The 56950-nt window shown below is 68.1% G+C and carries 53 protein-coding genes, 1 tRNA gene, 2 pseudogenes and 1 riboswitch (2 of these 57 only partly in view); of the genes and pseudogenes, 30 read left to right on the top strand and 26 right to left on the bottom strand.

What is annotated here, in order from left to right; genetic code table 11:
- A protein-coding gene (locus ACTHNC_RS16495) for a response regulator (RefSeq protein WP_440295706.1) crosses the window boundary here: on the bottom strand, positions 1-507 show its 5' portion. It extends 186 nt beyond the left edge of the window; 507 of the gene's 693 nt are visible here — the first part of the coding sequence; it begins with the start codon at positions 505-507; the stop codon falls past the left edge of the window.
- Positions 504-1694, bottom strand: coding sequence for a sensor histidine kinase (locus ACTHNC_RS16490; protein WP_440295705.1), 1191 nt, complete (start codon positions 1692-1694; stop codon positions 504-506). The genes ACTHNC_RS16495 and ACTHNC_RS16490 overlap by 4 nt, the downstream gene beginning before the upstream one ends.
- Before the next feature lie 191 nt (positions 1695-1885).
- Here ACTHNC_RS16490 and phoU point away from each other — a divergent pair, with 191 nt between their 5' ends.
- The gene (gene phoU, locus ACTHNC_RS16485; RefSeq protein WP_440295704.1) at positions 1886-2539 is read left to right on the top strand and encodes a phosphate signaling complex protein PhoU; all 654 of its coding nucleotides are present in this window, start codon (positions 1886-1888) and stop codon (positions 2537-2539) included.
- Positions 2540-2542: 3 nt separating this feature from the next.
- Here phoU and ACTHNC_RS16480 read toward each other — a convergent pair whose 3' ends face one another.
- Complete coding sequence (locus ACTHNC_RS16480; protein ID WP_440295703.1) at positions 2543-3295, bottom strand: phosphoglyceromutase; 753 nt, start codon at positions 3293-3295, stop codon at positions 2543-2545.
- A 156-nt stretch (positions 3296-3451) separates the two neighbouring features.
- Between ACTHNC_RS16480 and ACTHNC_RS16475 the strand changes: the two genes are divergently transcribed.
- Positions 3452-4309, top strand: coding sequence for a class I SAM-dependent methyltransferase (locus ACTHNC_RS16475; protein ID WP_440295702.1), 858 nt, complete (start codon positions 3452-3454; stop codon positions 4307-4309).
- A 23-nt stretch (positions 4310-4332) separates the two neighbouring features.
- On the opposite strand, the gene ygfZ is transcribed toward ACTHNC_RS16475, so the two are convergent.
- The 3 genes from ygfZ to ACTHNC_RS16460 form a co-directional block, all read right to left on the bottom strand.
- Complete coding sequence (ygfZ, locus tag ACTHNC_RS16470) at positions 4333-5499, bottom strand: CAF17-like 4Fe-4S cluster assembly/insertion protein YgfZ (protein WP_440295701.1); 1167 nt, start codon at positions 5497-5499, stop codon at positions 4333-4335.
- A complete protein-coding gene (locus ACTHNC_RS16465) occupies positions 5496-6164 on the bottom strand; it encodes an FABP family protein (protein WP_440295720.1) in 669 nt (222 codons plus the stop codon). The genes ygfZ and ACTHNC_RS16465 overlap by 4 nt, the downstream gene beginning before the upstream one ends.
- Positions 6165-6320: 156 nt before the next feature.
- Positions 6321-6602 (bottom strand): hypothetical protein, encoded by a 282-nt coding sequence (locus ACTHNC_RS16460; RefSeq protein WP_440295700.1) that lies wholly within the window; start codon positions 6600-6602, stop codon positions 6321-6323.
- Positions 6603-6662: 60 nt separating this feature from the next.
- Between ACTHNC_RS16460 and ACTHNC_RS16455 the strand changes: the two genes are divergently transcribed.
- The 9 genes from ACTHNC_RS16455 to ACTHNC_RS16415 all read left to right on the top strand — a co-directional run bounded on the left by ACTHNC_RS16455 (position 6663) and on the right by ACTHNC_RS16415 (position 18030).
- The gene (locus ACTHNC_RS16455; RefSeq protein WP_440295699.1) at positions 6663-7331 is read left to right on the top strand and encodes a response regulator transcription factor; all 669 of its coding nucleotides are present in this window, start codon (positions 6663-6665) and stop codon (positions 7329-7331) included.
- Positions 7324-8205 carry a mycothiol synthase gene (gene mshD / locus ACTHNC_RS16450; protein WP_440295698.1) on the top strand — a complete coding sequence of 294 codons (882 nt, stop codon included), beginning with the start codon at positions 7324-7326 and terminating at the stop codon, positions 8203-8205. The genes ACTHNC_RS16455 and mshD overlap by 8 nt, the downstream gene beginning before the upstream one ends.
- 41 nt (positions 8206-8246) lie before the next feature.
- Positions 8247-10427 (top strand): RNA degradosome polyphosphate kinase, encoded by a 2181-nt coding sequence (locus ACTHNC_RS16445; RefSeq protein WP_440295697.1) that lies wholly within the window; start codon positions 8247-8249, stop codon positions 10425-10427.
- Positions 10424-11368, top strand: coding sequence for an NUDIX hydrolase (locus ACTHNC_RS16440; RefSeq protein WP_440295696.1), 945 nt, complete (start codon positions 10424-10426; stop codon positions 11366-11368). The genes ACTHNC_RS16445 and ACTHNC_RS16440 overlap by 4 nt, the downstream gene beginning before the upstream one ends.
- A gap of 213 nt (positions 11369-11581) precedes the next feature.
- On the top strand, positions 11582-12706 hold the full coding sequence (gene pstS, locus ACTHNC_RS16435) for a phosphate ABC transporter substrate-binding protein PstS (RefSeq protein ID WP_440295695.1): 1125 nt from the start codon (positions 11582-11584) through the stop codon (positions 12704-12706).
- Positions 12707-12810: 104 nt separating this feature from the next.
- Positions 12811-13983, top strand: coding sequence for a phosphate ABC transporter permease subunit PstC (pstC, locus tag ACTHNC_RS16430; protein ID WP_440295719.1), 1173 nt, complete (start codon positions 12811-12813; stop codon positions 13981-13983).
- Positions 13980-15083: a phosphate ABC transporter permease PstA gene (gene pstA / locus ACTHNC_RS16425; RefSeq protein WP_440295694.1), complete on the top strand. Its 1104-nt coding sequence runs from the start codon at positions 13980-13982 to the stop codon at positions 15081-15083. The genes pstC and pstA overlap by 4 nt, the downstream gene beginning before the upstream one ends.
- A gap of 36 nt (positions 15084-15119) precedes the next feature.
- Positions 15120-15899 (top strand): phosphate ABC transporter ATP-binding protein PstB, encoded by a 780-nt coding sequence (gene pstB, locus ACTHNC_RS16420; protein WP_440295693.1) that lies wholly within the window; start codon positions 15120-15122, stop codon positions 15897-15899.
- A 181-nt stretch (positions 15900-16080) separates the two neighbouring features.
- Positions 16081-18030 (top strand): acyltransferase family protein, encoded by a 1950-nt coding sequence (locus ACTHNC_RS16415; RefSeq protein ID WP_440295692.1) that lies wholly within the window; start codon positions 16081-16083, stop codon positions 18028-18030.
- A gap of 40 nt (positions 18031-18070) precedes the next feature.
- On the opposite strand, the gene ACTHNC_RS16410 is transcribed toward ACTHNC_RS16415, so the two are convergent.
- The gene (locus ACTHNC_RS16410) at positions 18071-18709 is read right to left on the bottom strand and encodes a DNA-directed RNA polymerase subunit beta (protein WP_440295691.1); all 639 of its coding nucleotides are present in this window, start codon (positions 18707-18709) and stop codon (positions 18071-18073) included.
- Positions 18710-18804: 95 nt separating this feature from the next.
- On the opposite strand from ACTHNC_RS16410, the gene ACTHNC_RS16405 reads away from it, so the two are divergent.
- Positions 18805-18969, top strand: coding sequence for a hypothetical protein (locus tag ACTHNC_RS16405; RefSeq protein WP_440295690.1), 165 nt, complete (start codon positions 18805-18807; stop codon positions 18967-18969).
- Between the two features lie 196 nt (positions 18970-19165).
- On the opposite strand, the gene ACTHNC_RS16400 is transcribed toward ACTHNC_RS16405, so the two are convergent.
- Positions 19166-19237: transfer RNA gene (locus ACTHNC_RS16400), tRNA-Lys, on the bottom strand.
- A gap of 167 nt (positions 19238-19404) precedes the next feature.
- Here ACTHNC_RS16400 and ACTHNC_RS16395 point away from each other — a divergent pair.
- The 4 genes and pseudogenes from ACTHNC_RS16395 to ACTHNC_RS16380 all read left to right on the top strand — a co-directional run bounded on the left by ACTHNC_RS16395 (position 19405) and on the right by ACTHNC_RS16380 (position 23265).
- Complete coding sequence (locus ACTHNC_RS16395) at positions 19405-19734, top strand: hypothetical protein (protein WP_440295689.1); 330 nt, start codon at positions 19405-19407, stop codon at positions 19732-19734.
- Positions 19735-19870: 136 nt separating this feature from the next.
- Positions 19871-21058, top strand: a complete 1188-nt coding sequence (locus ACTHNC_RS16390; RefSeq protein WP_440295688.1) for an LLM class flavin-dependent oxidoreductase — start codon at positions 19871-19873, stop codon at positions 21056-21058.
- Between the two features lies 1 nt (position 21059).
- Positions 21060-21806: a CE1759 family FMN reductase gene (locus ACTHNC_RS16385; RefSeq protein ID WP_440295687.1), complete on the top strand. Its 747-nt coding sequence runs from the start codon at positions 21060-21062 to the stop codon at positions 21804-21806.
- Positions 21807-21811: 5 nt separating this feature from the next.
- A pseudogene (locus ACTHNC_RS16380) lies at positions 21812-23265 on the top strand (GH1 family beta-glucosidase).
- Between the two features lie 6 nt (positions 23266-23271).
- Here the strand turns inward: ACTHNC_RS16380 and ACTHNC_RS16375 are convergent.
- The 4 genes from ACTHNC_RS16375 to ACTHNC_RS16360 all read right to left on the bottom strand — a co-directional run bounded on the left by ACTHNC_RS16375 (position 23272) and on the right by ACTHNC_RS16360 (position 27316).
- Positions 23272-23877, bottom strand: coding sequence for an acyl-CoA-like ligand-binding transcription factor (locus ACTHNC_RS16375; protein WP_440295686.1), 606 nt, complete (start codon positions 23875-23877; stop codon positions 23272-23274).
- Positions 23858-25444, bottom strand: a complete 1587-nt coding sequence (locus tag ACTHNC_RS16370) for an MFS transporter (protein ID WP_440295685.1) — start codon at positions 25442-25444, stop codon at positions 23858-23860. The genes ACTHNC_RS16375 and ACTHNC_RS16370 overlap by 20 nt, the downstream gene beginning before the upstream one ends.
- Positions 25445-25511: 67 nt before the next feature.
- A complete protein-coding gene (locus ACTHNC_RS16365) occupies positions 25512-26459 on the bottom strand; it encodes an aldose 1-epimerase family protein (RefSeq protein ID WP_440295684.1) in 948 nt (315 codons plus the stop codon).
- Between the two features lie 32 nt (positions 26460-26491).
- Positions 26492-27316, bottom strand: a complete 825-nt coding sequence (locus tag ACTHNC_RS16360; protein ID WP_440295683.1) for a DeoR/GlpR family DNA-binding transcription regulator — start codon at positions 27314-27316, stop codon at positions 26492-26494.
- 57 nt (positions 27317-27373) lie between these two features.
- Between ACTHNC_RS16360 and galT the strand changes: the two genes are divergently transcribed.
- The 4 genes and pseudogenes from galT to ACTHNC_RS16340 all read left to right on the top strand — a co-directional run bounded on the left by galT (position 27374) and on the right by ACTHNC_RS16340 (position 31356).
- Positions 27374-28495: a galactose-1-phosphate uridylyltransferase gene (gene galT, locus ACTHNC_RS16355; RefSeq protein ID WP_440295682.1), complete on the top strand. Its 1122-nt coding sequence runs from the start codon at positions 27374-27376 to the stop codon at positions 28493-28495.
- A pseudogene (gene galK, locus ACTHNC_RS16350) lies at positions 28492-29646 on the top strand (galactokinase); the annotation flags it as partial. The gene galT and the pseudogene galK, both read left to right, overlap by 4 nt.
- 111 nt (positions 29647-29757) lie before the next feature.
- The gene (locus tag ACTHNC_RS16345; protein ID WP_440295718.1) at positions 29758-30297 is read left to right on the top strand and encodes a gamma carbonic anhydrase family protein; all 540 of its coding nucleotides are present in this window, start codon (positions 29758-29760) and stop codon (positions 30295-30297) included.
- Positions 30298-30345: 48 nt separating this feature from the next.
- Positions 30346-31356 carry an NAD(P)-dependent alcohol dehydrogenase gene (locus ACTHNC_RS16340; protein WP_440295681.1) on the top strand — a complete coding sequence of 337 codons (1011 nt, stop codon included), beginning with the start codon at positions 30346-30348 and terminating at the stop codon, positions 31354-31356.
- Here the strand turns inward: ACTHNC_RS16340 and ACTHNC_RS16335 are convergent.
- Genes ACTHNC_RS16335 through ACTHNC_RS16325 form a run of 3 tightly spaced genes read right to left on the bottom strand, consistent with a single transcriptional unit; the run spans position 31338 to position 33926 of the window.
- Entirely contained in the window at positions 31338-31838 is a 501-nt protein-coding gene (locus ACTHNC_RS16335) for a YbaK/EbsC family protein (RefSeq protein ID WP_440295680.1), read from the bottom strand. The genes ACTHNC_RS16340 and ACTHNC_RS16335 overlap by 19 nt on opposite strands.
- A 31-nt stretch (positions 31839-31869) precedes the next feature.
- The gene (locus ACTHNC_RS16330; protein WP_440295679.1) at positions 31870-32424 is read right to left on the bottom strand and encodes a cysteine hydrolase family protein; all 555 of its coding nucleotides are present in this window, start codon (positions 32422-32424) and stop codon (positions 31870-31872) included.
- A complete protein-coding gene (locus ACTHNC_RS16325) occupies positions 32421-33926 on the bottom strand; it encodes a purine-cytosine permease family protein (RefSeq protein WP_440295717.1) in 1506 nt (501 codons plus the stop codon). Before ACTHNC_RS16325 ends, ACTHNC_RS16330 begins: the two co-directional genes overlap by 4 nt.
- Positions 33927-34105: 179 nt before the next feature.
- Here ACTHNC_RS16325 and ACTHNC_RS16320 point away from each other — a divergent pair, with 179 nt between their 5' ends.
- Entirely contained in the window at positions 34106-34510 is a 405-nt protein-coding gene (locus ACTHNC_RS16320; RefSeq protein WP_440295678.1) for a VOC family protein, read from the top strand.
- On the opposite strand, the gene ACTHNC_RS16315 is transcribed toward ACTHNC_RS16320, so the two are convergent.
- The 10 genes from ACTHNC_RS16315 to ACTHNC_RS16270 form a co-directional block, all read right to left on the bottom strand.
- Positions 34511-35086, bottom strand: coding sequence for a DUF6790 family protein (locus ACTHNC_RS16315; protein WP_440295677.1), 576 nt, complete (start codon positions 35084-35086; stop codon positions 34511-34513).
- A gap of 104 nt (positions 35087-35190) precedes the next feature.
- The gene (locus ACTHNC_RS16310) at positions 35191-36069 is read right to left on the bottom strand and encodes a bifunctional methylenetetrahydrofolate dehydrogenase/methenyltetrahydrofolate cyclohydrolase (protein ID WP_440295676.1); all 879 of its coding nucleotides are present in this window, start codon (positions 36067-36069) and stop codon (positions 35191-35193) included.
- 5 nt (positions 36070-36074) lie between these two features.
- Positions 36075-37400 (bottom strand): serine hydroxymethyltransferase, encoded by a 1326-nt coding sequence (gene glyA, locus ACTHNC_RS16305; protein ID WP_440295675.1) that lies wholly within the window; start codon positions 37398-37400, stop codon positions 36075-36077.
- Between the two features lie 45 nt (positions 37401-37445).
- Positions 37446-37577: riboswitch (ZMP/ZTP riboswitch) on the bottom strand.
- A gap of 40 nt (positions 37578-37617) precedes the next feature.
- Positions 37618-38793: a glycine C-acetyltransferase gene (locus ACTHNC_RS16300; protein WP_440295674.1), complete on the bottom strand. Its 1176-nt coding sequence runs from the start codon at positions 38791-38793 to the stop codon at positions 37618-37620.
- Positions 38794-38803: 10 nt separating this feature from the next.
- Positions 38804-39850 carry an L-threonine 3-dehydrogenase gene (gene tdh, locus ACTHNC_RS16295; protein WP_440295673.1) on the bottom strand — a complete coding sequence of 349 codons (1047 nt, stop codon included), beginning with the start codon at positions 39848-39850 and terminating at the stop codon, positions 38804-38806.
- 73 nt (positions 39851-39923) lie between these two features.
- Positions 39924-41600 (bottom strand): DUF4091 domain-containing protein, encoded by a 1677-nt coding sequence (locus ACTHNC_RS16290; protein ID WP_440295672.1) that lies wholly within the window; start codon positions 41598-41600, stop codon positions 39924-39926.
- The gene (locus ACTHNC_RS16285) at positions 41600-42490 is read right to left on the bottom strand and encodes a carbohydrate ABC transporter permease (RefSeq protein ID WP_440295671.1); all 891 of its coding nucleotides are present in this window, start codon (positions 42488-42490) and stop codon (positions 41600-41602) included. Before ACTHNC_RS16285 ends, ACTHNC_RS16290 begins: the two co-directional genes overlap by 1 nt.
- On the bottom strand, positions 42483-43421 hold the full coding sequence (locus ACTHNC_RS16280) for a carbohydrate ABC transporter permease (RefSeq protein ID WP_440295670.1): 939 nt from the start codon (positions 43419-43421) through the stop codon (positions 42483-42485). The genes ACTHNC_RS16285 and ACTHNC_RS16280 overlap by 8 nt, the downstream gene beginning before the upstream one ends.
- A gap of 4 nt (positions 43422-43425) precedes the next feature.
- A complete protein-coding gene (locus ACTHNC_RS16275; protein ID WP_440295669.1) occupies positions 43426-44739 on the bottom strand; it encodes an ABC transporter substrate-binding protein in 1314 nt (437 codons plus the stop codon).
- A gap of 37 nt (positions 44740-44776) precedes the next feature.
- On the bottom strand, positions 44777-45985 hold the full coding sequence (locus tag ACTHNC_RS16270; protein ID WP_440295668.1) for a Gfo/Idh/MocA family protein: 1209 nt from the start codon (positions 45983-45985) through the stop codon (positions 44777-44779).
- A gap of 259 nt (positions 45986-46244) precedes the next feature.
- Here ACTHNC_RS16270 and ACTHNC_RS16265 point away from each other — a divergent pair, with 259 nt between their 5' ends.
- The 7 genes from ACTHNC_RS16265 (at position 46245) to ACTHNC_RS16235 (ending at position 54270) form a co-directional block, all read left to right on the top strand.
- The gene (locus ACTHNC_RS16265) at positions 46245-47030 is read left to right on the top strand and encodes a DeoR/GlpR family DNA-binding transcription regulator (protein ID WP_440295716.1); all 786 of its coding nucleotides are present in this window, start codon (positions 46245-46247) and stop codon (positions 47028-47030) included.
- Between the two features lie 58 nt (positions 47031-47088).
- Positions 47089-48006 carry an SIS domain-containing protein gene (locus ACTHNC_RS16260; protein WP_440295667.1) on the top strand — a complete coding sequence of 306 codons (918 nt, stop codon included), beginning with the start codon at positions 47089-47091 and terminating at the stop codon, positions 48004-48006.
- The gene (locus tag ACTHNC_RS16255) at positions 48003-48983 is read left to right on the top strand and encodes an ROK family protein (RefSeq protein ID WP_440295666.1); all 981 of its coding nucleotides are present in this window, start codon (positions 48003-48005) and stop codon (positions 48981-48983) included. Before ACTHNC_RS16260 ends, ACTHNC_RS16255 begins: the two co-directional genes overlap by 4 nt.
- A complete protein-coding gene (locus tag ACTHNC_RS16250; RefSeq protein ID WP_440295665.1) occupies positions 48974-49888 on the top strand; it encodes a class II fructose-bisphosphate aldolase in 915 nt (304 codons plus the stop codon). Before ACTHNC_RS16255 ends, ACTHNC_RS16250 begins: the two co-directional genes overlap by 10 nt.
- Positions 49885-50670 (top strand): DeoR/GlpR family DNA-binding transcription regulator, encoded by a 786-nt coding sequence (locus ACTHNC_RS16245; RefSeq protein WP_440295664.1) that lies wholly within the window; start codon positions 49885-49887, stop codon positions 50668-50670. Before ACTHNC_RS16250 ends, ACTHNC_RS16245 begins: the two co-directional genes overlap by 4 nt.
- Before the next feature lie 60 nt (positions 50671-50730).
- On the top strand, positions 50731-51924 hold the full coding sequence (locus ACTHNC_RS16240; RefSeq protein WP_440295663.1) for a low temperature requirement protein A: 1194 nt from the start codon (positions 50731-50733) through the stop codon (positions 51922-51924).
- A gap of 417 nt (positions 51925-52341) precedes the next feature.
- Positions 52342-54270 (top strand): sigma-70 family RNA polymerase sigma factor, encoded by a 1929-nt coding sequence (locus ACTHNC_RS16235; protein ID WP_440295662.1) that lies wholly within the window; start codon positions 52342-52344, stop codon positions 54268-54270.
- Here ACTHNC_RS16235 and ACTHNC_RS16230 read toward each other — a convergent pair.
- Positions 54211-55530, bottom strand: coding sequence for an MFS transporter (locus ACTHNC_RS16230; RefSeq protein WP_440295661.1), 1320 nt, complete (start codon positions 55528-55530; stop codon positions 54211-54213). The two genes, ACTHNC_RS16235 and ACTHNC_RS16230, sit on opposite strands and share 60 nt — an antisense overlap.
- 75 nt (positions 55531-55605) lie before the next feature.
- On the opposite strand from ACTHNC_RS16230, the gene purU reads away from it, so the two are divergent.
- Both purU and ACTHNC_RS16220 read left to right on the top strand, forming a co-directional pair.
- On the top strand, positions 55606-56460 hold the full coding sequence (gene purU, locus ACTHNC_RS16225; protein ID WP_440295660.1) for a formyltetrahydrofolate deformylase: 855 nt from the start codon (positions 55606-55608) through the stop codon (positions 56458-56460).
- A 143-nt stretch (positions 56461-56603) separates the two neighbouring features.
- Positions 56604-56950, top strand: partial view of a YrdB family protein gene (locus tag ACTHNC_RS16220; RefSeq protein ID WP_440295659.1) — the 5' portion only. It continues 28 nt past the right edge of the window; only the first 347 of its 375 coding nucleotides appear in the window; it begins with the start codon at positions 56604-56606; the stop codon falls past the right edge of the window.

Raw genomic sequence — 56950 nt, 5'->3', positions numbered from 1 at the left:
ACCGGCGTTCCGCAGCAGCAGCTCGAGCAGCTCGAATTCCTTCAGCGGCATGGGTGTCTCCACACCGGACACCGTCACTGTGTGGCGGTCGACGTCCATGCGCACCGTGCCCGCCTCGAGGACGGCGTCGTCGAACGACTCCTCGTCGACGCGGCGGCGCAGCACGGCACGGATGCGCGCGAGCAGCTCCCTGGTGGAGTACGGCTTGGTCACGTAGTCGTCGGCGCCCAGTTCGAGGCCCACGACGATGTCGATCTCGGAATCCTTCGCCGTGAGCATGATGATCGGAACGCTGGAGCGGGCACGCAGCAGCTTGCACACCTCGGTGCCCGGCATGCCGGGCAGCATGAGGTCGAGGAGCACGAGGTCGGCTCCTTCGCGATCGAACTGACCGATGGCATCCTGCCCCGTAGCGGCGACGCCCACCTCGTATCCCTCTCGGCGCAGCAGGAACGCCAGCGGCTCGCTCAGCGACTCCTCGTCTTCCACCAGCAGGATGCGTGTCATCTCGTTCGTTCTCCTTGTGCGACTTCTGCGGTCTCGGAAGCGGTGCCATCCGCGCTCGGCGCGATGTGCTCGGCCTCGGGGAGGCGGATCGTGAAGGTCGAGCCACGGCCGGGCTGCGACCAGACACGCACCTCTCCGCCGTGGTTCTGCACGGCGTGTTTGACGATCGAGAGTCCGAGCCCCGTGCCGCCCGTGGCACGGGACCGCGCCTGGTCGACGCGGTAGAAACGCTCGAACACCCTCTCCAGATCCTCCGACGGGATGCCGGGTCCTTGGTCGGTGACGGCGATCTCCACGACCCCGTCGGCGAGGCGCGTGCCGATGCCCACGCGGGTCTTGTCGGGCGAGTAGCGCACAGCGTTGGAGACGAGGTTGTGCACCGCCGTCGTGAGCACGCTCTCGTCGCCGAAGACGACGGCGTGCGATGCGCGTCCTGTGGCCAGCTGGATTCCGCGCGACTCGGCGAGCACGCGGTTCTGGTCTACGGCGGATGCCACGACCTCGTCGATCGACACTCGCTCGGCGTGCGGCACGATCTCCGCTGCCTGCAGCCTGGAGAGGTCGATGATGTCCTGGGTGAGCCGGGCGAGACGGCCGGCCTCCGACGTGAGACGCGACGCGAAGTGCCGCACCTGCTCCTGGTCGTCCGGGGCGCTCTCGAGCGCCTCCGCCAGCACACTGATCGCCCCGATCGGCGTCTTCAGTTCATGGCTGATGTTCGCGACGAAGTCGCGTCTCACCTGCTCGAGTCGCACCGCCTCGGTGCGGTCATCCGCCAGCAGCAGGATGTAGCGGGAGCCCAGCCGGGCGACCCGGACGGTGAGCTGCACCGTGGCATCCCCCAGCGTGCTGCGAGCCAGTTCGAGGTCCTCGGCTATCGGCTCTCCCGTTCGGCGCACCTCGTCGACGAGCTCCACCATGCGCGCCTGGCTGAGCGCGGCGTTCCAGACCAGCCCGAGGCCGTACGCTCCGGCGGATGCCCGCACGACGTTGTTGCTCGGATCCACGACGATGCCCGCAGTCGGCAGCGCCTCCAGCACCTGGTCGACGCCGTCGGGAACGGTCGGACTCACGATCTCGGTTGCACGGTGGCTGCGTGACGCCGCCGAGTGCAGCAGCCACACGAATCCGGCCCCGACCACGAGGCCGAGTGCCAGAGACAGCAGCACCAACCAGGTGGAGTCCATGCCAGAAGGCTACCGGTGCACGCCGAGTGCTTCCGGCCGTAGAACCCCCTGATGGGACCCGATTAGCGCAATGTTCGGGCATCCGACACCGACCGTTAACCTGGCACGGAGAGCATGGCCCCAAACGGGTAATGCACGGTCGAGCGGATCGACCGGTCGTTTTGCGCGCCGCCCAGGAGGATGGACAGTCAATGCGTGACGTTTTCCAGCACGAGATGCGCGAGGTGCAGGATCGCCTCGTCGAGATCGCCGAGCTCGTCGTCGTCTCCATTCAGGGCGCGACGCAGGCGTTCAACGATGGGGACGTCGCGCTGGCCGAGACGGTCATCCAGAACGACCAGCGCATCGACGCGCTGACCGTCGTGCTCGACGAGCTCTCGATCCAGATCCTGGCCAGGCAGAACCCGGTGGCGAGGGATCTGCGCATCGTGGTGAGCGCGCTGCGCATCAGTGCGTCGCTGGAGCGGATGGGCGACATGGCCGAGCACATCGCTCAGCTCGCGCGCTATCGCTTTCCCGACAAGGTGGTTCCGAAGAGCCTGCGCGGCACGTTCAAGGAGATGGGGCGCCTCGACGTTCTCATCGCCGAGCGTCTCGTCGAGCTGCTACGCACGCAGGATCCGCGGGTCGCCGACGAGCTGCGCGACCAGGACGACGAGATCGACGAGCTGCACGCCAGCGTGTTCGACAAGGTGCTCGGCGAGACGTGGAAGGGCGCGACCGTCGACACGGTGGATGCCACGCTCGCGTCCCGGTATCACGAACGGTTCGCGGATCACGCCGTGTCGATCGCGAAGAAGGTGCAGTACCTCGTGACCGGTGACTGGGTGCCTGAGGCGTCCTGAGGACTACTTGGCGCCCTGGGCGGCTACCGCTGCAGCGCCTGCTGCCGCCGCCTCCGGATCGAGGTACTCGCCGGCGCCGAGCGGCATGAAGTCGTCGCCCAGCCGGTACACGAGCGGGATGCCGGTGGGGATGTTCAGCTCCGCGATCTCGTCGTCGCCGATCCCGTCCAGGTGCTTGACGAGCGCGCGAAGCGAGTTGCCGTGAGCCGTCACGAGCACGGTCTTGCCCGCCGCGAGGTCGGGGACGATGTCGGAGTGCCAGTAGGGCAGCATGCGTGCGATGACGTCCTTCAGGCACTCGGTGCGCGGCATCTCGTCGTTCGTGAGGTCCGCGTAACGCGGGTCGCCCACCTGTGACCACTTCGCGTCGTCGGGCAGCGGAGGCGGCGGAACGTCGAACGAGCGGCGCCAGAGCATGAACTGCTCGTCGCCGTACTTCTCCTTGGTCTCGGCCTTGTCGAGGCCCTGCAGCGCGCCGTAGTGTCGCTCGTTGAGCCGCCACGATCGCCGCACGGGGATCCACAGACGGTCGGCCGTGTCGAGTGCGAGGTTCGCGGTCTGGATCGCCCTGGTGAGCACGGAGGTGTGCAGTACGTCGGGCAGCAGCCCCTCAGATGCCAGCAGCTCCCCCGCGTGCGCCGCCTCGGTGCGTCCCTTCTCGGAGAGCCGTACGTCGACCCAGCCGGTGAAGAGGTTCTTCTTGTTCCACTCGCTCTCGCCGTGGCGCAGCAGTATCAGGGTGTAGGGGGAAGGCATGCCTCAAGTTTAGAGGCGACTGAGGCGAGGGCCGGGCGAGCTTGCTCGGCTGGCCGAGCCGATGAAGCCAGTGAGCGGCGAAGCCGCGATAGGCGGGTCCACACATCCAGCTTCAGCACGGCGAACGCACAGGGTGCTGCCCGCGATACTTGATCGGTGACAGGTGGCGGCAAGACGATCGGGGTCGCCACCCGGGGCACCACGAACACGAACCGGCTGAGACGTGTCGACCGCTGGATCGCGGCGCATCCCGCTTTTCGCAGGTCGTCGCATCCGCTCGTCGTCGATCTCGGGTACGGTGCCAGCGGCGTCACCGTCTTCGAGCTGGAGCACCGGCTGCGCCGCCAGCAGCGGCACGCCCACACGAGTGGGCACGTGCGGGTGCTGGGACTGGAGATCGATCCGGAGCGGGTGGCGCGGGCTTTGGCTCAGCTCAGGCGCGTGCGCGACGGCGAGACGCCGTTCTCGCCGGATGCCCGAGTGACGTTCGCGCGCGGGGGCTTCGAGGTGCCCGCGCCGAACGGCGAGCGGCCCGCCGTCATCCGTGCGTTCAACGTGCTGCGGCAGTACGACGAGTCCGAGGTGGCGGATGCCTGGCAGCTGCTGCGCTCGCGCCTGCGCCCGGACGGGGCGATCGTGGAGGGCACCTGCGACGAGCTCGGACGCGTCTCGAGCTGGGTGACGCTGTCGCCGGAGGGACCCGTCTCGTTCACGATCTCGCTGCGATTGCGCGAGTTGGAGCATCCGTCGGTTGTGGCGGAGCGCCTGCCGAAGGCGCTGATCCACCGCAACGTTCCCGGTGAGCGGGTGCACCAGTTCCTCACGTCACTCGGCGACGCGTGGGCGTACAGCGTGCCGTTGTCGCCCTACGGTCCCGTGCAGCGCTGGATCGCCACCGTGGAGCGGATGCGCGACGCCGGATGGCTCGACGGCATGCCGCGCACCGCGAGCGGGCGCGCGAGGTGGCGGCTCGGCGAGCTCACGGTGCCGTGGAGTCGCGTGGCGCCGCGCTGACGGCCCCTATCGCCTGACAGCCCCTATCGTCTGACAGCACCGAGCCGCGGGATGCGCGGCACGTGCGCCTCGGCACCCGCATCCGTCGGCACGATGGTCTCCTGAGCGGCCGCCACTGCGCCGTCGGACGTACGCACCGTGAGGTCCGCCGCCGCATCCGTCGAGCGCTTCACCACGGCGAGCGCGATCGGGCCGAGCTCGTGGTGCACCGCGGATGACGTGACCCGCCCCACGACGGCGTCTCCCGAAAGCACCTCTGCGCCCGGCGGCACCGCTATCGCCTCTGAGCCGTCCAGGTGCAGGAACACGAGCCTGCGCGGCGGATGCCCCAGGTTGTGCACCTTCGCGATGGTCTCCTGCCCGCGGTAGCAGCCCTTGTTCAGGTGCACGGCGGTGCGCAGCCAGTCCAGTTCGTGCGGGATCGTGCGCTCGTCCACCTCGGCGGCCAGGCGCGGCCGCCAGGCGGCGACGCGCAGCGCCTCAGCCGCCAGCGTTCCTGCGACCTGCACCTCGCCGGATGCCACCCGCTCAGCGAGCGCATCCAGCGAGTCGCGGGGAACGAGCGTCTCCACCCAGTGGTATTCGGCGCCAGCATGCTGCTGGCCGGTCTGCTCGGGGTGCGCGTACTGGTGGCCACCGGCGACGACGGTCGGCCACGGGTCGCGCCACTGCAGGCGAACGCCGTTCGCCGACGCCGCCGCGGTCTCCAACGCGACGGATGCCTGCGAGGCCGAGGTGCCGTCATCCGGCGCATCGAAGCTGCCGACAGTGGCGAAGTCGGCCGTGCGGTCCGCCGGTTCGACGCGCAGCATGAAGCGCATCTTCTGCAGGAAATCGAGCACGGCATCCGTGTCGGAGCGCTCGACGAGGAGCCACGTCGTCTCTCCGTCGTCGACGACGTGAAGTGCGTGCTCGATGTGCCCGGCCGGGTCGAGGAGCAGTGCCTCCGCGGACTCGCCGGGTGCGAGGGTGCGCAGCGACTGGCTGCCCATCGAGTCCAGCCAGCTGAGCCGGTCGCCGCCGGAGACGGCGACGACGCCTCGGGTGGAGAGGTCGACGAGCGCGTCGCCGCGCTGCAGGGCACGTTGCTCGGTGAGCGGATTGCCGTAGTGCGCCGCGACGTCAGCGTCCGGCGATTCGGAGTCGGCGGCGACGGCGCCGGGCAGCGCGAGGAACGGGGAGGCGGTCATTCCGTGCCGGCTTCGCGTTCGGTCGCCGACTCGTCCGCGCGTGCCGCGTCCGCGGAAGCCGGACCGGCGAGGTCGGTGCGGGCGAGTCGGGCGGACGCGTGGGTGCGCAGGTCCTGGCCGAGGGCGGCGATGTCCCACGCCCAGAGCAGATGCGATTCGACGAGGCCGTACAGGCGGGTGGCCGCCGAGTAGTCCTTGGCGCCGGAGGTGCGCAGCACGGCGTCGGTCGCGAGGTCGATGCGTGGGCCCTTCACCTGCCCGACGTAGAGCTCGGAGATGCCGTCGGGGTGCAGGATCTGCGCCTCGATCTCGAAGGCGCCGGCCGAGGTGCGCAGCGTCTCGACCGACTGCGCGGTGTCGAACGGACGCACGTCAGAGCCGGGAAGAAGTCCGGGGCCGGCATCCTCGGGCAGAAGCGTGCGGCTGAGGCGCCAGTAGCCGAGCTCGGTCGCCAGTGGTGTCTGCTGCTCGTCGAGGAGCCAGGTGTAGGAGCTGTAGTTCAGCGCGGGAAGTCCGTCGTGGCTGAAGCTGATGCGTTGTCCGAACTCGCGTTCGACGTGCTCGTCTCCGATGGTGTAGTCGAGCACGCCTGTGCCCTCCCAGACCCCGAGGAGCCAGGAGAGCGGAACGAGCTCCGCGGGGAGCCCTTCGGGGATGGAGATCAGCGCTGGCCCCGGAACAGGTTGTAGACGACCAGTACCGAGACGCCGGCGATCGCCAGCACTGCCAGCGACAGCAGGCCGACGAACACGAGCTCGAGGGTGACAAGCATGTGATTCAGTCTACGAGGTTGCCCGGGCGCGACGGGCGCACGAGGCGGCTCAGAGGTGCACCAGGGCGAGCACGAGCGTCGCGAGACCTAAGATGACGAACGATCCGGCGAGGCTCGCACCCATGCGGATGACGAATCCGCGCTTCTCCTGGGTGGCCAGCTGAACGCACATCGAGACGAGCACGGCTCCGGCCATCGCGATTCCGAGCCAGCCGAGATAGGCATGCCTACCGGCGAAGACGCCGATCAGCACGGCGGCGACGAGGGCCGCCACCCATACCCCCACGACCGAGGTCCACCGCATGGTCGGGGTGAGGGTTTCGCCGGTCACCGGACCATTGTCCATCGCGACGATAGGATCGGGATACTTCTCAACCGGGCGGGAGGTCGCGTGGCTCAACTGTTGGTGCTCACGCCCACGCCCGCGAACGAGGTGCTCGCCTCACTCGGATTGCTCTCCCACCGGGTGCGTCAGCTCGCCGCAGACACGTCGTCGCTGCTCAACGCATCGTCGTGCGACCTGATCTTCCTCGATGCCAGGCGCGACCTCGTCGGGGCGAAGGCGCTGTGCAAGATCCTGGCCACGACGGGCAACGCCGTGCCGGTCGTGCTCGTGCTCACCGAGGGCGGCCTCACGGCGGTGACGGGCGACTGGGGCGCCGACGACGTGATTCTGGAGGGCGCGGGGCCCGCGGAGGTGGATGCACGCATCCGTCTCGCCGTCGAGCGGCGCTCGAACGACCCGGCGCAGTCCAAGATCCAGGCATCAGGGGTGACGATCGACGAGGCGAGCTACTCCGCGAAGGTGCACGGGCGTCCGCTCGACCTCACGTTCAAGGAGTTCGAGCTGCTGCGGTTCCTGGCGACGCATCCGGCCCGGGTGTTCACCCGGGAGCAGCTGCTCAGCGAGGTGTGGGGCTACGACTACTTCGGTGGAACGCGCACGGTGGATGTGCACGTTCGGCGGCTGCGCGCGAAGCTCGGCGACTCGGAGTCGCTGATCGGAACCGTGCGCAACGTGGGTTACCGGTTCAACGTCGTCGACGATGAGGATGCCTGAGAGCGTGTCGTCGAGGTCCGACGACGTCGCGGGAGCGCTTGCGGTGGCCGACAACGCGCTGCTCCACGACGGCGTCGACCCGTTCAACGAGCAGAGCAGGCTCGACCTCGCGTCCGGCCGGCGGTCGGTGCGTCTCGCACGAGACAGCGGCACCGCGATCGCCGCAGCCGCCTTCGGGAACGGTGAACTCGACCTCGTCGTGCTCCCCGATGCGCGCGGGCGAGGCGTCGGGACGGCTCTGCTCGAGTCGTTGCTTCCCGACCTGGAACCGCAGGTCACGGCCTGGTCCCATGGCGACCATCCCGCGGCACGCGCCCTCGCCGAGCGCCACGGGTTCGACCTGGTGCGCACGTTGCTGCGGCTGAGGCTGCCGTCACTGGACACCCTGCCGGGCTCGCCGGCGCCCGCCGACGGCATCCGCATTCAGGAGTTCGATGCCGAGACGGATGCCTCCGACTGGCTGGCGCTCAACGCTCGGGCGTTCGCGTCGCATCCGGAGCAGGGCGGCATGAGTGCGGGCGACCTCGCCGAGCGGGAGGCGGAGGCGTGGTTCGACCCGGCGGACTTCCTCGTCGCGAGGGACACGACCGGCAGGATGCTCGGCTTCCACTGGATGAAGCTCGAACCGAACAAGGACGACGGCGAGGTCTACGTGCTGGGCGTCGACCCTGACGCGGCAGGCCGTGGCATAGGGAAGCTCCTGCTCGCGGAGGGCCTGCGCCGGATGCGGGAGAAGGGTCGCTCCTCGGCATCCCTCTACGTGGAGGGCGACAACGAGCCGGCCCTCGGGCTCTACCGTCGCTTCGGTTTCGTCGACGACGCCGTCGATGTGCAATTTCAACGACGAGGTTTCGACGAGGTGGGCCGGCGGTAAAAAGCAAGCTCAACCGACGGCGGGTTTGCCATGATGAGTGGATGGACGGCGAGGACACCCTGATCGGCACCGGGCTGAGCCCGGAGTTCGATGACGACTTCGAGCAGCCGTGGAATCCCGACCTCGATCCGAGCCTGCCGCCCGACCGTTACCTCGACCGGGAGTTGAGCTGGCTCGCGTTCAACCAGCGGGTGCTGGAGCTCGCCGAGGATCCGCTGGTGCCGGTGCTGGAGCGCACGAACTTCCTCGCCATCTTCGCCACGAACCTCGACGAGTTCTTCATGGTGCGCGTCGCGGGCCTGAAGCGACGCATCCTCACCGGCCTCGCCGTGCAGACGAACACCGGCAGGGCGCCGGTCGACGTGCTCGCCGACATCTCGGAGAAGGCGCACGAGCTGCAGGTGCGGCACGCCTTGGCGTACCACGACGGAGTGATGCCCGCGCTGGCCGAGGCCGGCATCTCGATCGCGACCTGGGACAGCCTCGACGACGCCGACCGTGAGCAGATGCGCGAGATCTTCTCGCGGCAGATCTTCCCGGTGCTGATGCCGCTCGCCGTCGACCCGGCGCATCCTTTCCCGTACATCTCCGGGCTGTCGTTGAACCTGGCGATCCGGGTGCGCAACTCGAAGACGGGCAAGGAGCAGTTCGCCCGGCTCAAGGTGCCGACGATGCTTCCACGGTTCGTGCGCATCGACCAGCGCGAGTCGATCGGGCAGATGCGCTTCATCATGCTCGAAGACCTGATCGCCCACCATCTCGGCGACCTGTTCCCCGGCATGGAGGTCCTGGCGCACCACGTGTTCCGGGTGACGCGCAACGAGGATGTCGAGATCGACGAGGACGAGACCGAGAACCTCATCCAGGCGCTCGAGCGCGAGCTGCTGCGCCGCCGGTTCGGTCCGCCGATCCGGCTCGAGGTGTCGCAGGACATGGACCCGATCACGCTCGATCTTCTGGTGCGCGAGCTCGACATCACCGAACAGGAGGTCTACCGGCTGCCCGCGCCTCTCGACCTCGGCGGGCTGTTCGAGCTCAGCCGCATCGAGCGCCCTGAGCTGCATTACCCGAACCACGTGCCCACGACGCCCGCGCAGCTGATGCCCCGCGAGCCCAACGCGAAACCGGATGTCTTCGCCTCCATCGCGCGCGGCAACATCCTGCTGCACCACCCGTACGAGTCGTTCGCGACGAGCGTTCAGGCGTTCCTGGAGCAGGCGGCACGGGATCCCCACGTGCTGGCCATCAAGCAGACGCTGTACCGCACGAGCGGTGACAGCCCGATCGTCGAGGCGTTGATCGACGCCGCGGAGCGCGGCAAGCAGGTGCTCGCGCTGGTGGAGATCAAGGCACGGTTCGACGAGCAGGCGAACATCGAGTGGGCCCGCAAGCTCGAGAAGGCCGGCGTGCACGTGGTCTACGGGCTCGTCGGCCTCAAGACGCACTGCAAGCTCGCGCTCGTCGTGCGCGAGGAGAACGGCGTGCTGCGGCACTACAGCCACATCGGCACAGGGAACTACAACCCGAAGACGTCGCGCATCTACGAGGACCTGGGCCTGCTCACCGCCGACGACCAGGTGGGCAAGGACCTCACGCGCCTGTTCAACGAGCTCTCCGGGTACGCCATCGAGAAGAAGTTCAAGCGGCTTCTCGTGGCCCCGCTGCACCTGCGCAAGGGCCTCATCAAGGCGATCGAGAACGAGCGGGCCAACGCGGAGGCTGGGCGCCCGAGCGGCATCCGCATCAAGGTGAACTCCATCGTCGACGAGGCCATCATCGACGCGCTCTACCGGGCGAGCCGCGCGGGCGTTCCGGTGGATCTCTGGGTGCGCGGCATCTGCGGTCTGAAGGCCGGACAGGAGGACTACAGCGCGAACATCCGGGTGCGCTCGATCCTCGGCAGGTACCTGGAGCACTCCCGCATCTTCGCGTTCGCGAACGACGGCGACCCCCAGGTGTACATCGGCAGCGCCGACATGATGCACCGCAACCTCGACCGCAGGGTGGAGACCCTCGTGCGGCTCGTCGGCCCCGCGCACATCGCCGAGCTCGACGACCTGTTCGACCGCGCGATGGACGAACGCACGTCGTCGTGGTGGCTCACCTCGGACGGCAGCTGGGTGCGGCACAGCCTGGACGCGAATGGACAGCCGCTGGACGATCTGCAGAATAGGCTCATGCAGGTGATCTCGCACCGACAGCGCTCGGGCAGCCGCCGGTGACCGAAACGGTCATCTACGCCGGCGGGGCGGTCTGCTGGCGCATCATCGACGGCACCCCGCACATCCTGGTCGTGCACCGGGCGAAGTACGCCGACGTGACCCTGCCGAAGGGCAAGGTCGATCCGGGCGAGTCGCTTCCGCAGGCCGCGCAGCGCGAGGTTCTCGAGGAGACCGGGCTGAAGGTGACGCTGGGCGTTCCGCTCGGCGTCACGAACTATGTCATCTCCAGCGGACGCGAGAAGTTCGTGCACTACTGGGCGGCCGAGGTGAGTGAGAAGGCCGTGCACGCCTCGACGTTCGTGCCGAACGACGAGATCGCCGCCATCGAGTGGGTGCCGCTGAAGCGCTCCCGCAAGTACCTCAGCCACGAACGCGACGCGGAGATCGTCGCGCAGTGGGCCGCCCTCTACGACGAAGGCGTCACGAAGACGTTCGCGCTCGTCGTGCTACGGCATGCGAAGGCCACCTCGAGGTCGCACTGGAGCGGCAAGGATGCCCAGCGCCCGCTCACCAAGGTGGGCGTGCAGCAGGCCGCCAGCAACGTTCCGACCATCGCGGCGTGGCGACCGAAGCGCATCGTCACGTCATCGGCCGTGCGATGCGTCGCCACCGTCGCACCGCTTGCCGCGGCATTCGGTGTGACCGTGAAGAGAACGGACGCGCTGTCGCAGGATGCCTGGGAGTCGGGCACGGCGACGGCGGGCATCCGCGAGGTGGTCGGCAAGCGCGTACGCTCCCGCAAGACGGCCGTGCTGTGCAGCCACGGGCCGGTGATCCCCGACATGCTGCGCGAGATCGCGCTCGCCACCGGCACCACGATGGGCAGCTACATCAGGGATGCCGCCGCGCTCGAGGTGGGCGAGTACTCGGTGGTGCACCTCTCGAAGAGCAATCCGGCTTCGGGCATCATCGCGATCGAGACGCACAGCCCCAGGCAGTAGGCGCCCCGTCATCCCTCACTGCGCTCTCTCGGAGCGTCGGGCGCTGTTCACCTCTCGTTCACCACGACGCGGCACTCTGGTCACGTGCCGCCCATACCGTCGCTGACGGGCCGGACACCGGCCCGTGCCGCGCGCCAGGGATGCACGCTCGCGCTGAACGAGGCATGTGAGCGTGCGACTGCCCGGCAGTCACCCACATCCGAAGGGAACACAGTGAAGTTCAAGAATGCAGCCGCCGCAGGCGCCCTGGCACTCGCCACCGCGCTCGCGCTCTCCGCGTGCTCGGGGGCCGGCGGCGGTACCGGTGACTCCACCACTGCAACGAAGTCCTCTGCCCCTGCCGACTACAGTTCGCTCTCCGGCACGATCACTGCCGGCGGTTCCAGCGCCCAGGCCAACGTGCAGCAGGCGTGGACGGCGGCCTTCCAAGCCCAGGCGGGCAACGTCAAGATCAACTACGACAAGTCGCAGGGCTCCGGCGGCGGTGTGACCAACTGGTTGAACGGCAGCTACGACTTCGCGGGCACGGACGCGGCACTCAAGCCGGACCAGTTCACGCAGGCGAAGACGACCTGCGGCCCTGATGGAGGCATCGACATTCCGGTCTACCTGTCAGGCGTCGACATCATCTTCAAGCTCGACGGCGTCAGCAAGCTGAACCTGGACTCCAAGACCATCGCTCAGATCTTCGCCGGACAGATCACGACGTGGAACGACCCGGCGATCACCGCGCTCAACAAGGGCGTGTCGTTGCCCTCCACCCCGATCTCGGTCGTGCACCGTTCCGACGGCTCCGGCACCACGAACAACTTCACCACCTACCTCCACCAGCAGCAGCCGTCCATCTGGACCTGGGATGCGGGAACCGCGTGGCCGAACAACGTCGGCAGCGGGCAGCAGGGTGGCTCCGGTGTGGTGAACACTGTGCAGGCCGGCAATGGGACCATCGGCTACGCCGACCAGAGCGATGTGGGCAAGGCGACCACGGCAGCGGTGGAGGTCGGCAACACCGGCAAGTTCGTGCAGTACAGCGCGGCCGGCGCCACCAAGTCGCTCGCGCTCTCCGGCCTCGTCTCGCCGCAAGGACCCGGCGACCTGACGGTCGCGATCGACACGACGAAGATCAATGACGCTTCTGCGTACCCGATTCCGCTCCTGTCCTACGACGTGCTGTGCAAGACGTTCAAGGACGCGAACCAGGGCAAGGTCACGGCGGCGTACATCGGCTTCGTCGCCAGCAAGATCGGACAGCAGGTCGCCGCGAAGAACGCCGGCTCCGCTCCTCTTCCCGACTCGCTGATCCAGAAGGCGGCCGAGAGCCTGAAGTCGGTCAAGTAGCCCGACGGATGAGCGCCCGCTTTCCCGACCGTTCCCGCGACTGTTGAGAGTGTCAAGTGACAGAGAATACCGCTGTGCGACCACGCTCTGACGACGCCATCGGGATACGGCCGGGGGCGGGCGCTTCCCGCGGGAGCGGGTCTCCCCGCCCCGATGCGTCCCCACGCGTCGCGAAATCGCGTCCGGCAGACCGCGTCTTCCGTTTCCTGAGCACCGGATCGGCGTCGCTGATCATGTTGATCCTCGCCGGGGTCGCGCTGTTCCTGATCATCAAGGCGCTCCCGGCGATCGCGGCGAACTGGAGCTCGTCCGATCTCTCGGAGGGCACGACGAGAGGGTTCTCCTCCTTCTGGTCGTACGTCGGACCCCTGTTGTGGGGAACTTTATGGTCGTCCGTCATCGCTCTCGTGCTGGGAACGCCGGTGGCCATCGGCATCGCGCTCTTCATCTCGCACTACGCTCCGCGTGGACTGGCCTCCGTGCTCGGCTATCTCGTCGACCTCCTCGCTGCGGTCCCGTCGGTGGTATTCGGGCTCTGGGGCATCTTCGTGATCCGCCCGTTCCTGCTCCCGTTCCAGGATTGGTTGAGCCAGTATTTCGGCTGGATCCCGTTGTTCGCCGGGCCTGTTTCGCGGACGGGATCGACCATGCTCGCCGGTGGGGTCGTGCTCGCGGTGATGATCCTTCCCATCATCACGTCGATCTCCCGGGAGATCTTCCTGCAGACGCCCCGACTGAACGAGGAGGCGGCGCTGGCCCTCGGCGCGACCAAGTGGGAGATGGTCAAGCTTGCGGTATTCCCCTATGCGAGAAGCGGCATCGTCAGCGCAACCCTGCTCGGTCTCGGCCGGGCACTCGGCGAGACGATGGCTATCGCCCTGATCATGTCGCCGGCTCTGGTCTATTCGATCAAGATCATCACCGACACGGCCAACTCGCAGACCATCGCGGCGAACATCGCGCTGAACTTTCCGGAGTCGAACCCGCTGCAACGCGACGCCCTGATCGCGACCGGTCTCGCCCTCTTCGTCGTCTCCTTGGGCGTCAACATGGTGGCGAGGCTGATCGTCGATCGCACAGCTCCGGGATCATCCGGTCCAGGGCGTCGCCGTCGTCGCCTGCAACCGCCGCCGTCGGATCCGACGGCGGTATTGGCCACGGATGCCCTCAAGAGCCCGGTACGGGTCCGCGACGAGGACGCCGCGAGACGGGCGGAGGGCGACGCAGCAACGGGCGAGCTCACACTCGAAGAGGCTGATGGGAACGTGACGCAATGACCACGACCATCGACAGGCGGCGCAGCCCTCGAGGCCCTGTCCCGAATGCGCTGACCTCCGGGCGGCTACCCCGGTTCTTCGAGCTCTACGCGCTGATCGCGTCGCTCCTCGTGTGCGGCCTGGTGCTCGCCATGATCGGATTCAATCTGGTCGGCTGGCTGGTGCTCTCCGCGGTCGTGTATCTACTCGGCGTCGGCGTGCTGTCCACGGTGGTCGAGAACCGCCGCAAGGCGACGGACCGACTGGTCCGGGGGCTTGTGGTCATCGCATTCCTGCTCGCGATGATCCCGCTCGTCTCCGCGCTGCTGACGGTCGTCGGCAAAGGCCTGCCGTCGATGACCTGGGACTTCATCAGCCGCTCCTCTGGGACGATCTTCGATCCGAAGACCCTGAAGGTGACGGTCGTCCAAGGTGCGCTGCAGTCGATCGTCGGAACCCTCATCATCACGGGCATCGCCGCCCTGATCTCGATTCCGATCGGGATCATGACGGCGATCTACCTGGTCGAGTACGCGACGCCGCGGTCGTGGATGGCCCGTACGATCACGTTCCTGGTCGACGTGATGACGGGCATCCCCTCGATCGTCGCCGGACTCTTCGCGTTCTCGCTGTTCACGCTGATCATCGGGCCGAAAGCGTTCAGCGGCCTCTCGGCCTCTGTCGCCTTGTCGGTTCTCATGATCCCGATCGTGGTCCGTTCCACGGAAGAGATGCTCAAGCTCGTGCCTCACGATCTGCGGGAGGCCTCTTACGCGCTCGGAGTCGCGAAATCGGCGACGATCACGAAAATCGTTCTTCCCACCGCCGTCGCGGGAATCGTCACGGGCGTCATGCTCGCGATCTCACGCGTCATCGGTGAGACCGCTCCGATCTTCATCGCCGCCAGCTTCACGAACAACTTCAACGCGGACCCGTTCTCCGGCCCCATGCAGACGCTTCCCGTGATGGTTTACACCGGTTACAAGTTCCCCACCCAGGACATCGCGGCTTCGTATCAGTCTGCGTGGGGCGCCGCTCTTCTGCTGGTGCTGCTCGTCGTCGTGTTCAACTTGGTGGCCAGGATCGTGGCCTGGTTCTTCGCACCGAAGGGTGCGCGGTAGCCGGCCCGACGGCATCCGCAGGAAAGGTAAAGCAAGGTGTCCAAGCGCATCAACGTGAACGACCTCAACGTGTACTACGGCGATTTCCTCGCCGTCGAGGGCGTGAGCATGACGATCGAGCCGCGCACCGTGACGGCGTTCATCGGGCCGAGCGGGTGCGGCAAGTCCACCTTCCTGCGCACCCTGAACCGCATGCACGAGGTGATCCCAGGCGCGCACGTGGAGGGTGAAGTGCTCATCGACGGCGACAACCTCTACGCTCCGGGTGTCGACCCGGTGCTGGTCAGGCGTCAAGTGGGCATGGTGTTCCAGCGCGCGAACCCGTTTCCCACGATGTCGATCCGCGACAACGTGCTCGCCGGCGTCAAGCTGAACAACCGGCGCATGTCGAAGACCGACCAGGACGACCTCGTCGAGCAGTCCCTCCAGGGCGCGAACCTGTGGAACGAGGTGAAGGACCGTCTGCACCTCCCCGGCTCCGGCCTGTCCGGAGGCCAGCAGCAGAGGCTGTGCATCGCACGGGCGATCGCGGTCTCTCCGGACATCCTGCTGATGGACGAGCCCTGCTCGGCCCTCGACCCGATCTCGACGCTCGCCATCGAGGACCTCATCGAGGAGCTGAAGAAGGAGTACACGATCGTCATCGTCACCCACAACATGCAGCAGGCGACGCGGGTGTCGGACCGCACGGCGTTCTTCAACATCGCCGGCACCGGCAAGCCGGGCAAGCTCATCGAGTACGACGACACTGCCACGATCTTCACGAAGCCGTCGGTGCAGGCGACGGAGGACTACGTGTCCGGTCGCTTCGGGTAGCGAACACGATGATGCCGGGCCGCAGAACGCCTCTCGGCGCGAGGCCGCTCGAAGCGGCGAATGATGGAGCCCGGGGTTACTGCGGCCCGGCCATACGAGTGTAACGAACTGGCACGGCGGGTATTCCCGCCCGCAGGGTCTGCGGTCGGCAGCGCTGCGCACGGGTTACACTCACAGCCCGATGTCTCCGCACACCCGACTCCCGATCTCGTCGCCGGTGCCGCCCGCCGCGACCGCACCTGCGCGCCTGCCTGGACTCGACGGGCTGCGTGCGCTGGCCGTGCTCGCTGTCATCGCCTATCACTACGTGCCCACCGCGCTTCCCGGCGGCTTCATCGGCGTCGACGTGTTCTTCGTGATCAGCGGCTTCCTCATCACCTCGTTGCTCATCGGATCCCTCGGACGTCGCGAACGGATGCGATCGTTCTGGATGCGCAGGGCTCGACGCCTTCTTCCCGCCCTCGTCGTGCTCGTGCTCGCGTGCTGCACCGCCGCCCTGTTCATAGGGCGCGACGTGCTCGCGCACATCGGCTCGCAACTGGCCGGAGCGCTGACGTTCAGCAGCAACTGGGTGTACATCGCACTGGATCAGAGCTACTTCGCACAGGGCTCGCCTCAGCTCTTCCGCAACCTGTGGTCGCTGGCCGTCGAGGAGCAGTTCTACCTGGTCTGGCCGCTGATCGTGCTGGCCCTCGTGGCGTGGATGCCGCGCCGCGGTCGCGCTACCGCGCCTCTCGTGCTGGCCCTGGCATCCATCGCCACCATGGCGGTTCTGTATAGACCGGGAGCGGACCCCAGCCGTGTCTATTACGGCACCAACACTCACTTCTTCGGGCTCGCGCTTGGAGCCGGCCTGGCGTTCGCGCTCGATCGGGCGCGACGCTGGGACCTGTATGGGCAGGAGACGGCCGCCGAACGCCTAGCCCGACGCTCGGCACCGGTGGTCGGCGTTCTCGCCCTGATCGGTCTCGCCGCCTACGCGGTGTTCGTGCACGACCGCGACGCCTTCAACTACGACGGCGGCCTGGCGCTCGTCTCCGTGCTGGCAGTCGTCGTGGTGTGGGCGGCGACGAGGCCGGCCTCGGCGCTCGGTACGGCCCTGGATGTGCGACCGCTACGTGCCATCGGGGTTCGCTCGTACGGTCTGTACCTCTGGCATTGGCCCGTGCTCGTTCTCGTCGGCGCCATCGCGTCAGCGGTGTCCGTAGGCTCCACGTCCTGGGCGGTGCCGTCGATCGCGCTGGCGATCAGCGCCGTCGCCACCGCGCTGTCGTACCGATTCGTCGAGACACCCATCCGGCGGCGTGGCTTCCGCACGCTCGTCGGACCGTTCACGAGAACATCCCGTGCCCGACCGGCGCTCTTCGGCGCCGCCTGCGTGGCGTGTGCTGCGCTGCTGGTCAGTGTGGTCGGCACGTCCGCGGCGGCCGTCGAGGGGATGAGCGGAACGGCCGCCGAGCAACAGGTTGCGGCCGGTCGGCGCGCGATCGAGCAGGCGGAGCACCAGGCGCCAGCGCCGTCGCACGCTGTGCGTTCCACCCATGCGGAAGGCGCTCCGGCATCGCCGGGCCCGACGCCGACGCCATCACCGACGCCCAGCGCGTCGGTTCCGGCCGCGTCTCCGGCTTCGGCACCCGTGGTCGCCCCGCCACCGCGCGACGGAAGCGACATCACGGCGATCGGCGATTCGGTCATGCTCGCCTCTGCGCCCGCTCTGCTCCGCGCGTTCCCGGGGATCAGCATCGACGCCGTGGTCTCGCGCTCCCCGAGGGATGCGCCCGCCCTTCTGCAACAGAAGGCCGCCGACGGAACGCTCCGCCACACCGTCATCATCGGCCTCGGGACGAACGGATACCTCGGGACGGGCACTCTGGACCGCGATCTGCAAGCCGTCGGCCCCGACCGTCGCATCGTGTTCGTGAACATCTACGCGGATCGCCCATGGCTCGGCGAGGTGAACGGCGATCTCGGAGCATTCGTCGCATCGCATCCGCAGACCACCACCCTCGCGGACTGGCACGACGCGATCGCGGCTCATCCGGAGCTACTGTCGCCCGACGGCATCCATCCCGGGTCGCAGGGCGGGATTCTCTACGCCGAGAGCGTGGCTGCGGCACTGAACAGCTTCTGACCTGATTCGAATGCTCGAATCACGCTTCACGCTGCCCGGTTCACTCCAGTGAGTCGCTGCGCCAGAGGCGTGCAGCAGCCGTGAGCTCGGCCGCAAACTCCGAGAAGCGCAAGGCTCGCCTCGTCAGCAGGCTCGCGCGCTCGGGCTCGGTCGGATCCGCGTCGTCGGCGAGGCTCGTGCACCCGGCAGCGCTGACACGGCAGAAGGCCGCAGCGCGTTCGAGCGCGACGGCGAAGTCGCCCTCGAAGACACCGCGAAGGATGCGATCGGCCAGATCGATGATCTCGCTCGGCCCGGTCGGCGTCTCGGCGCCCGCCACGACGGGGTCGATCGACTGGAGCACCTCGGTTCCACGCTGGAACTGCAGGCTGGTCGCGTGCGGATCCTCACGGATCGCCAGCCGCAGAAGGTAGATGCGCCACAGCGCGCCCGGCAGGCTGTGCGCCGCGGCACGCGACCACAGCTCGGCGATCGCGTCGATGCCGTTGTCGTCGGTGTACGAAACCAGGCGTGAGACGATCTCCGGGTCCGGATGCCTGCGCACCCTCTCGAGCAGCGCCGCCGCGGTCTCGTGCGCCACGCGACTCGTCTTGGCCGGGTCGTCTGCCCCGTGCAGGTCGTCGAACCGGAAGCCGGGGAGCTTCGTCGGCTTGTGGTACGGGCGGCTCGAATCGGTCACCCCTCAAGGATTCCGCATCTGCCGCGTGGATGCAGGCGGAGTGCGGATGTCAAGGGTCTACCCCCGGATGAGGGCCGACGATAGGGTGAAGCGTCATGAACATCCTGCTGATCATCGTGGTCATCATCGCCGTCATACTGCTCTTCACGGGTGGCTTCGTCTCGGCGGTCAACTGGCTGCTGTGGGTCGGAATCGTTCTCCTGCTGCTGGCCATCATCGCCTGGATCATCCGGGCCCTCACAGGGAGCAGGCGCGCCTGACGGGCCGCGTGTTCCCCACCGACTAAGGCGGGCGTTGCAGACAGATGTCGCGGCGTCCGCCTTTACTTCTGCCGCGCGTCCGCCCGACTGACGTCCGCTGCCGCTCTGTCAGAGGTGAGCGCTAACGTCGTTCCATCGGGGACGACAAACGAAGGAACTTTCGTGGCGACGGACATGTCGGGCGACCCGAAGACAGTGCCCCCGGAGAATTACGATATCTCGACCCACCGGTTAAAAGCCGGTTGCTCTGCCTCTGAGCTACGGGGGCGTGACACAGAGCCGCGCAAGGTGTGCGGAACGTGTTCCGAGTCTAGGGCACTCTCGGAATTCAACCGGCGAGCGCGAAGCCCTGACGGCCTGCAGAACACCTGCAAGGAGTGCAACCGGGCGGCCGCGCGACGCTACTACGCGGAGAACCGGGAGAAGCACATTCAGGTGATCGGCGCACGAAAGAAGCAGCGCCGTAAGGCGCTTCAGCGGTTCGTCGCCGAGTACCTGCGCACGCATCCATGCGTCGACTGCGGGGTGACGGATCTGCGGCTGCTCGACTTCGATCACCGACCCGGCGAGGTCAAACGGGAAGCGGTCATGAAGCTCGTCGACCTTGGTTTCAGCGAGTCGATCGTGATGAAGGAGATCGAGAAGTGCGACGTGCGATGTCGGAACTGCCACGCGATCGTGACGTATGAACGCATGGGTCGCAACTGGCGCTCCGAGGCGATGTCTATCGACGCCAGTAGTGCCGAACGGCCGGTCAACCCCTGACGCGTGATCACCAGAACTCGTGCGGTTCCTGCCGGAGCCGGGAATGATTGCAGAGGATGGTGCGTTCGGTATATATGCAAACGCATACATCGATAGTCGGGCCGTACGACCGGTCCATCTGGAAGGGGTCATCCCGATGCAGTTCGGAATCTTCTCGGTCAGCGACATCACGCGCGACCCGACGACGGGCGTCACGCCCAGTGAGGCCGAGCGCATCGACGCCACGGTGCAGCTCGCGGTCAAGGCCGAGGAGGTGGGGCTGGATGTCTTCGCCATCGGCGAGCACCACAACCCGCCGTTCTTCTCCTCATCCCCCACGACCCTGCTGTCGCACATCTCGGCCCTCACGAAGCGACTGATAGTGACGACCTCGACGACGCTCATCACAACGAACGATCCGGTGCGCATCGCTGAGGAGTACGCGATGCTGCAGCACCTGTCGAAGGGCCGCATGGACCTCATGCTCGGACGTGGGAACACCGCCCCCGTGTATCCGTGGTTCGGTCAAGACATCCGCCAGGGCCTTCCGCTCGCACTCGAGCACTACAATCTGCTGCACCGCCTCTGGCGCGAAGACGTCGTGGACTGGGAGGGACACTTCCGCACACCGCTGCAGGGCTTCACGTCGACGCCGCGCCCGCTCGACGACGTGCCGCCGTTCGTCTGGCACGGCTCTATCCGCACTCCGGAGATCGCGGAGCAGGCCGCTTACTACGGCGACGGATTCTTCGCGAACCACATCTTCTGGCCGAAGGAGCACACCCAGCGCATGGTGGATTTCTACCGGCAGCGCTTCGAGCACTACGGCCATGGCAGCGCAAAGCAGGCCATCGTCGGGCTCGGCGGTCAGACCTACATCGCGAAGAACTCGCAGGATGCCCGCGACGAGTTCCGTCCGTACTTCGACGAGGCGCCGGTGTACGGCAATGGCCCGTCCATGGAGCAGTTCACCGAGAGCACGCCACTCACTGTCGGATCGCCGCAGGAGGTCATCGACAAGACGCTGGGCTTCCGCGACTACGTCGGCGACTACCAGCGCCAGCTCTTCCTCGTCGATCACGCGGGCCTGCCGCTCGGCAAGGTGCTCGACCAGCTCGAGCTGCTCGGTGGCGAGGTGGTTCCCGTGCTGCGCCGGGAATTCGAGTCGCTGCGCGATCCCGAGGTTCCGGATGCCCCGACTCACGCGAGCCTGGTGAAGGCCAAGTACGGCGACGCCGAGCCCCGGCAGCCCCGGCCGAACGCGAACCGCGGTGACAACGTGACGGGCGGTTCGCCGTACCAGGACACCGACTCCGTCGCGGCCTCGCCGTTCGAGGAGGACTGACATGACACCGTCGCAGCCTTTCGAGCACGGTCAGCAGAACGAACAGGGCAAGACGTTCCGTCTCGCCGTGGTGAACGCCGGAATCAGCGATCCGTCGTCGACGAAGCTGCTAGGCGACCGCATCGCCCAGTCGGTTCGGGAGACGGCGGAGCGCCGAGGGCACTCCGTGCGGATCACCACGGTGGATCTGCGGGAGCTGCTGCCCGAGCTGTCGGGCGCGCTGGCATCCGGCTTGCTGGGACCTCGATTCACCGCGGCGGTCGACGCCTTGCGCGAGGCGGACGGCATCGTAGCGAGCACGCCGGTGTACAAGGCCGGCCCGAGCGGCCTGTTCAGCTCGTTCTTTCAGGTGCTGGACAACGACCTGCTGATCGCCAAGCCCGTCGCGCTCGCGGCGACCGCGGGAACCGCACGGCACGCCCTCGTCGTCGACGAGCAGATGCGGTCACTGTTCGCCTACCTTCGTGCGTTGAGCGTTCCCACCTCGGTGTTCGCGGCGACTGAGGACTGGCAGGACAACGCCCTCGGCTCCCGCGTCGACCGCGCCGCCTTCGAGCTGCTGCTGCTCATGGAGACCGGCTTCGAGCGCGAGGTGCGCGGCTCCAGCTGGCGCAGCTACCAGCACGAGTACGGGAGCGCCGGCGGAACGGAGCTGGCAATCGACCTGAACAGCGACCACATGAAGCTCGCCACCGGCGGCTCGCTGAAACCGCGGAACTCGGTGATCGAAGGCATCGACGAGGGCTGACCAGTATGCCGAGCAGACGACAGTTCCTGGGCGCGGCAGGCGCCGTGGCGGCGGGCGGTCTCACGACCGCGGCGCTCGCCGGCTGCACGCCATCGACCCGCGCGAAGGCATCCTGGAGTCCTCCAGCGTCTCCCATGCGCTTTCCGAAGGGATACGTGTGGGGTGCCGCCACGAGCGCGTACCAGATCGAGGGCGCGTGGAACGTGGACGCCGCGGTCCGTCCATCTGGGACACGTTCTCCCAGGCGGGACTGGGACGGATCGCAGACGGCTCGACGGGTGACGTCGCCGACGACCACTACCACCGCTGGCGCACTGACTTCGACCTGCTGAAGTCTCTCGGAGTCGGCGGGTACCGATTCTCGCTCGCCTGGCCGCGCATCCAGCCGACTGGTTCCGGTGCGGTGAACCAGAAGGGCCTCGACTTCTACAAGCAGCTCATCGACGGGCTCGCCGAGCGGGGCATCCGACCGGCGATCACGCTCTACCACTGGGACCTGCCGCAACCGCTGCAGGATGCCGGTGGCTGGCCGCTGCGTGACACCGCAAACCGGTTTGCCGACTACGCCGACATCGTGTTCGCCGCGTTCAAGGACGTCGGCGCCGACTGGTACACGCTGAACGAGCCGAAGACGCAGGCGTTCAACGGCTACTGGTACGGCAGTCACGCGCCGGGGATCATGGACCCGAACCAGGCGGCGGCGACCGTGCACCACCAGCTGCTCGCGCACGGGCTCACCGTGCAGTCGTTCGGCGCGAACGGCGTGGCCGGCCGGGTCGGCCCGGTGCTCAACCTCACGCCGGTGAGCGCAACGGATCCGGCGGCGAAGCTGCCGACGAAGAACGTGGATGCCGTGCAGAACCGACTGTTCCTGGATCCGGTGCTGAAGGGCAGCTACCCCACGGATGCCATCGGCACCGAGAACGGGCAGCTCCCGGCCGACCCCGACCGGTTCGCCGCACTCGTGCAGGGTGGCGACCTGAAGACGATCTCCTCTCCCATCGGTGTGCTCGGCGTGAACTACTACGGCGTCGCCGGTGTCGACCTGAACGGGCAGATGGTGCAGATCCACCAGACGTCGGCGGCGAACTGGCAGCAGATCTGGGCGCCGGGACTCTATGAGCTGCTCACCCGCCTGAAGCGCGATTACAAGCGCGTGCCGCTCGTGATCACCGAGAACGGCATCCCGGACGACCCGATGCAGAACGGCCTGAACGACACGAAGCGCATCGACTACCTGCGCTCGCACTTCCAGCAGGCGGCACGAGCGATCGAAGCGGGCGTCCCGCTCGAGGGCCACTACGTGTGGGCACTGCTGGACAACTTCGAGTGGGCCGAGGGCTACACACAGCGCTTCGGGCTCGTGAACGTGGACTACCCCACTCAGAAGCGCACCCCGAAGAAGAGCTTCGGGTGGTACCGCTCGGTGATCAAGGCGAACGCGGTCGCCCCGAAGTAGGCATCCCTACAGGTCGAGTCCGTTCTCCAGGTACGCGAACGCCTCATCGATCAGTTGGAACATGTCCCGGTCCGGGTCATCCATCAGCTCGCCCAGCACGGCGAACATGCAGCCCACGATCGCGCCTGCGACAGTGCGCGCCTGGAAGTCGTCGGCCGGCCGCCCCGAACGTCGCGCGATCGCTTCGGACAGCAAGAGCATTCCCTGCGACAACTGGTCGAGCATCGCCGCACGCAGGGCCGGAACTCCGAGCATCAGGGGCAGCCGTTCACGCTGCTCCTGCCTCTGCTCGTCGGTCAATCCCCTCAGCGCTTCTCGCATCGCCGCCCGCATCGCTGCGATCGGCGACAGCTCGGCGGGCTGCGCGTTGTATGCAGCGACGATCCGCGGGTCGAACTCGTCGAAGAGCACGACCGATTCCTTGGTCGGGAAGTAGCGGAAGAATGTGCTCTCCGACACCTCAGCGGCGTCGATGATCTGATCTATCGTCGTGGCCTCGTAACCCTGTTGTGTGAACAGTCGAAGCGCGTGCGACTGGATGGATGCCCGTGTGCGCGCCTTCTTGCGCTCACGGAGCCCAGGTTTCGCCGGGTCATCCGTTCGGTTCGGCATATGCGGCCCTTCCGGTCGGGGTCTCGTCGGCTGATCCGGCCGCGCCGTCCCTTGCCCTGCGTGGAAGGATCACCACAGCCATGATGGCCCCGATCACCGCGATGCCGGCGGAGACGAGCAGGGAGACGCTCATGCCGTGCGTGAAAGCCGTACGCACCGCATCGGCGAGTTCGGGCGAGTGCAGCTTGGCCGCCATGGTCGCTCCCGCATAGACGCTGGTCTTCACGACGGATGCCGCACTCGGGTCCGCGGCGAGCGCCGGAATCGCCGAGAGCGGCTTCGCCAGCTCAGCGGTGTACACCGCGGCGACGACGCTCCCGAGGATGGCCGTGCCGAGCGGAGCGCTGGTCTTCTGCAGCGCCTGCACGATACCGGAGCCGATTCCGCTGCGCTCGGCCGTCAACTGCGACACCGCCGCTGACATCGAGGCGGTGAGCCCGAGCCCGGCGCCCGCACAGACGACGGCCATCCAGATCGCGATGTACACCTCACCAGTGGACCGAACGGTATAGGAGCCCAGCACCGATCCGATTGCGATCACGAGGAACGCGAGCGCCACGGTCGTCTTGTATCCGATCTTCGCGCTGATACGACCGGCGGGCAGCGCGCCGATCAGCATGCCGCCCACGAACGGCAGCAGGCGCAGCCCGGAGACGAACACGTCGACGCCCTGTACCGCCTGGAAGAACTGCGGCATGACGAACAGCAGCCCGACCATGCCCATGCCAGCGACTCCGGCGAGGGTCGCGCCGCCAGTGAACGCCCGCGAGCGGAACAGGCGCGTGTCGACGAGCGGCGCGCCGCCGCACCTGGTGAGCATGATCTCCCAGAGCACGAAGGCGGCCAGCACCACCAGCCCGACAGCGAGGGAAGCCACGGCCGTCGCATCCGTCCAGCCGTGCTGACCGGCCGCGATGATCCCGTAGGTGAAGACGACGAGGCCGGCGGCCGAGGCGAGGATGCCTACCACGTCGAGGCGCGAGCGTTCCCCGGCCGAGTCCGATCGCGACTCGGGGATGAGCAGCAGCACCGCGAGCAGGCCGATCACGACGACGGGCACATTGAGCAGGAACACCCAGCCCCACCACAGGTTGGCGAGCATCCAGCCGCCCACGATCGGTCCCAGCGGAAGGGAGAGGAAGTTCGCCGCCGCGAAGACTCCGACGGCCTTCGGGCGACTTGCCTCGTCGAAGAACACCGTGACCGCCGACAGCGCCATGACCGCAACGCCGGCTCCTGCGACGCCCATGACGAGCCGCGCGATCAGGAACTCCTCGGCTGTGGTCGAGTACGCGCAGAGAGCAGATCCTGCTCCGAATACGAGAAGGGAGGCGAGCAGCACCTTCTTGCGCCCGAACCGGTCGCCGAACAGGCCGACAGGCAGCACGGCCGCGGCGAGCATGAGCAGATAGCCCGCCGAGAACCACTCCAGCTGCGACTCGGAAGCGTGCAGCACCCCGGCGAGTGTCGGCAACGCTATCGACAAGACCGTTCCATCTATGCCGACCGCGAGCACGCTCAGGCTCACCGCGATCAGTGCCCACCACCTGCGGCGTTCCACACTCATGACAGTCACCTCCACATAGAGGTTAACTCTATTTTGGTGGTAGCTGTCTTTATTTCGGATTGCGCTGTTAGGCAGGTGTCAGCTGCGGCGAGATTCCCCAGCGCGCCTTGAAGGTCTCCCCCGGGCTCAGCCACCGCAGAGCCTGTCCGGAGTTAAGCGCGTTCGCGGGCGCCGTCATCGGCTCTACCGCCACCGCGACGCTGCCGCTCGGGAGCGCGGAGAACGACCGATTCGTGAACGCCTGCACGAAGCCGAAGGACTCGTCGCCCCAGAGCGTGACCGAGCGACCGTCCGGTGCCGTGAGCGAGTGCTCGGCTCGGCCCGCCTCGTGCTGCACGCCGCCGAACCCGTCGTCCAGCTTGAGGTCGCCCACCCTGCGTCCGTCCCGCAGGTCGTACTCGGTGCCCTCCACCGGATGCTCGTCGACCACATTCATGCGCTCGTCGACCTCGAAGTGCGTTGAGGCATCCAGGCGCAGCACGAGGTCCGCCGTGTCGACGCCGCCGACCTTGAGATATGGATGGGCACCGACTGCCACCGGCGCATCGCGCGTTCCCGCGTTCACGATCGTGTGCTCGACCGTGAGGCCCTCGGCGCTCAGGGCGTACCGCACCGTCGTGTCGAGCAGGAACGGATACCCGAGCTGCGGGTAGACGGTGGCCGAGAGCGTGACGGAGTCCTTCGTGCGCATCACGAGCAGGTATGGCGAGTAGCGCAGCAGGCCGTGGATGGCGTTGCCGCGCGTCGGCTCCGTGACCGCGAGCTTCTGCTCGGTGACCGAGCCGGACTCGTCGCGCCACCACCACGTGGCATCCTTGACCCGGTTCGGCCACGGCACGAGAACGATGCCGCAGCCGCCCGGCGGGGTCGAGGATTCGTCGAACGGCTCCGTGACGTCCACACCGCCGACCGCGTACGAGCGGATGCCGGCGGCCACCTGTGTGATCACCGCCCTGGCCTGCCCGTCGGGCGTTTCGCACGTGAGCTCGTACTGGTCACCGGTGGGAGCGCGCATCCTCCCAGCGTAGGCCGCGGCCCGCCCGGTCGTCAGGCGCGCACGACACGGGCGTGCGCCGCGCGGAGGGCCCGCAGCGCACGGGCATCCGCTGAGGCACCGAGGTAGACGGCCTCGAAGTCCGCCAGCTCGCCGATGCGGCCCAGGTGCACCTGTCCGGCCTTCGATCCGTCCGCGAGTACGACGGCGCGAGCGGATGCCTGCACCATCTCCCGCTTCAGCTCCGCCTCCGGCAGATTGATGTTGGTGACGCCGGCGCGGGCATCCACTCCGTTGCAGCCGATGAACGCGAGGTCGGCGTGCACGTGCGCGAACATGAGCGAGGCCAGCGGTGCCACGAGCGAGTGCTGCAGCGGCCGGAGAGTGCCACCGGTGACGATCACTTGCATGCGCGGAACGGCGTTCTCCAACTCGAGCGCGATCGTCAGGCCGTTCGTGATGACCGTCACGTCGTACAGGTCTTCGCGTCGCGCCAGCTCCCTGGCCAGCGCCATGCACGTGCTGCCCACGTCGACGATGACGCTCATGCCGGGCTCGACGAGCTCGACGGCCCGCCGGGCGATCGACAGCTTCTCGTCGGCGGAGCTCTGCAGAGCCTCCTCGAACGAGCGTTCGTGCAGCGGTCCGGTCACTCGCGGCATCGCTCCGCCGTGCACGCGGCGGATGCCCTGTGTCCCCTCGAGCACCGCGAGATCCGCACGCACGGTCACCTCGGAGACGCCGAATGTGTCGCTGAGCTCGCTGACGCGCACGAAGCCGCGATCACCGATCAGGCCGAGCATGCGCTGACGCCTGATGGTCGCCGGCGCACCGGCATCGGGTACGGCACCGGTGATCGAGGTGGGAACGTCCGCCACAGGAGCAACTTACGTTTGCTTTTGATTGGTTGTCAATCCGTAAGGTAGGGTCGTCGTGTGGGCACCATCACGAAACGCGAGCACCGGCTCGCCGACGGGCGTGAGCTCATCTACTTCGATGACGCCGACAGCACGCTGCCGGCCGATCGCGCGCCCGACCTCCGCGAGCTCGATCCTCGACCGCAGACGGCGCGCATGCGTCAGGACCCGCTGACCGGCGACTGGATCTCCATCGCCGCCGCGAGGCAGAACCGGGTGGTGCTCCCGCCGGCGGAGCTGGACCCGCTCGCGCCGCAGTCCCCCGGCAACCCGTCCGAGATCCCCAGCGATTACGACGTCGCCGTCTTCGAGAACCGGTCCCCCTCGTTCGGCCCTGCACTGGACGATCCGGATGCGCCGCGCAGCCTTGCCGACCTGGCGGAGGTCGGTATCGGGCGAGTGCGCACCTCTGTCGGCCGGTGCGAGGTGGTGTGCTTCAGCTCGAAGCACACCGGTGCGTTCGGCAGCATCCCGGCATCCAGGGCTCGCACCGTCATCGAGGCGTGGGCGGACCGCACTGCCGCGCTGTCGGCCATGGACGGCATCCAGCAGGTCTTCCCCTTCGAGAACCGGGGCGAGGCGATCGGCGTGACCCTCGGGCATCCGCACGGTCAGATCTACGCCTACCCCTACGTCACGCCGCGCACGCAGCGGCTGCTCGCCTCGGTGGAGTCGTACGGGCCGACGCTGTTCGGCGACATCCTGGACTTCGAGCGTGCCGGCGAGCGGATGCTCCTGGCCGGCGCGCACTGGAGCGCGTACGTTCCGTTCGCGGCCAGGTGGCCCATCGAGGTGCACCTCGTGCCGCACAGGCAGGTGCCCGACTTCGCCGCGACGACGGATGTCGAGCGCGACGAGCTCGCGACGCTCTATCTGCGCCTGCTGCGCGGCGTCGACCGGCTCTACGACGCCCCAACCCCCTATATCGCTGCCTGGCACCAGGCACCGGTGAACGTGCACCGCGATGACGTGCGCCTGCACCTACAGCTCACCTCGCCGCGCCGCGCTGCCGACAAGCTGAAGTTCCTGGCCGGGAGTGAAGCGGCCATGGGCGCGTGGGTCGGCGACGTGCCACCCGAACGGCAGGCGGAATCGCTGCGCGCGGCGATCGCGCTGGCAGACAAGGAGAACCCGGTATGACCGACCTCCGCGCGGCGGCTCGCGCGCGCTTCACGGAACTGTTCGGGCACGCTCCGCAGGGCGTCTGGTCGGCGCCGGGACGCGTGAACCTGATCGGTGAGCACACCGACTACAACGACGGATTCGTGTTCCCGTTCGCCATCGACCGGCGGACGATCGGTGCGCTCGCACTGCGCGATGACCGGGCGATCCGTGTCGCGTCATCGTTCTCCGATCACGTCGTGGAGACGTCGCTCTCCGACCTCGGCCCTGGCGGCGAGCGCGGCTGGCAGAACTACCCGCTCGGTGTGGCCTGGGCGCTGGGCCAGCTGGGTGCGGACCTCGACGCCGTCCCCGGCTTCGACCTCTACCTCGACTCCGCTGTGCCGGTGGGGGCAGGCCTGTCGTCGTCGGCCGCCATCGAGTCAGCGGCGGCCGTCGCTCTCAACGACGTCTGGCGGCTCGACCTGGACCGCAAGACCCTCGTCAAAGCCGGCCACATCGCCGAGAACGAGGTCGTCGGCGCTCCGACGGGCATCCTCGACCAGTCGGCCTCCTTGCTCGGCCAGGCCGACAGCGGCATCTTCATCGACTGCCGCAGCTTCGAGACCGACGTCATCCCGCTCGGGTTCGACGAGGCGGGACTCGAGGTGCTCGTGATCGACACGAAGGTTGAGCACGAGCACGCGGACGGCGGATATGCCGCGAGGCGAGCATCCTGCGAAGCGGGCGCGAGGACGCTCGGCGTCGAGTCGCTGCGGGAGGTGTCGATCGCGGACCTTCCGCGGGCGCGTGAGGTGCTCGACGGCGAGACGTTCCGCCGGGTGCGTCACGTCGTCACCGAGAACCAGCGGGTGCTCGACACGGTGCGCACGTTGCGCGAGCAGGGTCCGCGGGCCATCGGCGACCTGATGGATGCCTCGCATCGCTCGCTGCGCGACGACTTCGAGGTGTCCGTTCCGCAGCTCGACCTCGCCGTCGAGATCTCGCAGAACTACGGTGCGATCGGCGCACGGATGACCGGCGGCGGCTTCGGCGGGTCGGCGATCGCGCTGGTGCCGCACGAACTCGTGTCGCAGGTGGAGGCGTCCGTCGACGCGGCGTTCGCCGAGCACGGCTACACCCAGCCCGATCTGTTCGCGGTGGTGCCGTCGGCGGGGGCTTCGCGCGACCAATCGCGGCGCGCTGGAGCTATAAGCGGAGGCCTTTTCTGGCCTCCGCCGCGACGCCAGCGCCGACCGCCGTCTCGGCGGTCGGAGGAACTGAGCAGGCATAATCGCATCATGACCGCGCATCAGGATGCCCGCCTCACCGCACTTCCCGACCGGCCGCGGCCCGAGGTGGCCGAGTCCGCCTGGTCCGCGCCGGGTTCGCACCTGATCGGCGCCGTCACGCTGCACGAACGTGCGAGCGTCTGGTACAACGCGGTGCTGCGAGCGGACAACGAACCTATCGTCATCGGCGAGCGGTCGAACATCCAGGACAACTGCTCCTGCCACGTCGACACCGGCTTCCCGCTCACGCTCGGCGCCGGGGTGTCGGTCGGACACAACGCCGTTCTGCACGGCTGCACGATCGAAGACGACGTGCTGATCGGCATGCACGCCACCGTCATGAACGGTGCGGTGATCGGCGCCGAATCGCTCGTCGCTGCCGGCGCCCTGGTCACGGCGGGAACGATCGTGCCGCCGCGATCGCTGGTGGCGGGCGTGCCCGCTAAGGTGCGACGCGAGCTGAGCGACGAGGAGGTGGCGGGCATCCGTCGCAACGCCGAGGTCTACCTCGAGCACCTCGAACTGCACCGCGGCGGTGCGCGGATCTGACCGCCACGGACTCGACCCCAACACCAACACCGACTCGAAGGAGGCGGCATGACGAACCTCGCCGCTGTGATGACCGCGCTTGAAACGATCCAGCTGCAGGAGAGGACCGAGCCCGAGCCAGGGCCCGGCGAGGCGGTGGTCGCGATCCGCGCGGTCGGCGTCTGCGGGTCCGACGTGGCGTTCTTCAGGTACGGACGCATCGGCCCGTACGTCGTGGAGGGCGATTTCATCCTCGGACACGAGGTGTCCGGCGAGGTCATCGCCGTCGGCGAAGGCGTCACGAACGTGGTGCCGGGTGATCGCGTGGCCATCGAGCCGAGCGTGCCGGACTGGACGTGCGCCCAGTGCCGTGCCGGCCGCTATCACTTGTGTCCGAGCCTGCGGTTCCTCGCCACCCCGCCCGTGGACGGCGCGCTCGTGCAGCGACTCGCCATCGATGCTCGCACTCTGTTCGTGATGCCGGACTCCATGACGTTCGAAGAGGGCGCCATCGTCGAGCCCCTCTCCGTCGGGCTCTGGGGATGCCAGCGCGCGGGTCTGCGCCCCGGCGACGACGTGCTCGTCACGGGCGCCGGCCCGGTGGGGCTGCTCGCAGCGGAGGCGGCACGTGCCCTCGGCGCCCGAACGGTGACGATCACCGATGTGGTCCAGCCGCGGCTCGAACTGGCGAGCAAGCACGGCTTCGAAGTGGAACTCAGCGGTGCCGACCGCTCATCGCGTACGTTCGATGTGCTGCTGGAGTGCTCCGGAGCGCCGGGTGTGCTGGCGGACGGCCTGTCCCGACTCGGTCCCGCTGGTCGTGCCGCAGTGATCGGCATCGCGAAGCAGAACGCCGACCTGCCGCTGCACACGCTGAACTGGAACGAGATCACGATCTCGATGGTGAGCCGGTACCAGAACACCTGGCCGCTCGGCATCGCGCTCATCTCGTCGGGACGCGTCGACCTGACCGGCGTTCACACGCACAGCTTCACGCTCGCGCAGACGGCCGAAGCCCTCGCGATCGGAGCAGCCGACCCGACCGCGGTGAAAGCGATCATCTACCCGCAGGATGCCTGAGCCGCGGGCTCGACCTCGACCTCGGTGCCGCCGGTGAGCAGCACCAGCTGGTCGTACGTGAGCGGGAACACGGTGTGCGGATGCCCCGCTGCAGCCCAGATCTCGGGGTACGCCTTCAGAGCGGTGTCGACCCACGTGCGCAGCGGTGCAGGATGCCCGGTCGGTGCCACTCCCCCGATCACCTGTCCCGTCGCCTCTCGGACGGTCTCGGCGGAAGCCCGCTTCAGCGTGCCGCCGAGCCGCTCGCCCAGGTAGGCCGTGTCGACGCGGTGCCCGCCGGAGGTCATGACCAGCACGGGCTGGCCGTCGAGCGTGAACACGAGCGAGTTCGCGATGGCGCCCACCACGGTGCCGATCGACTCAGCGGCGGCCGCTGCCGTCGGCGTCGCCTCATCGAGCCAGCGCACCTCGCCCTGGATACCGTGCGCCCGAAGCTCGCGTTCGACCGCCTGCACGGCGGAGTGGGACGTGTCGATGCTCATCGGTCCAGCGTAGCGAGCGCCGGGACATCGCTCAGTGGATGGCCGCGAGCACCGCGTCCACGTCCGTCATGTCGATGAGCGGCGCATACAGAGCCATCGCGTCCAGCGCACGACGGTGGTCGGCGTCGGTGGCGCCGGCGCAGGCATCCGCTGCGATGCGAACGTGCACGCCCGCGTCGGCGGCCGGCAACGCGGTCGAGATCACACAGCAGTCCGTCGAGACACCGGCCAGCACGAGCTCTCGGCTTCCGCCGGTGGCCCGGTCCAGCGCGGAGCCCCACTTGCCGAACGTCGTCTCCGTCACGATCCCGTGCGAACGATCCGGCTCGTCGACCAGCCGGTACAGCGGATCGTCACCGGGCACCAGGGCCCACGGCCACGCGTCGTAGTACGCGCGCCACGCGCCCTGCGGTTGCACTGGCGCCACGAACCTGGTGTGCACGACGCGGTCGCCGAAGGCGGGGAGCAGCCGACGGATGCCCGCTCTCGCTTCCTCGAAGCGGGGCGTGAACCAGCCGCTCGCCGGGTCGCCGAACACGTGCTGCATGTCGATGACGACGAGCCAGGGATCGGCGTTTTCCGTCACGCGCGGGCATCCGTCTGCGATGCATCCGTCGCGCGTGTTCCACCGATCGGGGATGCGCCATCCGCCACTCGTTCGTCGTCGGGCAGTGCCTCCTGCCAGCGCACACGGCCGCGTCCGAAGAGGACGACGCCCACGTAGCCGATCGCGAGGGCGACGAGCACGCCTAGGTTCGCGCCGCCCCAGATGCCCTTGGTGCCACCGAGGCCGAACGGTCCGAGCAGGTACCCCTGCCAGTTCAGCCACGACAGGCCGTACGGGTTCGTGACCAGGCCCCAGCCGACCGCGGTGCCGAGGACGAGCAGGGCGATGGCGAGCCAGTTCCAACTCCCGTAGCGTCCACGCGAGTCGAACAGATCACGGTCGGAGTAATTGCGGCGACGCAGCGTGAGGTCGGCGAGGAACACGCCGCACCACGCGGCGATCGGCACTCCGAGTGTGATGAGGAACGCCTGGAACGGACTGATGAAGTCCGGAGCGAAGAACACGATGTAGATCGCGCCGGCGATCATGATCCCGCCGTCGATCAGCGCCGCCACCGGACGAGGGATGCGCACACCGGCGCTCAGCAGCGCGATGCCCGACGAGTAGATGTCGAGAACGGCACCGCCGATGAGCCCCAGCACGGCGACGACCGCGAACGGGATGAGGAACCAGGCCGGCAGGATCGTGGTCAGCGCGCCGATCGGGTCGGCGCCGATCGCCGCCGACAGCTTCTGCGACGAGCCGGCCAGCATGAGGCCGAAGACGAGAAGGATGACCGGCGCCAACGATGCACCGAACGTCGTCCACCCGACGACGCCGCCGGACGAGGATGTACGCGGCAGGTAGCGCGAGTAGTCCGCGGCGGCCTGGACCCAGCCGAGCCCGAATCCGGTCATCATGAACACGAATCCGCCGATCAGCTTCGGCAAGTCGCCTGAGGGCAGTTCCGCGAGCTTCGTGAAGTCGATCTGGTTCGCGACGAGGGCGATGTAGACGATGGTCAGCACCGCGGTCGCGATGGTGATGATCACCTGCAGTCGCATGATCACGTGGAAGCCGAACACTCCCCCGCCGATCACGAGCACCACGACGACGATCAGCGTGATCACCTCGGTGACCGTGCCGCCTGCGCCGCCCAGCTCCTTGAACACGGTCGTGGTCGCGAGCACCGCGAGCGCGACGAGGACCGTCTCCCAGCCGACCGTGAGGAGCCAGGAGATGATCGACGGCACCTTGTTGCCGTGCACGCCGAAGGCGGCGCGGCTCAGAGTCAGCGTGGGCGCCGAACCGCGCTTGCCGGCCAGTGAGATGAATCCGCAGAACAGGAACGAGACGACGATCCCGAGGATGCCGACGATCGTCGCCTGCCAGAACGAGATGCCGAAGCCGAGCAGGAACGAGCCGTAGCTCACGCCGAGCACCGACACGTTCGCCGCGAACCACGGCCAGAACAGGCCGCGCGGGCGTCCGCGACGTTCCGACTCGTCGATGGAGTTCAGCGCGTTCAGCTCGATGGACATGGCGTTCGGGCGAGGCGCATCGGGGCCCGGCGTGCCGGAGCCGGGCGCGTTGGCGCGGTCGTCGACGGTGGTCATGGCCTGGAATGTAGCGCAGGGGAGGTCTGAAAGCGATAGCGTCCGCGCACGGCGTTCGTCCTTCGCCGAGCAGGACTGTCGGTGGCGTGCGGCACGATCGCACCATGCAGATACAGCTCGCCATGGTCGTGCTCGAGGTGCGCGACCTCGATGCCTCGATCGCGTTCTACCGTCGCCTCGGCCTCGACATCCCCGACCCTGCCGGTGACCGCCCCATCGTCATCCACCGGATGCCGAGCGGCGTGAGCCTGCTGCTCACGACGAGCTTCGCCTCGGTCTACGACCCGGACTTCCGGCGTCCGTCCGGCGGCTACCAGCAGCTGCTGGAGTTCTACGTCGGTGAGGACGCGCTCGTCGACAGCGTCTGGGCGGAACTCACCGAAGCCGGTTATCACGGCAGGATGCCGCCCGCCAAGACCGCTGGCCCTTACGCGGCGATGGTCGACGACCCGGACGGGAACGTCATCCTGCTGACCTCTGACGAGGCCGCGAGCCCCGACTCACGCTGATCAGCTCGTCGCTTCCGACCACGCCTCCGGGTCGCGAACCGACGCGGTCTCGTGACGCCGCGTGGCCGCGCCGTGCCACCAGAGCAGCGCGAAGCCGATGAACGGCAACAGGATGTCGCTGTACAGAATGGATCCCGCATTGCCTGCCGCGGTGTTCCCGGTCGTGGCGATCTGATAGATGTGTCCTCCCGCGTCGCCCCAGAGGAACACCGCGGGTCCCAGCAGCGCGACGAACTTCACCATCAGGCCGCGGCGTCGCGAGAACGCCACGAAGCCCACGAGCGCGAAGCCGAGGCTCGCGAATGCGACCTCGAGCTGGAACGGGCTCTGCGCCCAACCGATGATCTTCGCGGTGAAGTCACCGAACACGCTGTGCATGAGGAAGTTGTACGCGTAGGCGACACCGACCGACAACAGCAGGAACTGATTCAGGAACGCTCCGCTCACGAACCCGGGTTCGTGTCTGTGTCGCGAGGCGAGCGAGATGATCGCCGCGGTGATCAACCCGACGACGAACAGCGTGACGGTCATGTTGCTGAGGATCAGCGTGATGGCAGCGGTCATGAACTCTTGCACGATTCCCCCTTGGACGTGCCGCCGTCAGCGCACACGGCGGCGGCACCGAGGCACAGCGTAACCACGCCGGAAATCATGCGGATACCCCCAAGACGGGGAGCCCGCTACAGGGCGCGTTCCGCAGCCTCCACGACGTTGGTCATCAGCAGCGCAACCGTCATCGGGCCCACCCCGCCGGGGTTCGGCGAGAGCCAGCCCGCGACATCCTCGACGCCGGGCGCCACGTCGCCGTACACCTTCGACTTGCCGGTCTCCGGGTCATCCTCACGGGTCACTCCGACGTCGAGCACGGCCGCACCGGGCTTGACGTCTTCCGGACGCACGAGATGCTTCACCCCGGCCGCCGCCACGATGACGTCGGCCTGCCGCAGGTAGAACGGCAGATCGCGCGTTCCGGTGTGCGTCAGGGTCACGGTCGCGTTGATCGCTCGCCGGGTGAGGAGCAGGCCGATCGAGCGTCCGATCGTCACGCCGCGTCCGACGACGACGACGTGCTTCCCCTTCAGGTCGTAGTCGTTCCGCAGCAGCAACTCGATCACGGCCCGTGGCGTGCACGGAAGCGGCGTCTGGATCGGCGCGTTCACGTTGAGCACGAGCCGGCCGAGGTTCGTCGGATGCAGACCGTCGGCATCCTTCGCCGGATCGATGCGCTCCAGGATGGCGTCAGTGTCGAGGTGCTTCGGCAACGGAAGCTGCACGATGTAGCCGTGGCAGTCCTGGTCGGCGTTCAGCCGGTCGACAGCCGCCTCGACGTCCTCCTGCGTCGCATCGGCGGGCAACTCGATCTGGATGGAGTTCATGCCGATCGCCTGCGACTGGCGATGCTTCATGCCCACATAGAGCTGCGACGCGGGATCCGCGCCGACGAGCACGGTCGCGATGCCCGGCACGACCCCGCGCTCCTTCAGGGCGGCGACGCGTTCCGTGAGCTCCTGCTTGATGGCGGCGGCGGTGGCCTTGCCATCGAGCCGAATGGCCGTCATGGGGCTCAGCCCTCGATGGAGGACGCGAGCTCGACCTGCTCGACGGGAAAGCCCGACGGTCCAAGACCCGGGTACAGCGGGAAGGCATCCGTCAGCTTCTGCACGCGGGCACGAAGCGCCGCGATGTCGGCGTCCTGCTTCAGCGCCAGCGCGATCACGTCGGCCACCTCGGTGAACTCGGCGTCCCCGAATCCACGCGTGGCCAGCGCGGGGGTGCCGATGCGCAGACCGGAGGTCACCATCGGGGGCCGCGGGTCGAACGGCACCGCGTTCTTGTTCACGGTGATGCCGACCTCGTGCAGGCGGTCCTCCGCTTCCTTGCCGGTGAACTCCGACGTGCGCAGGTCGACGAGCACGAGGTGAACATCGGTGCCGCCGGTGAGCACGTCGACGCCGGCATCCTTCGCGTCGGCCGCCGTCAGACGTTCGGCGAGGATCTGCGCACCGCGGATCGTGCGCTCCTGGCGGTCGCGGAACTCGTCGGTCGCCGCGAGCTTGAACGCGGTGGCCTTCGCCGCGATCACGTGCATGAGCGGGCCGCCCTGCTGACCGGGGAACACGTTGGAGTTGAGCTTCTTCGCGATGTCGGCGTCGTTGCTCAGGATGAAGCCCGAGCGGGGACCGCCGATCGTCTTGTGCACCGTGGAGCTGGTCACGTGCGCGTACGGCACGGGCGATGGATGCAGACCTGCGGCCACGAGTCCCGCGAAGTGCGCCATGTCGACCCAGAGCGTCGCACCCACCTCGTCGGCGATCGTCCGGAACGCGGCGAAGTCGAGGTGGCGCGGGTAGGCCGACCAGCCGGCGATGATCACCTTCGGCTTGTGCTCGAGCGCCTTTTCGCGCACGACGTCCATGTCGACTCGGAAGGTCTGCGGGTCCACTCCGTAGGATGCGACGTTGTACAGCTTGCCGGAGAAGTTGAGCCGCATGCCGTGCGTGAGGTGACCGCCGTGCGCGAGCTCGAGACCCAGGATCGTGTCGCCTGGCTGCGCGATGGCGCTCAGCACGGCGGCGTTCGCGGATGCCCCGGAGTGCGGCTGCACGTTCGCGTACTCCGCGCCGAACAGCGACTTGGCACGCTCGATGGCGAGGTTCTCGGCGATGTCGACGAACTCGCATCCGCCGTAGTAGCGACGGCCCGGATAGCCCTCCGCGTACTTGTTCGTGAGCACCGAGCCCTGCGACTCGAGAACGGCGCGCGGAACGAAGTTCTCGCTGGCGATCATCTCGAGATAGTCGCGCTGGCGACCGAGTTCGAGATTCAACACCTCGGCGATCTCGGGATCGACCTCTGCCAACGGCGCGTTGAAGGTGGGGGAAACGGTCATGCGCGGCTCCTTGCCTTTCGTGAGGCGGATGTCTTCACGTGTCATCGCGTCGGCCCAGGCGCGCGGCCGAATCCACCCTCGAATCTCGAAAGGTCAGGAGTCGCTCCCCGATGGTGAACCATCCGCGACGGGATCCGGATGCCCGGCCTCGTCGTTACGCCAGTTGCGACTGCTCCAGCATATCGTGGCGCGGGGACTACGCGGCGTCGCGCGGGGACTACGCCGCGTCGCGCGCCGCGACGAACGCGTCGACGCAGCGCCGCACCTGCTCCGGCGTGTGCGCGGCCGAGAGCTGCACGCGGATGCGCGCCTTGCCGACCGGCACCACAGGGTAGCTGAAGGCGGTGACGTACACGCCGTGGCGCTGCATCTCGGCGGCGATGCGTGCGGTGAGCGCGGCATCCCCGAACATGACGGGCACGATCGGATGCTCGCCGGGCAGCAGCTCGAACCCCGCCTCGGTCATCAGGGAGCGGAACAACCGAGCGTTCTCGGTCAGCCGCACGCGGGCGTCGTCCGAGTGCTCGATGAGATCTAGCGCGGCGAGCGTTCCCGCCACGATCGCCGGCGCGAGGGAGTTGGAGAACAGATAGGGCCGCGAGCGCTGCCGCAGCAGGTCGACGATCTCCTTGCGGGCGGAGACGTAGCCGCCGGATGCCCCGCCCAGTGCCTTGCCGAACGTTCCCGTGCGCACGTCGATCCGGTCCTCGACGCCGCAGAACTCCGGCGTGCCTCGGCCGTGCTCTCCGACGAAGCCCACCGCGTGCGAGTCATCCACGATCACCAGCGCGTCGTACTTCTCGGCGAGGTCGCAGATGCCCTCCAGGGGTGCGATGTAGCCGTCCATGGAGAACACGCCATCGGTGACGATGGCGCGGAAGCGGGCATCCTGCGACGCCTTCAGCTGCTCCTCGAGATCGGCGAGGTCGCGGTTGCGGTAACGCAGCCGCCGCGCCTTGCACAGCCGGATGCCGTCGATGATCGACGCGTGGTTCAGCTCGTCGGAGATGATCGCGTCTTCCGCGCCGAGGAGCACCTCGAAGAGCCCGCCGTTGGCGTCGAAGCATGACGAGTAGAGGATCGTCGCCTCCGTGCCGAGGAACTCCGACACCCTCCGCTCGAGTTCGAGGTGCTGCTCCTGGGTGCCGCAGATGAACCGCACGCTGGCCAGCCCGTAGCCCCACTCCTGCAGGGCGCGGGTCGCGGCATCCACCAGCTCGCTGCCGTCGGCGAGGCCGAGATAGTTGTTGGCGCAGAAGTTCAGCACGTCCTGGCCGTCCGCCTCGATCTCCGCCTTCTGCGGGCCCAGGATGCCGCGCTCGCGCTTGGTCAGCCCCGCTGCCTCGATCTCGGCGAGCTCGCTCGCCAGGTGCTCCTTGATGCGTCCGTACATGGATGCCCTCCTAGTTCAGCTGCGTCCAGTCCAGGATGACCTTGCCACCGTGGGCGGATGCGGCGGCCTCGAACCCGCGCTCCCACTCCGCGGCGGGCATCCGCTCCGAGATGATCGAGCCGATCGCCTCGCGGAGCACGGCGCTGGTCTGCAGCATGGCGCCCATCGCGTTCCAGGTCTCGAACATCTCACGGCCGTAGATGCCCTTGAGCGTGAGCATGTGGGTGACGACAATGCCCCAGTCGATGGCGATCGCGCCGGTCGGCAGACCGAGCATCGCGATGCTGCCGCCGTGGTTCATGTTCTCGATCATCTGCGGAAGCGCGCTGGGGGCACCGCTCATCTCGAAGCCGACGTCGAATCCTTCGCGCATCCGGAGCGTCTCCTGCGCACTGCGGATCGTGTTCTTCGACACGTCAACCGCCAGATCGGCGCCCATGCGCGTGGCCATCGCCAGTCGATCAGGGCTGATGTCGGTGGCGACGATGAACCTCGCGCCGACGTGCCTGGCGATCGCGACGGCCATCAGGCCGATCGGGCCGCAGCCGGTGACGAGCACGTCCTCGCCGACCAGCGGAAATGCCAGCGCCGTGTGCACGGCGTTGCCCAGCGGGTCGAAGATGGCGCCGACATCCGGGTCGATCGACTCGTGATGCACCCACACGTTCGTGCCGGGCAGCGTGAGGTATTCGGCGAACGCGCCGTCGCGCTGCACGCCGAGACCCTTGGTACGGATGCACATCTGCCTGCGGCCCGCGCGGCAGTTGCGGCACATGCCGCACACGATGTGGCCCTCGCCCGAGACCAGGTCGCCGACCTGCACCTCGTGCACGAGCGGGCCGACTTCGACGACCTCGCCGAAGAACTCGTGTCCCGGAATGAGCGGGGCGGCAACGGCGGACGCCGCCCAGTCGTCCCAGCGCCTGATGTGCAGATCGGTGCCGCAGATGCCGGTGCGCAGCACGCGGATCTTCACCTCGTCCTCAGCCGGCACCGGCTCCGGCCGATCCACCAGCTCGAGTCCTGGCCCGGCCTGGGCCTTGTAGAGCGCCTTCACGCCGTCGTCCTCCCTTGCGCAGACATCCTTGAAGTGTCTATCTCATCCGAGCCCTGCCTGGTGCTTGGTGACGTCACTGACGCATTAGGCGTGCGTTGATCGCCTCTCGCACGCTCAGATAGTGCACCGGATCGGCCTCGAAGCGGTTGAAACGCAACGCGCCCTCCGGGTCGATGAGCTCGGTCACCACGTCGGCGCCCTCGCGGTCCCGCAGCGCCTGCATCGCGCGGTGATCGGCCATGGCCTGCGCGAACACCCGGTACCTGATCGACGGCAACGGATGTCCGTCCTCGCCCGGGTACACCACGAACGGGTCTCCGCCGGGGAAGGCGCCGCCCGAACTCGTTTCGCGGAACGGGTCGACGAGCCGCAGCGAGTGCCACGAGTAGTAGAAGTTGAATCCCCAGTGCAGGAAACCCTGGATGCCGAACCGGAACAGTTGATGCCCGATCACCCGGTTCCTGGTGGAGGGCAGCGCGAAGAACCTGTTCGCCACATCACGGTCCTGGGAGACGCAGTAGTACGCCCACAGCTCGTCCGGCCGGTTCTCGAGGAAGGGTGCGATGGCATTCGTCGCGACGACGGGGACCGGCACGGCCCCGCTCTCGTAGAACGCGAAGTCGCTGAGGGCATCCACGATGCGGCGTCCGTCGAGCAGGTCGGCGACCACGTTCTTCGCGGCGAGATAGTTCGACAGCTGCCGCTCACCGTGCGGCTCGTCCGAGATGTGGAAGACGACCCTGCCGGGATCCGCGTGCTCATCGAGCACGGCCAGCAAGGGCGGAAGCAGCTGCTCGAGGAACGCGCGGTACGTCGGGTCGGTGGCGCGGACATCCCACCCGAAGAGCCTGACGGTCTCGCCGCCGCGGCCGGCATAGACCGCAGGCGTGAACTCGGCTCCCCACTGGGTGAACAGGTGCGCGACCTCCACACCGCGGATGCCGTTCCGCCGGCAGAGCTCCAGCCACCGCACGAGCCGCTCGAAGCCGAACCGGAAGGAGCCGTCCCCAAGGTCCTCGACCTCCACGAGCTGGACGGGCGTGCGGTAGTGACCGACCCCGGTGTCCAGCGGCGGTGTCCACACCGGCGCGAGCAGCGAGTTGACGCCCATGCCTGCGGCGGATGCGACGAAGCGCTCGAGAAGCGCCCAGTGCTCCTCGCTGAAGACCGGCATGCGATAGTGGTCGGCGATCGCGTCGGCGTGCAGCCAGTGGCTGTTCACGATGTCGAGCTCGGGCAGCCGCAGCGGCAGAACGGTGACGGTGACATCCTCGCGATACCACTCCCGTTCGGAGGAGTCGCGCACGACGAGAGTGACGGTGTGGATGCCGGCACGCACCTCGTCCTCGACCGTCACGTCGAACCACACGGCACGCCAGGCGCCGAACATCGGCCACAGCTCGCCGTTCTCCAGCGGCCTGAGCAGGTCAGGGAAGAGGCCGGGGGCGTCGCGGTCGTAGCCGTCGTCATGCCCGGGGAACGCCGGCAGCTCACACGGTACGAGCTCCACCCGATGCACGGTCACCAGGTCGGCCGATGGCCCCTCCACGCTGAGGCGCAACGGGGTCGGATCGCGGAAGTCACCGCCCACGGGTGGCTGGTATGCGAGCTGGAACGACGCGGTCTCACCGAGCGCCACGCTCAGCTGCACCCCGCGCGACCACGGCCGCGGTGCGGCATCCGGATACACCTTCTCGAGCGAGTCGCACAGCACGAAACTCCACGCCGAGCCGGTCGTCTCCTCCTCCATCACTTCAGCCCGCTGCGGCCGATGCCGGCCACCACGCGCTTCTGCAGCGCGACGAACAGGATGAGGATGGGCAGCATCGCCATGAGGCTCGCCGCCATCAGCACCGGGTAGTTGTTCGTGTGCACGCCCTGCAGGTTCGCCAGTCCAACGCTCAGCGGCGCCGTCTCCGCGCTGGAGGTGACGATCAGCGGCCACATCAGGTCGTTCCACGACCACAGCACAGTGATGATGCCGAGAGCCCAGAGACCGTTCGACGCGAGCGGCAGCATGATGTTCCAGAAGATCCGGAACGAGCTCGCGCCGTCGATGCGTGCGGCATCCTCCAGCTCCTGTGGCAGTCCCATGAAGAACTGACGCATCAGGAACGTGCCGAACGCGCTGAACACACCGGGAGCGGCGATGCCGATGACCGTGTTGAGCCAGCCGAGGCCCTGGATGATCTGGTACTGCGGGATCAGGTAGATCTGCGCGGGCACCATGATGATCGAGAGGATGACGCCGAGGATGATCCCCTTCGCCGTGAACCGCATCCGGGCGAACGCGTAGCCGGCGATCGAGCACAGCAGCAGCTGCCCGATCAGGCGAACGGCGGTGATCGCGACGGTGATCCACAGCTCCTGGCCGAACGGCATCTGCGCGAAGACATCCGCGTAGTTGTGCCATTGGAGCACGCCGGGCCAGAACGTGGGCGGCGCACTCTCGACCTGCTGGCTCGTCGAGAGCGACATGATCACCTGGTAGATCAGCGGCGAGACCATGACGATGCCGCCGATGAGCAGCACGGTGTGAGCGCCCCAGTTGGACTGCGTGCGCCCTCTGCCCCTCGTCAGCTCTCGCTCACGTGTCCTGTCGCCGGTGACGACGGCGACGGTGGTGAGGTTCTCAGACATAGTTCACCCACCTCCGCTGCAGCCGGAACTGCACCGCCGTCAGCACGGCGATGATCGCGAGGATCAGGATGCCGATGGCGCAGGCGTATCCCTGGTTGTTCTGGATGAACGCCTCGTTGTAGAAGATGTAGACGATGCTCTGCGTCTGCGGCATGGCGAGGTTCGCCTTGCCGAGCATGACGTACAGCAGGTCGAACAGCTGGAAGCCGTTCACCACCGTCATGATCATCACGAAGAAGATGCTCGGCGTGAGCAGCGGCACGGTGATGCTGCGGAACTGCCGGAACCGGGACGCCCCGTCCACCTGTGCCGCCTCGTACAGCTCCTGCGGAATCTCCCGCAGACCGGCGCTGATGATGATCAAGTTGAAGCCCAGCGACATCCAGAGCCCGACGATGGCGACCGCCACCAGCGCGAAACCCGGGGTCGCCAGCCAGTACGGGCCCTTGATGCCCACGAGCGAGAGAAGCCAGTTGACGGGGCCGAAGTCGCCGTTGAAGATCAGCCGCCACACGATGCCCACCGCGGCGGGCATCGTCACATAGGGGATGAAGTAGAGGGTGCGGTACAGCGTGCGGAACCGCATGCCGGGACGTTCGATCAGCGATGCGAGTCCGATGGCGATCGGGATGCCCAGCAGCACGATCACGGTGTAGATGGCGGTGTTCAGGATGGAACGCGGAATCTGCGGATCCGTGAACAGCTCCGCATAGTTCGCCAGCCCGGTGAACGTCGAGCCTCCGAAGACGCCGACGGTGGTGAAGCTCAGGTAGAACGTCTTGACGATCGGCCAGAGGTAGAACAGGGCGACGCCGAAGAGTGTCGGCACGATGAAGATCCATGGCCACGGCCCATCGGGCAGCAACCGGCGAAGCCGGGCCGACGATCTCGTCGACCCGGGCTTCGTCGCCTCGAGCGTTGAGGTGCTCATCGCGTCATTCCTTCGCGAGGGCCGCGTTCATCTTGTCGGCCAGCTGCTTCGCCGCCGTCGCCACCGGCGTCTGCCCCGCGAACGCTGCGGGCAGGATGTCGCTCTCGAACTGGTTCCACGCCGAGGTGTTCTTCGAGATCGGGTACGGTGACGCGGTCTTCGCCTCGTCGAGGAAGAGCTGCAGGTCGAGCCCCGGAATGGACTTCGCCCACACCGTCTGGCTCCCGTTGAACGCGGGGATGACGACGCCAGCTTCGGCCTGCACCAGGGCGGCATCCTTGCTGCCGAGGTATGCGACGAATGCGCGCGCGGCATCGGGCTGCTTGGTCGTCGCCGAGATGACGTTGCCGAGACCGTGGATGACGCACTGATTGCTGTTCGGTCCCTTGGCCAGCTGCACGACGCCCAGGTTGTCTCCGAATGCCTGGTGGTAAGGGGTGGTCTCCCAGTCGCCGTCCATGACCATGGCGAGCTTGCCTGAGGTGAACCAGTCGTTGGCGAGCGTGGTGGTCAGCTGCTGCATCGACGGCGAGATGCCGGCCTCGATGATGTCGGCCCAGAACTGCAGGCCCTTGATGGAGCCGGGAAGGTCGTAGCCGGACTTCTTGTGGTCGGGCGAGATGATGTAGCCGCCCGCCTGGAGCATGGTGTTGTACCAGGAGGTCTGACCTCCGGTCAGGTCGCCCGCGAAGCCGAAGACGCTCTTGTTGAAGTGATCGGAGACCTTCTTGCCGTTGGTCTTGAGGTCATCCCACGTCCACGATGACGTCGGCTCCGGCACTCCGGCCTTGGCGAGCAGATCCTTGTTGTAGTACAGCCCGATGGTGTCGAAGTCCTTCGGCACGCCCCAGAACTTGCCGCCCGCGGTGTATAGGTCGACGAGCGCCTTGGGGTAGTTGCTCGTCTTCACCGCCCCGGCTGAGACCAGGTCGTCGATCGGCAGCAGCTGGTTGTTCAGCGCGAACAGTTGGATGTTCGGGCCGTTCATCCAGAGCACGTCCGGCAGGTTCTTGCCCTGCGCGAGAGTCTTCATCTTGGTCCAGTACGCGCCGCCCGTCGACGGGGTCAGCTGGATGTTGACCTTGATGTTCGGATAGAGCTTGTTGAAGCCGGCGATGATCTTCTCCATCGCAGGCTGCTGGTTGACGTCCCAGATGGCGTAGCTGATGGTCGCCTTGAGGTCTTTCGACGGCGCCTTGTACGCACCGGACTGGGATCCTGTTCCTGACGACTGCGAGCTGCAGCCCGCGAGCGTGGCGCCCAGCCCGAGGCTGACGCCCCCGAGTGCCGCCAAGGAGAGGAAGGAACGACGGTCCATGATCGTTTCTCTTTCTTTGGTGTTGGAGGAAGGGGCGTCAGGCGACGCCTCGACGCTTTTGGTGGTGTGCGAAGTAGTCGAGAAGCTCGGGCGCCAGTGCGGGCACCCTGCGCGGCGTCGACCCGTCGCGCAGCGACTCGGTCGCCGCCACGCCCGCGGCCACTGCGTTGCGGGCGGCGACGGGTGAGGTGTCGGTCGCCGCGCCGTGCGCGACGAAGCGGAGGAACTCGGCGACGGTGAGCGCATCCGCTCCGTTGTGTCCGCCCTCGCCCTCGGGAATCGGATACGACGCGTCGCCCGACTCGTTGTACGACGTGCGCTTGTTCCAGACGCGCACCGTTCCCCCGGCGGAATCGCCGTAGTTCTCCAGGCGCCCCTCGGTTCCGATCACGGTGTAGTTGCGCCAGTAGTCGGGCGTGAAGTGACACTGCTCGTAGCTGGCGAGCACGCCGTTGTCGAGTCGCATCGAGACCATGGAGATGTCTTCGACGTCGATCACCGGGTTGAGCTCGGTCTGCGAGGCAGGCGGCCAGTTGTCGTAGGAGAACCAGTCCCCCATGACGCGGCCGGAGTTGTCGGCGCGGTCGGTGACGTCGCCGTAGATCGCGAGGTCGCCCATGCCGGTGACGTCGACGCTGTAGCCGTCGGCGAGCCAGTGGATGACGTCGATGTCGTGCGCGCCCTTCTGCAGCAGAAGGCCGGTCGTCTTGGCTCGTTCGGCGTGCCAGTCCTTGAAGTAGTAGTCGCCGCCGTTGCCCACGAAGTGCCTGCACCAGACCGCCTTGACCTGGCCGATCGCGCCGTCCTGGATGAGCCTGCGCATGAGACGCACGACGGGCATGTGCCGCATGTTGTGGCCGACGTAGAGTTTCGAACCGGACTCGTACGCCGCCCGAAGCACCTCATCGGCGCCCTCGATCGTGATCGCCAGCGGCTTCTCGAGGTAGACGGCGACGCCGGCGCGCAGGAGCTGCACCGCGAGCTCCGCGTGCGTGAAGTCCGGGGTGGTGACGAACGCGGCATCGACGCCCTGATCGATGAGCGAGCTCACGTCGGGAACGACCGCGACGTCGTCGCCGAAGATCTGGGCCGCGCGCGTGCGGCCCTGCGGCGTGGTGTCTGCGACGGCGACGATCCTGGCCGCGACCGAGGCGGCCGTGACGGCGGGATCGATGGCGTTCAGGGCCAACTTGCAGCGCGCGCCGGCACCGACGACGCCGATCCTCATTCCGTCACCAACCGACATCCATCGCTCCATTCACTTCGCCGTGCATCGTGCTGGGTCATTTGAGCACAATAAGGATGACGCTGCAAGACGGAAGTTGCGCTTTTGTTGCCCTTTTGTTTCAGGATCGCTCAATTTGACGCCAGCGCGGCGACCAATCGGAACCGTGTAGAGGCCCGCGGTTGCGCAGGCGCGCCCGTACGATGACAACGGGGCGAACCGGCCAGGCGGATGCGTGGAAGTCGCCGGATTCCGGGCGGGCCCGGGGATGGGGATGCTTGTGAAGCGCACCGAGCGTCTGCGGGCGGTTCTCGATCTGCTCGCCGAGAGCGGCAGCGTCGAGATCGATGACATCGTCGACCGGCTCGGCGTCTCGGCGGCGACCGCGAGAAGAGATCTCGATGCGCTTGCCGCCGAGCAGCTGCTCACCCGCACTCGTGGCGGCGCGACGGCGCAGTCGGTGGCGTACGACCTGCCGCTGCGCTACAAGCGGGAGCAGAACGCGAAGCAGAAGCAGGCGATCGCGAAGGCGGCGAGCGCACTGGTGCCGGTCGGAGCCGTCGTCGGACTCACCGGCGGCACAACGAGCACCGCGGTGGCGGGAGCGTTGGCGGCGCGAGCCGACGTCGCCCAGCCTGCGGCGAAGCACGGGCTGACGGTCGTCACCAACGCCGTGAACATCGCCGCCGAGCTCGTGATGAGGCCCCAGATCCGAACGGTCGTCACCGGTGGAGTGGTTCAACCTCGCTCGTACGAGCTGGTCGGTCCCTATAGCGACGAGGTGCTCGGGCAGATCACCCTGGACTTCGCCTTCATCGGCGTCAACGGCGTCGACCCCACGTTCGGTGCCACGGTGCACGACGAGCGGGAGGCGGCGATCAACGCACTCATGGCCAGGCGCGCCGAGCGTGCCGTTCTGGTCGCCGACTCGAGCAAGATCGGAAGGCGCGCGTTCGCCACGGTGGCATCGCTCGAGGCGTTCGAGATCCTCATCACCGACGACGGCATCAGCGACCGCCACAAGACCGCGTTCGAGGATGCGGGCATCCACGTCGTCGTGGCGTGAGAAGCGATTGAAAATGCGTCTTTGACATGACTTGTGATCATGAACGATCATTGAATGCATGACCGATGACAACACACGTGTGCCAGGCGCTGACCTCGAAGCAGAGCTGACGTCGCAACCGGACGTCTGGGAGCGCGCCGTCGCGCTGGCTCCGGAGCGCGCGCTGCTTCCCGCCGACGGCCAGCGCATCGCCGTGGTGGGCTGCGGCACGTCGTGGTTCATGGCGCAGTCGTACGCGAGCCTGCGCGAGCGGACCGGACACGGCGAGACCGACGCGTTCGCGGCATCCGAGGCCCTCGTCGACCGGGACTACGACGCGATCGTGGCGATCACGCGTTCCGGCACGACGACCGAGGTGCTCGAGCTGCTCGAGCAATTGCGATCGCAGGGAAGCCGCGCTCGCACCATCGCCGTCATCGGCGACCCGAACACGCCGATCATCGACCTGGCGGACGACGTGGTCGCTCTGCCGTTCGCGGACGAGCACTCGGTCGTGCAGACGCGCTTCGCGACGAGTGCGCTCGCGCTGCTGCGGGCATCCCTCGGCGAAGATCTCGCACCGGTGATCGCTCAGGCGCGGGCCGTGCTCGACGAGCCGCTCGATGACGAGCTCGTCGACGCCGACCAGTACACGTTCCTCGGCAGTGGCTTCAGCGTGGGCATCGCCCACGAGGCCGCCCTGAAGCTGCGCGAGTCGTCGCAGTCGTGGACGGAGTCGTACCTCGCCAAGGAGTACCGCCACGGCCCGATCGCGATCGCGGCTCCCGGTCGCGTGACCTGGGCGTTCGGCGAGCTCCCCGAGGGCATCGATGCCGACACCGCAGCGACCGGCGCGCGGTTCGAGCACCGCGACATCGACGCGATGGCCGACCTCGTGCGTCTGCATCGTGTCGCGCTCGAGCGGGCACGGCGCAAGGGGCTCGACCCCGACCAGCCGCGCAACCTGACGCGATCCGTCATCCTGGATCCACGATGACCACTCCCACGTCGGCAGGCCCGGGCGCCGCGGTGCTCGCATTCGACGTGGGCGGCACCGACATGAAGGCGGCACTGCTCGACGAGCAGGGCCGGATGCTCGAGAGCAGGCGGGTGCCGACCCCGCTGGACGGACAGCGCACCGGCGACCGGGTCGTCGACGAGGTCGCCAGGCTGGCGGCCGAACTCGCGAGCGCGCACCCCGACGTGCGGCCCGCCGCGGCCGGGCTGCTCGTGCCCGGTCACGTGGACGACGTGCGCGGGATCGGCGTCTTCGCAGAGAATCTGGGCTGGCGCGAGTTCCCGTTCCGAGATCGCGCGGAGGCCGCCCTCGGCGTTCCGGTCGGCTTCGGGCACGACGTGCGCGGGGCCGGCGAGGCGGAGCACCGCATGGGCGCGGCGCGCGGGTTCGACGACGTGGTGGTCGTCACGATCGGCACCGGCATCGCGGCCGCCGTCTTCGTCGACGGTCGGCTGTACACCGGAGGCGGTCTGGCCGGGGAGATCGGCCACGACCGCGTCGCGGAGGGTCCGATCTGCGCATGCGGGGGTCGCGGATGCCTCGAGGCCGTCGCCTCCGCCGCCGCCATCGCGCGACGGTACAGCCTGCGAACGGGGCGCCCGATCGCCGGCGCCAAGGAGGTGCTGGAGCTCATGCGCGCGGGCGACGCGAACGCCGCAGCCGACTGGGCGAGCGCACTCGACGCTCTCGCGCTCGGCTTCTCGCACGTGGTCGCCCTGCTCGCGCCGCAGGCGATCGTGATCGGCGGGGGGCTGTCGGAGGCGGGCGATGAGCTGCTGCAGCCGCTACGCGAACGACTCGACGGCATCCTCACGTTCCACCGCCGACCGCAGCTCATCAAGGCGAGCATCGGCGCCGATGCCGGATTGTTCGGCTCCGCACTCGCCGCGCGGGACGCGCTGGCGGCCGCCGGGTCGACCGGTGAAACAGCGATTGAAGGAGAGACATGGCGCTGACGCCGACCGCGGACCTGATCGCGGATGCCGCAGCCCACGAAACCGGGATCGGCGCGTTCAACGTGATCCACCTGGAGACGGCGGAGGCCCTCGTCGCCGCGGCCGAGCGGTCGGGCCTCGGCGTCATCCTGCAGATCTCGCAGAACTGCGTCGCCTACCACGCGGACGCGACAGCATCCGCGGATGCGCCGGCCTCGGACGGGCTGGATCCGATCGCACTGGCGTGTCTCGCACTCGCCAGGCAGTCCACCGCTCCCGTCGCCGTGCACCTCGACCACGCGGAGGACGCGCAACTCGCGCGCCACGCTATCGACCTCGGTTTCGGCTCCGTCATGTTCGACGCCTCCCGGCTGGAGTACGCGGCGAACGTCGAGGCCACGGCCACGATCGCGGCGTACGCGCACGAGAACGGTGTCATGGTCGAGGCGGAGCTCGGCGAGATCGGCGGCAAAGACGGCGCCCACGCACCTGGCGTGCGCACGGACCCCGACGAGGCGCGCTCCTTCGTCGCCGAGACCGGTGTGGACGCGCTTGCTGTGGCGGTCGGCTCGTCGCACGCGATGACGGCGCGCGAGGCATCCCTCGACCTCGACCTGATCGCCCGGCTGCACACAGCGCTCGATGTGCCGCTCGTGCTGCACGGCTCCTCCGGAGTGCCTGACGACGTGATCGTGGCCGCAATCCGGGCGGGGATGACGAAGATCAACGTCTCCACCCACCTGAACGGCTTCTTCACCCGGGCCGTGCGCGAATTCCTCGATGAGAACCCGACGGTGGTCGACTCCCGCAAGTACGTGAGGGCGGGGCGCGCTGCGCTGAGCGCGGAAGCCGAGCGGATGCTCCGCCTCTTCGCGAACGCCGGCGCGGCAAGCGCGGTCGCGTCGTCCGAAGGGGCAGCATTGTGAACCGCACAGCACGCCTCCGCGCCGTGCTCGACCTGCTCGCCGAGACCGGCCAGATCGAGGTGGACGACATCGTGGAGCGCCTCGGCGTCTCCCCCGCCACCGCCCGACGCGACCTCGACGCTCTCGCGTCGCAGCAGCTGCTCAGCCGCACCAGAGGCGGCGCGACCGGGCAGTCCGTCGCCTACGACCTCCCGCTGCGGTACAAGCGTGAGCAGCACGCCGAGCAGAAGCAGGCGATCGCCCAGGCGGCGAGCTCGCTGGTTCCGCGCGGTGCCGTGGTCGGCCTGTGCGGAGGAACGACGAGCACGGCCGTCGCCAGCGCTCTCGCGGCACGTCCCGATGTCGCCGAGCCGTCCTCGCGGCCCACGCTGACCGTTGTCACGAACGCGATCAACATCGCCGCCCAGCTCGTCATGCGTCCGCAGATCAAGGTGGTCATGACCGGCGGCGTCGTGCAGGCCAGGTCGTACGAGCTCGTCGGCCCCTACACCGACTCGGTGCTCGGGCAGATCGCGCTGGACTTCGCGTTCATCGGCGTGAACGGCGTCGACCCGGTGCTGGGTCCCACAGTTCACGACGAGCACGAGGCAGCGGTGAATGCGCTGATGGCCGACCGGGCCGAGCGCGCGGTGCTCGTGGCCGACTCGAGCAAGATCGGGCGCCGCGCGTTCGCGTCCGTCGGCAAACCCGGCGCCTTCGACACCTTCATCACCGACGACGGCATCACCACGAAGCAGCTGAACGACTTCAAGGATGCCGGCATGCGCGTGATCGTCGCGTAGCAGGCATCCGCTGCGCCCGCTTCATGAGCCTCTCGCCCCGGCCGTGCCAGAGTGGTGCCGATGAGAGCGAGTGCACCTGGCCTGCTGCGCCCCGCGACCGGCGATGTCGCCCACCGCGTCACCTACGTCGAGCTGTTCTTCGACCTCGTGTTCGTGTTCGCGGTCACCCAGCTCTCGCACATCCTGATCGACCGCCAGGATCCGCTCGCTCTGCTGCACACCATCATGCTCGCGATGGTGGTGTGGTTCGCCTGGGTGTACACGACCTGGGCGATGAGCTGGCTCAACCCGGAGCGATGGCCCGTCACGGCGCTGCTGTTCGTGATGATGCTGCTCGGCATGCTGATCGCCGTCGCGATCCCGGATGCCTTCGGCGACCGCGCGCTGCTCTTCGCGCTCGCGCTCACCGCGTTCGGGCTCGTGCGCAGCCTGTTCACGATCGCGGCGTTCTTCCCGACGAGCAGACCGCACGCGATGAACTTCGTGCGCATCTCCTGCTGGCATGCCGGGGTGGGCATCCTGTGGATCGTCGGCGCACTCGTGCCGTCCGACGCGCGCCTCTGGGTGTGGATCGCCGCCCTCGTGCTCGAGTACGCCGGCCCACGACTCCACTTCTGGGTGCCGGCGCTCGGGTCGTCAGACGACTCCACCTGGAACGTCTCTGGCGAGCACATGTCGGAACGCGTGAGCACCTTCATCATCATCGCGCTCGGCGAATCGATCATCGACACCGGCGTGAGCTTCGCGGAGGGCGGCATCGACTGGGCACGCGGGGACGCCTTCCTCGCCGCGTTCGTCGGCACCGTGCTGCTCTTCCTCCTCTATTTCCGGCGCAACCAGCGCGGCGGCAGCGAATACCTCTCGAAGGCGAATGACCGCGGCATGATCGCCCAGACAGCGTTCACCTACATCCCGGTGCTGCTCGTGTTCGGCATCGTCGCGTCCGCCGTCGCCGACGCGCTCATCCTCAGCGAGTCGGCGCGCGAGAGCAGCCCGTGGGTCGCCGGACTGCTCTGCGGCGGCGCCGCGCTGTACGCGCTCGACAACGCGTTCTTCTGTCGCGCCACGGGCGGACCGTGGATGCCCGTGCACATCGTCGGTGCGCTGGTACTGCTCGTGCTGTTCCCGTTGCACACGGTGGTTCCGCTCGTCGCGATGAGCTGGATCATCAACGTCGTTCTGCTGGCGATCGTGCTGAGCGACGGGCGCACCCGCGCGGCACCCGTCGATCACGAGGCATCCGGGAACGAGTAGGCGGACGCACTGGGCCCCGGCGACGGACGATGGGGCGGCGCCGGCGGAATTCGCATCGCCGGCACCACCCCGCACGCGTGCTCTGAGCCCCCACAGGCACGCGCGGCATCCTGACCGTTTCGGGTCTCAGCCAGGGCCGCCGCATCGAAAGCCGAATGTGATGCGACGGTGGTCCGTTTCACCATGAGAAGACGCTGCCGGCCGCGAATCATGACGCGGGTTCCGCGAAAATCTTCGCGGAACGCTTCGAGGTGTAGCGGGCGAGCGCTCCGACGGGCTCCCGCGCCCCCGCGAATTGCGTATACAGGTCGGTCAACGGAGAATCGAGAGACCCGAACGTCGGCGCTGCACCGCCGTCGGGAAGCTCAGCACTCACGTAGCTGCGCCATGAGGCGCGAAAGGCGACAGGCGACCCGAATGTCAGCGCACCACTCCCCGCGCCGACTCGAGCGCGCCGGCGATGCAGAGCTCGTGCGCCTCACCCGCAAGGGCGACACGGATGCCTACGCGACGCTCTTCCGCAGGCACGCGTCGGCTGCGGCATCCGTCGCTCGTTCCGTCACGAGCAGCTACGAGCCGGACGACCTCGTCTCCGAGGCCTACGCGCGCATCCTGCAGGCCCTGAAGTCGGGGAACGGGCCGACGAACGCGTTCCGTCCCTATCTCTTCACGACCGTGCGGAACATCGCCGCGTCGTGGGGTCGCGCGGGCAAAGACGCCGTTCCGCTGGAGCCGGAGGAGCTGGACACGCTCGCCGTGCAGGAGGACCACTCGCTGGTCACCCTCGATCGCTCGCTGACCGCGCAGGCGTTCCGTTCGCTGCCACCGCGCTGGCAGGAGGCGCTCTGGTACAGCGAGGTCGAGGGGATGCAGCCCGCCGAGCTCGCTCCCCTGGTCGGCCTCAGCGCACAGGCCGCTGCGGCGCTCTGCTACCGGGCGCGGGAGGGCCTGCGGCAGGCGTGGATCCGCGCGCACCTGACCTCGGCCGACCTCGAGCCGGAGTGCGCCTGGACCGTCGAACACCTCGCCGCGCACTCGCGCGGACGCCTCGGCAAACGCGACAACGCTCGGGTGGATGCGCACCTGCAGACGTGCGAACTGTGCACGATGGCGGCGGCCGAGGCTGAGGAGACCGGCTCGCGGCTCGCGCTCGTGCTGCTTCCGCTGATCCTCGGCAGCGGCGCGGCGACGGTGTACGCCGCCACGCTGAAGACCGGGGTGGTTGTGGGCGCCGCAGCCGGCGCCGCAGCGGCGGGAGCGGGTGCCGCCTCCGCGGGCGGCGCCGGGTCCTCCGGCGGCATCGGCGGGTTCTTCAGTGGCGCGACCGGCGTGATCGTGGGAACGGCGGCATCCGTCGTGGTCGTCGGCGCCGCCGTCGCCGGGGTGCTCATCGCGACGGCGCCCGGTGGCGGAACGGATGCCTCGCCCGCGATCGTCGCGCAGGGGTCCGGCTCCTCGCAGCCCGGCTCGTCGTCCACCGGGCCCTCCACGAGCGCGTCTGCGCCCCCGGCGCCCCCGCCCGCGCCGGCGCCGTCCGATGTTCCCGCTCCCAGTCAGTCGCCCCCGCCGGCCTCCGCTCCGTCGGACTCCACGACGGGCGGATCGTCCACGGCGCCAAGCGCGCCGGCATCGCCGACCAGCCCGACCAGCCCCACAGGGCCGACGGGACCGACCGCACCGGCCCAGCCGCAGCCGCCCGCCGCGCCGACGATCGGCAGCGTGGACACGGGCGGCAACCTGTACTACCCGCTCGTCTCGGGAACCGCGACTCCCGGTGCGACCGTGACGGCCTCCGCCGGCGGTGCAGCAACGAGCGTCACGGCCGACTCGTCAGGCGCCTGGAGCGCCCAGGTCGCCCCATCGTCCGGCCCCGCGGCGCCCGCGGTTTCCTCCTCCGGGGCGGCCACGGTCAGCCCCGCGCTGTTCGTCTCCACCTCCAGCACGGCACGCGCCGGGACGGCGGCCCCCGCGGATGCTCAGGCGGGCTCTCAGAGCACGGTCACCATCACTGCGCGGCAGACCGTCGACAACGTTCCGTCGCAGGAGGCGTCCCGTGTGGTCGACCTCGCCCTCACCCCGCCGCAGGCCGCGCTCGTGCTCCCCGACGGGTCGCCGATCGTCATCGTTCGCGTGACAGGAGCGCCCGACGCGACCGTGGAGATCCTGATCGACGGCACCTCAACCGGTATTCAGCGGCTCGGCGCATCCGGGCAGACCGTCGATCTCGTCCGGTCATTGATCGGCTCGTCCGGCACGCACGACGTCGCCGTGCGGTACGCAGACGGATCAGGCCGGTTCGGTCCCAGCACGCACCTCAGCGTCACGGTCGGCGGCAGGGACGCCTGATCCGGACCGCACCCGCCCGGCCACCGCGAGCATGATCACCGACAGCACGAGCACGATGAGCGCGGCCCATGGGACGGCGTCGATGCCCCACACCGCGTAGATCGCGCCGCCGACGACGGCGCCCCCGCCGATCCCGACGTTGAATGCGGTCGTGTACAGGGCGCTGGCCGTGTCACGGAACCGGGCGGACGCCGCCTGCAGCAACCGGGTCTGCAGAAGGGGAGGCAGACATCCGAACGCCAGTGCCCAGAGGGCAAAGCCGCCCAGTGCCACCGGCGTGACACCGGGCACCACGGCGAGAATCGCGACGCCGACGGTCGTCAGCACCAGTGCGGCGGCGGTCGCGCGCGCCGGATGCCGCCCCAGCCACACGCCGACCAGGACCGTGGCGACCGCGCCCATCATGCCGCCGACGAAGAGCAGCGGGCCGACGGCGCCGATTCCGAGGCCCATGGCATCCGACACGAAGGGTGCGACGTACGCGTTCAGCGTCATGCTGCCGAGCACGATCGTTCCCGTCAGCACGCAGATCACGATGACGGGGCCGATGCTCGCATCGCGCCCGCGCAGACCTCGCTTCGAACGCGGCACGACGGCGACCGGAGCGGTCACCGCCGGAACGCTTCTGGTGAGCGTCGGGATGCCGGCCGTCGCCGTCCCGACACCCGGCACGTTCGCGCGCGGCAGCATCGTTCCGACGACGAGTGAGCCGACGACGAGCAGGCATCCGACCACGGCGAAGGCGACGCGCCACCCGGCCGCGTGCCCGAGGATGGTCGCCAGCGGAGACCCGAGGATGAGCGCGAGCGAGACCCCGCCCGACGTGATCGAGACCGCCCTGGCCAGTTGGTGCGACGGCACGATGTGGCCGGCGTACGCGCCGGCCACCGCCCAGAAGACGCCGTGCGCGACGCCGCCGGTGATGCGGGCGACGACCGCGACGGCGTAGTTCGGCGCGATGGCGAGCAGCAGTGAGCTGAGACCGATCACGATGATGACGCTCACGACGAGCGCCCGCCGAGGGATGCGCCGGGTCAGCGCGGTCACCGGCGTCGCCGCGACCACGACCGTGAACGCGTACACCGACACGAGCAGGCCGGCCTGCGGGGTCGACACGTGCAGGCCGGACGCCAGCTCGGGGAGCAGACCGGTCGGCAACGTCTCACTCGTGACGGCGAGGAACGCCGCCGCGGCGAGCGCGATCATCCCGGCCCATGGAAAACGTGCGGTGCCGGGATCGTGCGTGTGCGTCTGCGACATCGCCGTCTTCCTCCTCGAACAGCAACTCTAATCGATTCGATCCGCGTGTTCTCGCGGGTGCCCTAGCCTGTTGGGATGGATGCGCTTCAGCACTGGGTGCTCACGCTCAACTGCGCCGACCGGCCCGGCATCGTGCACGCGGTCAGTGGTGCCGTCGTGCAGGCGCGCGGCAACATCACCGAGAGCCAGCAGTTCTCCAGCGCAGACACCGGACGGTTCTTCATGCGGCTGCAGATCCAGTCGCCCGCTGACCGCGCCGAGTTCGAGACGGCCCTGACTCCGGTCACCGAGCGTTACGAGATGACGTACACGCTCGACACGGTCGGCAGGCCGCTGCGCACCCTCGTGCTCGTCTCGACGGCCGCGCACTGCCTGAACGACCTGCTGTTCCGGCAGCGCGCTGGGCAGCTGCCGGTGGACATCCCCCTGGTGCTCTCCAATCACGGAACCCTGCGCGACCTCGCCGGGTTCTACGGCGTGCCGTTCGACTCGCTCACCGTGACGGATGCCGCGAGCAAGGCCACCTTCGAAGCGCGCGTGCTCGAGGAGGTGGAGCGGCACGACATCGAGCTCGTCGTGCTCGCCAGGTACATGCAGATCCTGTCTCCGCAGCTGTGCGATGCGCTGGCGGGCCGCTGCATCAACATCCATCACTCGTTCCTGCCCGGCTTCAAGGGCGCGAACCCGTACAAGCAGGCCCACGCCCGCGGCGTGAAGCTGATCGGCGCCACCGCTCACTTCGTCACGAGCGATCTCGACGAGGGCCCGATCATCGAGCAGAACGTCGTGCGGGTCGACCACACGCAGTCGCCGTCGCAGCTGGTCGCCATCGGACAGGACGAGGAGAGCCGCACGTTGACACAGGCCGTGAAGTGGTTCGCAGAGAACCGCGTCCTGCTCGACGGCGCCCGCACGATCATCTTCCGCTGACCGTCGCCGCGCCTTGCCGGCCCCGCGTCGCGTTTTCGCGAGACTGCACGCCCGCCCCGAAACAGCGGGCAATACCCACGCTCTCGGTGCGGGCCTGCAGTCTCGCGCGTGGCCGACCCGCGCCGCCGCTTAAGATGGAGACGATGTCTGCCCAGAACTCCGAGCATCCGCACGCCCCTGCCCAGCCGCACGTGGGCGTCTGGGACGTTCTCCGCTTCGTCATCGAACTGTTCGCGTTCGTGAGCCTTGCGGTGTGGGGCTTCATCGCGTGGCCGCTGCCGTGGAACATCGTGGTCGGCATCGGCGCACCGCTGTTCGCGATCGTGCTCTGGGCCCTCTTCCGGTCGCCGAAGGCTGTCATCCGCATCGACACGTTCGGCAAAGCGATCGTCGAGATCATCGTCATGACCGCCGCCGCCTTCGCCTGGTGGGACCTCGGCCAACCCGTCGTGGCCGTCGTCTTCGCGCTCGTCGCCCTGCTGAGCGGCAT

Source organism: Humibacter sp. (genome assembly GCF_051954055.1).
Classification (GTDB): domain Bacteria; phylum Actinomycetota; class Actinomycetes; order Actinomycetales; family Microbacteriaceae; genus Humibacter.
Note: the sequence above shows the minus strand (reverse complement) of the source record. Positions and strands in the feature narration are given on the sequence as shown.

Coding starts and splice junctions, on each gene's coding strand:
- ACTHNC_RS16260 (WP_440295667.1), top strand. CDS start 47,089: ATGACCGATGACAACACACGTGTGCCAGGCGCTGACCTCGAAGCAGAG.
- ACTHNC_RS16250 (WP_440295665.1), top strand. CDS start 48,974: ATGGCGCTGACGCCGACCGCGGACCTGATCGCGGATGCCGCAGCCCAC.
- purU (WP_440295660.1), top strand. CDS start 55,606: ATGGATGCGCTTCAGCACTGGGTGCTCACGCTCAACTGCGCCGACCGG.
- ACTHNC_RS16270 (WP_440295668.1), bottom strand. CDS start 45,985: ATGTCGGTTGGTGACGGAATGAGGATCGGCGTCGTCGGTGCCGGCGCG.
- ACTHNC_RS16370 (WP_440295685.1), bottom strand. CDS start 25,444: ATGAGTGTGGAACGCCGCAGGTGGTGGGCACTGATCGCGGTGAGCCTG.
- ACTHNC_RS16285 (WP_440295671.1), bottom strand. CDS start 42,490: ATGTCTGAGAACCTCACCACCGTCGCCGTCGTCACCGGCGACAGGACA.
- ACTHNC_RS16235 (WP_440295662.1), top strand. CDS start 52,342: ATGTCAGCGCACCACTCCCCGCGCCGACTCGAGCGCGCCGGCGATGCA.
- mshD (WP_440295698.1), top strand. CDS start 7,324: ATGCCTGAGAGCGTGTCGTCGAGGTCCGACGACGTCGCGGGAGCGCTT.
- ACTHNC_RS16415 (WP_440295692.1), top strand. CDS start 16,081: ATGTCTCCGCACACCCGACTCCCGATCTCGTCGCCGGTGCCGCCCGCC.
- ACTHNC_RS16310 (WP_440295676.1), bottom strand. CDS start 36,069: ATGACGGCCATTCGGCTCGATGGCAAGGCCACCGCCGCCGCCATCAAG.
- glyA (WP_440295675.1), bottom strand. CDS start 37,400: ATGACCGTTTCCCCCACCTTCAACGCGCCGTTGGCAGAGGTCGATCCC.
- ACTHNC_RS16290 (WP_440295672.1), bottom strand. CDS start 41,600: ATGGAGGAGGAGACGACCGGCTCGGCGTGGAGTTTCGTGCTGTGCGAC.
- ACTHNC_RS16335 (WP_440295680.1), bottom strand. CDS start 31,838: ATGAGCATCGACACGTCCCACTCCGCCGTGCAGGCGGTCGAACGCGAG.
- phoU (WP_440295704.1), top strand. CDS start 1,886: ATGCGTGACGTTTTCCAGCACGAGATGCGCGAGGTGCAGGATCGCCTC.
- ACTHNC_RS16230 (WP_440295661.1), bottom strand. CDS start 55,530: ATGTCGCAGACGCACACGCACGATCCCGGCACCGCACGTTTTCCATGG.
- ACTHNC_RS16300 (WP_440295674.1), bottom strand. CDS start 38,793: ATGTACGGACGCATCAAGGAGCACCTGGCGAGCGAGCTCGCCGAGATC.
- ACTHNC_RS16325 (WP_440295717.1), bottom strand. CDS start 33,926: ATGTCCATCGAGCTGAACGCGCTGAACTCCATCGACGAGTCGGAACGT.
- ACTHNC_RS16405 (WP_440295690.1), top strand. CDS start 18,805: ATGAACATCCTGCTGATCATCGTGGTCATCATCGCCGTCATACTGCTC.
- pstA (WP_440295694.1), top strand. CDS start 13,980: ATGACCACGACCATCGACAGGCGGCGCAGCCCTCGAGGCCCTGTCCCG.
- ACTHNC_RS16445 (WP_440295697.1), top strand. CDS start 8,247: ATGGACGGCGAGGACACCCTGATCGGCACCGGGCTGAGCCCGGAGTTC.
- ACTHNC_RS16385 (WP_440295687.1), top strand. CDS start 21,060: ATGACACCGTCGCAGCCTTTCGAGCACGGTCAGCAGAACGAACAGGGC.
- ACTHNC_RS16490 (WP_440295705.1), bottom strand. CDS start 1,694: ATGGACTCCACCTGGTTGGTGCTGCTGTCTCTGGCACTCGGCCTCGTG.
- ACTHNC_RS16375 (WP_440295686.1), bottom strand. CDS start 23,877: ATGCCGAACCGAACGGATGACCCGGCGAAACCTGGGCTCCGTGAGCGC.
- ACTHNC_RS16480 (WP_440295703.1), bottom strand. CDS start 3,295: ATGCCTTCCCCCTACACCCTGATACTGCTGCGCCACGGCGAGAGCGAG.
- ACTHNC_RS16365 (WP_440295684.1), bottom strand. CDS start 26,459: ATGCGCGCTCCCACCGGTGACCAGTACGAGCTCACGTGCGAAACGCCC.
- ACTHNC_RS16280 (WP_440295670.1), bottom strand. CDS start 43,421: ATGAGCACCTCAACGCTCGAGGCGACGAAGCCCGGGTCGACGAGATCG.
- ACTHNC_RS16255 (WP_440295666.1), top strand. CDS start 48,003: ATGACCACTCCCACGTCGGCAGGCCCGGGCGCCGCGGTGCTCGCATTC.
- ACTHNC_RS16390 (WP_440295688.1), top strand. CDS start 19,871: ATGCAGTTCGGAATCTTCTCGGTCAGCGACATCACGCGCGACCCGACG.
- ygfZ (WP_440295701.1), bottom strand. CDS start 5,499: ATGACCGCCTCCCCGTTCCTCGCGCTGCCCGGCGCCGTCGCCGCCGAC.
- ACTHNC_RS16275 (WP_440295669.1), bottom strand. CDS start 44,739: ATGGACCGTCGTTCCTTCCTCTCCTTGGCGGCACTCGGGGGCGTCAGC.
- ACTHNC_RS16240 (WP_440295663.1), top strand. CDS start 50,731: ATGAGAGCGAGTGCACCTGGCCTGCTGCGCCCCGCGACCGGCGATGTC.
- ACTHNC_RS16320 (WP_440295678.1), top strand. CDS start 34,106: ATGCAGATACAGCTCGCCATGGTCGTGCTCGAGGTGCGCGACCTCGAT.
- ACTHNC_RS16345 (WP_440295718.1), top strand. CDS start 29,758: ATGACCGCGCATCAGGATGCCCGCCTCACCGCACTTCCCGACCGGCCG.
- ACTHNC_RS16340 (WP_440295681.1), top strand. CDS start 30,346: ATGACGAACCTCGCCGCTGTGATGACCGCGCTTGAAACGATCCAGCTG.